Source organism: Armatimonadota bacterium, from assembly GCA_031459715.1.
Taxonomy (GTDB): Bacteria; Sysuimicrobiota; Sysuimicrobiia; order Sysuimicrobiales; family Humicultoraceae; genus Humicultor; species Humicultor tengchongensis.
Genome location: JAVKIA010000019.1, coordinates 1 through 45,499 on the forward strand (window position 1 = coordinate 1; position 45,499 = coordinate 45,499).

At 70.3% G+C, this 45,499-nt stretch carries 38 protein-coding genes and 3 pseudogenes; 11 read left to right on the forward strand and 30 right to left on the reverse strand.

Translation table 11 applies throughout. The annotated features are described in order from the left end of the window. From QN152_08380 to QN152_08470, 19 genes and pseudogenes are all read right to left on the reverse strand, one after another. The coding region (locus QN152_08380; protein MDR7539528.1) for an alcohol dehydrogenase catalytic domain-containing protein at nucleotides 1–438 on the reverse strand (438 nt) is incomplete at its 3' end. After that, nucleotides 432–1,409 (reverse strand): alcohol dehydrogenase catalytic domain-containing protein, encoded by a 978-nt coding sequence (locus tag QN152_08385; GenBank protein MDR7539529.1) that lies wholly within the window; start codon nucleotides 1,407–1,409, stop codon nucleotides 432–434. The genes QN152_08385 and QN152_08380, both read right to left, overlap by 7 nt. A gap of 60 nt (nucleotides 1,410–1,469) precedes the next feature. Next, the gene (moeB, locus tag QN152_08390) at nucleotides 1,470–2,645 is read right to left on the reverse strand and encodes a molybdopterin-synthase adenylyltransferase MoeB (GenBank protein ID MDR7539530.1); all 1,176 of its coding nucleotides are present in this window, start codon (nucleotides 2,643–2,645) and stop codon (nucleotides 1,470–1,472) included. Between the two features lie 40 nt (nucleotides 2,646–2,685). Next, nucleotides 2,686–3,540, reverse strand: coding sequence for a D-amino acid aminotransferase (locus QN152_08395; GenBank protein MDR7539531.1), 855 nt, complete (start codon nucleotides 3,538–3,540; stop codon nucleotides 2,686–2,688). A gap of 97 nt (nucleotides 3,541–3,637) precedes the next feature. After that, nucleotides 3,638–4,360 (reverse strand): ABC transporter ATP-binding protein, encoded by a 723-nt coding sequence (locus QN152_08400; GenBank protein ID MDR7539532.1) that lies wholly within the window; start codon nucleotides 4,358–4,360, stop codon nucleotides 3,638–3,640. Further along, complete coding sequence (locus QN152_08405) at nucleotides 4,360–6,228, reverse strand: branched-chain amino acid ABC transporter ATP-binding protein/permease (GenBank protein MDR7539533.1); 1,869 nt, start codon at nucleotides 6,226–6,228, stop codon at nucleotides 4,360–4,362. Before QN152_08405 ends, QN152_08400 begins: the two co-directional genes overlap by 1 nt. 6 nt (nucleotides 6,229–6,234) lie before the next feature. Beyond that, nucleotides 6,235–7,137 carry a branched-chain amino acid ABC transporter permease gene (locus QN152_08410; GenBank protein MDR7539534.1) on the reverse strand — a complete coding sequence of 301 codons (903 nt, stop codon included), beginning with the start codon at nucleotides 7,135–7,137 and terminating at the stop codon, nucleotides 6,235–6,237. An 82-nt stretch (nucleotides 7,138–7,219) separates the two neighbouring features. Further along, the gene (locus QN152_08415) at nucleotides 7,220–8,395 is read right to left on the reverse strand and encodes an ABC transporter substrate-binding protein (protein ID MDR7539535.1); all 1,176 of its coding nucleotides are present in this window, start codon (nucleotides 8,393–8,395) and stop codon (nucleotides 7,220–7,222) included. 216 nt (nucleotides 8,396–8,611) lie between these two features. Next, nucleotides 8,612–9,496: pseudogene (gene lipA, locus QN152_08420) on the reverse strand (lipoyl synthase). A gap of 80 nt (nucleotides 9,497–9,576) precedes the next feature. After that, nucleotides 9,577–10,905, reverse strand: a complete 1,329-nt coding sequence (locus tag QN152_08425; protein MDR7539536.1) for a dihydrolipoamide acetyltransferase family protein — start codon at nucleotides 10,903–10,905, stop codon at nucleotides 9,577–9,579. 52 nt (nucleotides 10,906–10,957) lie between these two features. Beyond that, on the reverse strand, nucleotides 10,958–11,941 hold the full coding sequence (locus QN152_08430) for an alpha-ketoacid dehydrogenase subunit beta (GenBank protein MDR7539537.1): 984 nt from the start codon (nucleotides 11,939–11,941) through the stop codon (nucleotides 10,958–10,960). A gap of 5 nt (nucleotides 11,942–11,946) precedes the next feature. Beyond that, nucleotides 11,947–13,050 (reverse strand): thiamine pyrophosphate-dependent dehydrogenase E1 component subunit alpha, encoded by a 1,104-nt coding sequence (locus QN152_08435; GenBank protein MDR7539538.1) that lies wholly within the window; start codon nucleotides 13,048–13,050, stop codon nucleotides 11,947–11,949. Between the two features lie 13 nt (nucleotides 13,051–13,063). Beyond that, nucleotides 13,064–14,461 (reverse strand): dihydrolipoyl dehydrogenase, encoded by a 1,398-nt coding sequence (lpdA, locus tag QN152_08440; protein ID MDR7539539.1) that lies wholly within the window; start codon nucleotides 14,459–14,461, stop codon nucleotides 13,064–13,066. A 102-nt stretch (nucleotides 14,462–14,563) separates the two neighbouring features. After that, on the reverse strand, nucleotides 14,564–16,252 hold the full coding sequence (locus QN152_08445) for a molybdopterin-dependent oxidoreductase (protein ID MDR7539540.1): 1,689 nt from the start codon (nucleotides 16,250–16,252) through the stop codon (nucleotides 14,564–14,566). Between the two features lie 10 nt (nucleotides 16,253–16,262). Beyond that, on the reverse strand, nucleotides 16,263–16,802 hold the full coding sequence (locus QN152_08450) for an NADH-quinone oxidoreductase subunit C (protein ID MDR7539541.1): 540 nt from the start codon (nucleotides 16,800–16,802) through the stop codon (nucleotides 16,263–16,265). Then, on the reverse strand, nucleotides 16,799–17,275 hold the full coding sequence (locus QN152_08455) for an NADH-quinone oxidoreductase subunit I (GenBank protein ID MDR7539542.1): 477 nt from the start codon (nucleotides 17,273–17,275) through the stop codon (nucleotides 16,799–16,801). The genes QN152_08450 and QN152_08455 overlap by 4 nt, the downstream gene beginning before the upstream one ends. A 65-nt stretch (nucleotides 17,276–17,340) precedes the next feature. Further along, the gene (locus tag QN152_08460; protein ID MDR7539543.1) at nucleotides 17,341–18,447 is read right to left on the reverse strand and encodes an NADH-quinone oxidoreductase subunit D; all 1,107 of its coding nucleotides are present in this window, start codon (nucleotides 18,445–18,447) and stop codon (nucleotides 17,341–17,343) included. A 4-nt stretch (nucleotides 18,448–18,451) separates the two neighbouring features. After that, entirely contained in the window at nucleotides 18,452–18,949 is a 498-nt protein-coding gene (locus tag QN152_08465; GenBank protein ID MDR7539544.1) for an NADH-quinone oxidoreductase subunit B family protein, read from the reverse strand. Nucleotides 18,950–19,350: 401 nt separating this feature from the next. Beyond that, nucleotides 19,351–19,815: a thioredoxin family protein gene (locus QN152_08470; protein ID MDR7539545.1), complete on the reverse strand. Its 465-nt coding sequence runs from the start codon at nucleotides 19,813–19,815 to the stop codon at nucleotides 19,351–19,353. A gap of 255 nt (nucleotides 19,816–20,070) precedes the next feature. Between QN152_08470 and QN152_08475 the strand changes: the two genes are divergently transcribed. Further along, the gene (locus QN152_08475; protein MDR7539546.1) at nucleotides 20,071–20,490 is read left to right on the forward strand and encodes a secondary thiamine-phosphate synthase enzyme YjbQ; all 420 of its coding nucleotides are present in this window, start codon (nucleotides 20,071–20,073) and stop codon (nucleotides 20,488–20,490) included. Between the two features lie 60 nt (nucleotides 20,491–20,550). Here QN152_08475 and ilvD read toward each other — a convergent pair whose 3' ends face one another. The 9 genes and pseudogenes from ilvD to gltB form a co-directional block, all read right to left on the reverse strand. Continuing rightward, nucleotides 20,551–22,227 carry a dihydroxy-acid dehydratase gene (ilvD, locus tag QN152_08480; GenBank protein MDR7539547.1) on the reverse strand — a complete coding sequence of 559 codons (1,677 nt, stop codon included), beginning with the start codon at nucleotides 22,225–22,227 and terminating at the stop codon, nucleotides 20,551–20,553. 17 nt (nucleotides 22,228–22,244) lie between these two features. Beyond that, complete coding sequence (leuB, locus tag QN152_08485) at nucleotides 22,245–23,300, reverse strand: 3-isopropylmalate dehydrogenase (GenBank protein ID MDR7539548.1); 1,056 nt, start codon at nucleotides 23,298–23,300, stop codon at nucleotides 22,245–22,247. A 167-nt stretch (nucleotides 23,301–23,467) separates the two neighbouring features. Next, nucleotides 23,468–23,959: pseudogene (locus QN152_08490) on the reverse strand (3-isopropylmalate dehydratase small subunit). A gap of 38 nt (nucleotides 23,960–23,997) precedes the next feature. Further along, nucleotides 23,998–25,278, reverse strand: a complete 1,281-nt coding sequence (locus QN152_08495) for a 3-isopropylmalate dehydratase large subunit (protein ID MDR7539549.1) — start codon at nucleotides 25,276–25,278, stop codon at nucleotides 23,998–24,000. Nucleotides 25,279–25,287: 9 nt separating this feature from the next. After that, a complete protein-coding gene (locus QN152_08500; GenBank protein ID MDR7539550.1) occupies nucleotides 25,288–26,463 on the reverse strand; it encodes a 2-isopropylmalate synthase in 1,176 nt (391 codons plus the stop codon). Nucleotides 26,464–26,468: 5 nt separating this feature from the next. Then, nucleotides 26,469–27,596, reverse strand: coding sequence for a ketol-acid reductoisomerase (ilvC, locus tag QN152_08505; protein MDR7539551.1), 1,128 nt, complete (start codon nucleotides 27,594–27,596; stop codon nucleotides 26,469–26,471). A gap of 58 nt (nucleotides 27,597–27,654) precedes the next feature. Further along, nucleotides 27,655–28,185: an acetolactate synthase small subunit gene (ilvN, locus tag QN152_08510; protein MDR7539552.1), complete on the reverse strand. Its 531-nt coding sequence runs from the start codon at nucleotides 28,183–28,185 to the stop codon at nucleotides 27,655–27,657. Beyond that, nucleotides 28,185–29,978 (reverse strand): biosynthetic-type acetolactate synthase large subunit, encoded by a 1,794-nt coding sequence (gene ilvB, locus QN152_08515; GenBank protein ID MDR7539553.1) that lies wholly within the window; start codon nucleotides 29,976–29,978, stop codon nucleotides 28,185–28,187. The genes ilvN and ilvB overlap by 1 nt, the downstream gene beginning before the upstream one ends. Nucleotides 29,979–30,524: 546 nt before the next feature. Further along, the gene (gene gltB, locus QN152_08520) at nucleotides 30,525–35,000 is read right to left on the reverse strand and encodes a glutamate synthase large subunit (GenBank protein ID MDR7539554.1); all 4,476 of its coding nucleotides are present in this window, start codon (nucleotides 34,998–35,000) and stop codon (nucleotides 30,525–30,527) included. A 564-nt stretch (nucleotides 35,001–35,564) separates the two neighbouring features. On the opposite strand from gltB, the gene QN152_08525 reads away from it, so the two are divergent. Further along, complete coding sequence (locus QN152_08525; GenBank protein ID MDR7539555.1) at nucleotides 35,565–35,867, forward strand: hypothetical protein; 303 nt, start codon at nucleotides 35,565–35,567, stop codon at nucleotides 35,865–35,867. Nucleotides 35,868–35,876: 9 nt separating this feature from the next. Here the strand turns inward: QN152_08525 and QN152_08530 are convergent, their stop codons facing one another. Continuing rightward, the gene (locus QN152_08530) at nucleotides 35,877–37,169 is read right to left on the reverse strand and encodes a homoserine dehydrogenase (GenBank protein ID MDR7539556.1); all 1,293 of its coding nucleotides are present in this window, start codon (nucleotides 37,167–37,169) and stop codon (nucleotides 35,877–35,879) included. A 281-nt stretch (nucleotides 37,170–37,450) separates the two neighbouring features. Between QN152_08530 and QN152_08535 the strand changes: the two genes are divergently transcribed. The 8 genes and pseudogenes from QN152_08535 (at nucleotide 37,451) to QN152_08570 (ending at nucleotide 44,488) form a co-directional block, all read left to right on the forward strand. After that, on the forward strand, nucleotides 37,451–38,893 hold the full coding sequence (locus tag QN152_08535; GenBank protein ID MDR7539557.1) for an ammonium transporter: 1,443 nt from the start codon (nucleotides 37,451–37,453) through the stop codon (nucleotides 38,891–38,893). Beyond that, nucleotides 38,890–40,092, forward strand: a complete 1,203-nt coding sequence (locus QN152_08540) for a hypothetical protein (protein ID MDR7539558.1) — start codon at nucleotides 38,890–38,892, stop codon at nucleotides 40,090–40,092. The genes QN152_08535 and QN152_08540 overlap by 4 nt, the downstream gene beginning before the upstream one ends. 3 nt (nucleotides 40,093–40,095) lie before the next feature. Further along, nucleotides 40,096–41,496 (forward strand): SPFH domain-containing protein, encoded by a 1,401-nt coding sequence (locus QN152_08545; protein ID MDR7539559.1) that lies wholly within the window; start codon nucleotides 40,096–40,098, stop codon nucleotides 41,494–41,496. Between the two features lie 3 nt (nucleotides 41,497–41,499). Then, entirely contained in the window at nucleotides 41,500–42,975 is a 1,476-nt protein-coding gene (glnA, locus tag QN152_08550) for a type I glutamate--ammonia ligase (GenBank protein ID MDR7539560.1), read from the forward strand. 399 nt (nucleotides 42,976–43,374) lie between these two features. Further along, nucleotides 43,375–43,527 (forward strand): hypothetical protein, encoded by a 153-nt coding sequence (locus tag QN152_08555; protein ID MDR7539561.1) that lies wholly within the window; start codon nucleotides 43,375–43,377, stop codon nucleotides 43,525–43,527. 59 nt (nucleotides 43,528–43,586) lie between these two features. After that, nucleotides 43,587–43,727, forward strand: a complete 141-nt coding sequence (locus tag QN152_08560; GenBank protein MDR7539562.1) for a hypothetical protein — start codon at nucleotides 43,587–43,589, stop codon at nucleotides 43,725–43,727. Nucleotides 43,728–43,769: 42 nt separating this feature from the next. Next, nucleotides 43,770–44,026: pseudogene (locus tag QN152_08565) on the forward strand (nucleoside hydrolase). Then, the gene (locus QN152_08570; protein ID MDR7539563.1) at nucleotides 43,961–44,488 is read left to right on the forward strand and encodes a nucleoside hydrolase; all 528 of its coding nucleotides are present in this window, start codon (nucleotides 43,961–43,963) and stop codon (nucleotides 44,486–44,488) included. The pseudogene QN152_08565 and the gene QN152_08570 overlap by 66 nt, the downstream one beginning before the upstream one ends. Nucleotides 44,489–44,587: 99 nt before the next feature. On the opposite strand, the gene QN152_08575 is transcribed toward QN152_08570, so the two are convergent. After that, entirely contained in the window at nucleotides 44,588–45,112 is a 525-nt protein-coding gene (locus QN152_08575) for a nitroreductase family protein (protein ID MDR7539564.1), read from the reverse strand. A 192-nt stretch (nucleotides 45,113–45,304) separates the two neighbouring features. Here QN152_08575 and QN152_08580 point away from each other — a divergent pair. Beyond that, on the forward strand, nucleotides 45,305–45,499 hold a 195-nt coding region (locus QN152_08580), incomplete at its 3' end, for a hypothetical protein (protein MDR7539565.1).

Genomic DNA, 45,499 nt, shown 5'->3' on the forward strand with positions numbered 1-45,499 from the left:
CCCCGCCTCGTCGCCGACCCCCGGGGGAAGGGCCAGCATGTCGGCGGCGGTGATCTCCGCAGGGACCAGCGCATACTCGCACAGGCCGCCGGGCGTAAGGCGCGTGCGCTGCCAGGCGGGACAGTGCACGTACTGGCCCCGGCGGCAGGCGCGACAGCGCAGGCAGGGCGCGTGGTGGTGAACGAAAACCCGTGCACCCGGCTCCAGGGCCACCCCCTCGCCAGCAGCCACCACCTCGCCCACCGGCTCGTGCCCCAGCACCAGCGGAGCCTTGCGCCTCATATACCAGGCCAGCGTTTCGCTGCTGCACAGCCCGCAGGCACGGATGCGCACCAGTGCCTCCCCCGGGCCTGGGGCGCGCAGGGGGACGGTCTCCAGCCGGAGGTCGTCCGGGCCGTGGAAGACGGCGGCGCGGGTCGCGGCGGGTAGCGTCAGCACCACTCCGCCGCCTCGGGCATGATGGCCACCTTCACCGGACCACCGCGGTCCAGCTCCTGGAAAACGCCGACGATCTCGTCCAGGGGGCGCACGGCGCTGATGATGGGCCGGACGTCGATGCGCCTCCCGGCGAGCCAGTGGTAGGCCTCGGTGACGTCGGCAGGCGTGTAGTGAAACGCGCTCACCAGGTCCACCTCGCCGTAGTGCAACAGCGCGGCGTCGAAGGTGACCCGGCTGCCGCCGGCCAGCCCGCCGAAGAGCAGGACCTTCCCGCCGGGGCGCACCCATTCCGGCGCCTGCTCCCAGATGTGGTCGGTCCCGGTGGACTCCACCACCACGTCAGGGCGCGCCCCCAGAGCGTCCTCCACCTGCAGGGGAATCTCCCCCTGCTCGATCTCCACCGGTGCCCCGCCAAGCTCCGCCGCCAGCCGCAGCCGCTCCGGGCGCCGTCCCACCGCGGCGATGCGGTGCCCCAGGACCCGGCCGGTCAGCACCTGCAGCAGGCCGATGGCCCCCAGGCCCACCACCGCCACGGTGGATGGGACGGACAGCCCCAGCCGCCGCCACCCGTGGAGGACGCAGGCCAGAGGCTCCAGGAAGGCCGCCTCGATGTAAGAGAGGTCCGCCGGCTTGGGCAACAGGTGGCGCGCCACCACCGCAGGGGAAATCAGCAGGTAGTCGGCGTAGGCGCCCAGGACGATGTCCCGGAACAGGCGCTCACAGTGGTTCTCCGCCCCGGCACGGCAGGCGCGGCAGGTGCCGCAGGGCGCCGTGGGCACCAGCATGACCGCATCGCCGGGGGCGACCCCATCCACACCGGAGCCCACGGCCACCACATCGCCGGCGCACTCGTGCCCGAAGGGGCCCGCCGGCAGGCGGGGATGCCCGCGACGGTACGTCTTCAGGTCGGTGCCGCAGGTGAGCGCCGCGCGCACGCGCAGCAATACCTCGCCCGGACCAGGACGCGGCACCGGCCGCTCCTCAATGGTGATCACGCGCGGGGATTTCAGGACCGCCTGGCGCAAACGGGGTTACCCGTCCCCCGTCTCCACGGGAAGCTGCTGGTTCATCCACTCAATGATACCGCCGCGGAGGTTCAACGCCTCCCTGTACCCGGCGCCGCGCAGCAGCCGGACCACCTCCGCGCTGCGCGAGCCGACGGCGCAGTGGACCAGGACCGGACGCTGCGGGTCGATCTCCGTCAGCCGCTGCGACACCTCCCCCTTGGGGATGAGCACGGCGCCGGGAATGCGGGCCAGCACCCACTCCCACGGTTCGCGCACATCGATCAACTGCGCTCCCTCCTGCAGCAGGCGGTAGGCTTCCTCGGGTTCGACCTCGGGGACCACCTCGCCGTCGCCGGCTGGGGCAGCGTGCCGCCCGGGCAGGCCGCAGAAGGCCTCGTAGTCGATCAGCGCGGTGATGGTGGGGTGGTCGCCGCAGACCGGGCAGTGGGGATTGCGGGCCCAGCGGACGACGCGAAACTCATTCTCCAGCGCGTCGAACAGGAGGAGGCGGTTGACCAGCGTCCGCCCGCAGCCCAGAAGCACCTTCACTGCCTCGGTGGCCTGCAGCGTGCCCATGAAGCCGGCCAGCGCTCCCAGGATGCCGCCCTCGGCGCAGGAGGGGACGACCCCCGGCGGCGGCGGCGTGGGGAAGAGGCACCGGTAGCACCCATACCCCGGCAGATACGTCGTGGCCTGCCCCTCCCACCTCAGGATGCTGGCATCGACCAGGGGCTTCTTGAGGAAGACGCAGGCATCGTTGACCAGGTAGCGGGTGGGGAAGTTGTCGCTGCCGTTAATGACCAGGTCGAAGTCCCGGATGATCTCCAGCGCGTTCTCCGAGCTAAGCGTGGTCTGGAACGGGACGACCCGCACATCGGGGTTGAGGGCCTGCAGCGTGCGCGCGGCCGACTGAGTCTTGGGCCGGCCCAGGTCCCCCGTAACGTGCAGGATCTGGCGGTGCAGGTTGTTGAGCTCAACGCGGTCCCCATCCACGATGCCGATGGTGCCCACGCCGGCCGCCGCCAGGTAGAGTGCGGCCGGGCTGCCCAGGCCGCCGGCGCCCACCACCAGGACGCGGCTCTCCATCAGGCGCCGCTGCCCGGCCAGGCCCACCTCCTGCAGGATGATCTGGCGAGAGTAGCGGTCCATCTGCTCTCGAGAGAGCAGTGGGGCCTGTCGATTCTGCACCTGCGTGCTCATCTTTCGCAGAGACTACAATGACAGACGCCGGAAAGCGGTGTCAAGGAACGCCGGTCTCCCGCTGCACCAGTTCGCGGTAAGCCTGTCGCAGCCTGGCGGTCACCTCTCCGGGAGCGCGGCGCCATTCCTGGTCGATCTGCCCCACCGGGAGGACCTGGATTCCGGTGCTGGTTATGAAGGCCTCCGCGGCCGCCGGGAGGTCGCTCAGGCGCAGCGCTACCTCGCGACAGGGGATCTCCAGGGCGCGGCAGAGGTCCAGCACGGCGGCGCGGGTCACCCCCTGCAGAATCCAGGTGTCTGCGGGGTGGGTCCGCACCACCCCGTCGATCACCGCAAAGAAATTGGCCGCGGTGCACTCGGTGATGGTTCCCTCCGGCCTGTACAGCAGCGCCTCCTCCGCTCCCGCCCGCGCCGCCTGCTCCCGCGCCAGCACGTTGGCCAGCAGCGCGGTGGTCTTGATGTCACAGCGCGCCCAGCGCAGGTCCGGGTGGGTGATGAGGCGTGCGCCCCGGGTGGCGAGTCCCTCATCCGGTGGCGGGGCCTCCCGCAGGGTCATGATCAGCGTGGGCCGCGCCCCCCGGGGGAAGGCGTGCTGCCTCGCAGCGGTCCCCCGGGTGACCTGGATGTAGAGGACGCCCTGGGTCAGGCCGGAGGTGGCCAGCAGCCGCTGCGCCTCTTCGGCGATCTCGGCCAGGGGCAGCGGGGGGGCCAGGTCGATGGCCTGCAGGCTGCGGGCCAGCCGCTCCAGGTGGGGTCCGAGGCGGAAGTACCTGCCGCGCTCGAAGTGGACGACCTCGTAGACGCTGTCCCCGAACTGCAGCCCGCGGTCCTCCACCGAGACGCGGGCCTCCTCGATGCTGCTGATGGCACCGTTGACGTAGGCGAGCCCTGACACGGTTCACGCTCCTTTCGCCACCAGATGCAGCCCGGTGGAGATTCCCGCGCACCGCCACGACGCCCGGACGGTGCACGCGTGCCGTCCGGGCGAACCCTCAGCCACCCAGGTAGGCCCGGCGCACCCGCTCGTCGGCCACCAGCTGCGCCGGCGGCCCCTCCAGGGCAATGGTACCGGTCTCCAGCACGTAGGCGTAGTGCGCCACCCGCAGGGCCATGTGGGCGTTCTGCTCCACCAGCAGGATGGTGGTGCCTCCGGCGCTGATCTGGGCCAGGACGTCGAAGATGTTACGCACCAGCACCGGGGCCAGCCCCATGGACGGCTCGTCCAGGAGCATGAGCCGGGCGCGGCGCATCAGCGCCCGACCCAGGGCCAGCATCTGCTGCTCCCCACCCGAGAGCGTGGCCGCCAGCTGGTGGCGCCGCTCGGCCAGCCTGGGCAGGATGGTGAAGACCCGCTCCAGGTCGGCGGCCACTCCCGCCGCATCCCGTCGCCCCCAGGTGGCCAGGCGCAGGTTCTCCAGGACGGTGAGGTTGGCGAAGATCCCCCGGCCTTCGGGGACGTGGGCGATGCCCCGCTCGACGATCTGGTGGGCCGGCACCCCCTTCAGGTCCGATCCGGCGTAAACGATGCGCCCCCGTTCCACGGGCACCAGCCCGGAGATAGCCCGCAGGGTGCTGGACTTGCCCGCACCGTTGGCGCCGATGAGGGTGACCACCTGCCCCTCCTCCACACGCAGGGAGATACCCTGGACGGCGCGGATGTTCCCGTAGGAGACCCACAGGTCCTCCACCCAAAGCAGCGGGAACGCGCCGCCCATCAGGCCACCGCCTCGCCCAGGTATGCCTCGATCACCCTGGGGTGGCGCTGGATCTCCGCCGGGGAGCCCTCGGCGATGGTGGCCCCGAAGTCCAGCACCGTTATGCGCTCGCAGATCCCCATGACCACGCGCATCTGGTGCTCGATCAGGACCACGGTCAGCCCGAACCGTTCCCGCACCCAGCGGATGTGGTGCAGCAGCGAGTCGATCTCGCTGGGGTTCATCCCTGCTGCCGGCTCGTCCAGCAGGAGCAGGACGGGCTCGCAGGCCAGGGCCCGGGCGACCTCCAGGCGCCGCTGTTCTCCATAGGGCAGGCCGCTGGCCGGGATGTCCGCGTAGCGGCCCAGGTGGAACACCTCCAGCAGTTCCAGCGCCCGGCGGCGGACCTCCTCCTCCGCACGCTGCACACCCCCGCTGCCCAGCGCGGCTGCCCACAGCGGATAGCTCACCCGGGCATAGCGGGCGATGCGTACGTTGTCCAGCACGGAGAGATCCTTGAACAGCCGGATAGTCTGGAATGTCCGGGCAATCCCTCTGCGGATGATCTCGTGAGCCGGCCGGCCCACCAGCTCGCGTCCCCGGAAGACGATACTGCCGGAGGTGGGTCGGTAGACTCCGGTGATCAGGTTGAACACCGTGGTCTTGCCAGCACCGTTGGGTCCGATGATGCCCACAATCTCTCCCGGAAAGACCTCCAGGTTGAAGTCCCAGACCGCGCGCAACCCGTCGAAGTAGTGGGTCAGTCCGCGCACGGCCAGCAGGGGCTGGCCGCCGGCGGCGGGGACCGGGACCGGAAGCCCGGCAGCCGCGGGCCGTTGCGGCTCGGCCGCTGCAGGGCTCATCCCCGCAGGGACCACCGTCGCTTCTGGAGCCCGCGCGCCTGCCCCCCGCCCCGGGTCTGCGGCTGCCTGAGCCAGCGCCGCCTGGATCCCTTCCGGACGCTCCTCGGGCGGTACGAGAACCTTCACTTCCCGCAGGCCCATCATGCCCCGCGGGCGGAAGATCATCAGCAGCACCAGCAGCAGCGGCCCGATCACCCACCGCCAGACCTGCAGCGGCCGCAGCAGCTCCAGGACCACGGTGAAGGTCGCCGCCCCCAGCACAGACCCGGTGAGGCTGCCGATGCCCCCCAGGTACACCATGACCAGCACGTCTGTGGACTTGAGGATACCGAAGGAGCGGGGGTTGATGAACTGGAGGACGTGGGCGAACAGCCCGCCGGCCACTCCGGCGAAGAACGAGGAGAGCATGAAGGTCATGACCTTGACCTGGCGGGTGTTCACGCTGACCAGCGCTGCGGCGGTCTCGTCCTCCCGGATAGCCTGCGTCCCCCGGCCGAAGTTGGAGTAGATGTAGTTGCGCAGGACGAACAGGGTGAGCACCACCCAGACGTACACCCAGGCGACGCTGGTCAGCCGGGGCATGCCCATCAGGCCCCGCGGCCCGCCCACGGCCTCGATGTTCTCCAGCACGCTCTTCACGATCATGTTGAAGGCCAGGGTGACGATGGCCAGGTAGTCGCCACGCGTCTTGAACGAGGGGACGGCCACCACCAGGCCGGCCAGGGAGGCGGCCAGGCCGCCCACCACCACGGCCAGGGGGAAGACCAGCGTCCCCCACTCCCGGGGGAAGACCCACAGGGTCATCAGGGAGGCCCCGTAGGCGCCCACGGCCATGAAGGCGGCGTGCCCCACCGAGAACTCCCCCATGTACCCGTTGACCAGGTTGAGGCTGGCGGTGAGGATGATGTTGATCCCCACGTACATCAGGACCTGTTGCTGGTAGAGGTTGAGCAGCCCCCACCGCGGCAGGAGCACCGCCAGGGGCAGAAAGGACAGGGCGATAAGGAATCCGCGCCAGCGCCGCACCGACGGTCACACCTTCATGGCCACCGGACGGCCCAGGATGCCCGTCGGCCGGAAGATCAGGAAGACCAGCAGCAGGGAGAAGGCGACGAAGTCCCGGTAGGTCGACGGCAGGAGGATGGGGGTGAAGATCTCCACAGCCCCCAGGATGTAGCCGCCGATCATCGCCCCGCGGATGTTCCCGATGCCCCCCACCACCGCGGAGATGAAGGCCCACCAGCCGATACGGATGCCCATGTAGGGATCGATGGTGTAGGCCATTCCGTAGAGGACTCCGCCCACGGCGGCAATGGACGCCCCCAGGGCGAAGGTCAGGGTGATGATCCGGTCCACCGGGACGCCCATCAGCGGTGCGGTGAACTTGTCCCAGGAGACCGCGCGCATGGCCATCCCCGTCATGGTCCGGCGCACGATGGCATCCAGCAGCAGCATCACCAGCGCCGAGAGGACGATGGTCTGGGCCTGGACGGTAGAGATGACCACGCCGCCCAGGACGATACGCCCCACCGGCACCAGAGGTGGGAGGAACCGGGGCTCGGGCCCGATGGTGGCCAGGGTGAAGTTCTCCAGGAACAGCCCCACGCCCAGAGCGGTGATCACCGCAGAGACCCGCGGCGCCTGGCGCAGCGGCTTGTAGGCCACGCGCTCGATCACCGCCGCCAGCGTGGCCGTCCCCAGCACCGCCGCCAGCAGTGTGGCCAGGAACACCGGGACCGCCCCCAGGTGCAGTGTCGAGCCCAGCAGGGCCACCCCCACGAAGAACGCGATATAGGTGCTGACCATGAAGATGTCCCCGTGGGCGAAGTTGATCATGGTGAGGATGCCGTAGACCATGGTGTAGCCCAGGGCGATGAGCGCGTAGACGCTGCCCACCTGCAGAGCGTTGAGAAGGTACTGAACGGCCAGGCCCACGGCCCCCGCCTATCTTCCCCCCCGCACGGCCGGGGGCTCCCCCGGCCGGCTGCGCCGGACGGGAGAGCCCCCGCGTCTTCCCTTAAGGCTGCGCGGTGGAGTGATAGCGGAACTTACCCTCCCTGATCTGGATGATCACTGCGCTCTTCACCGGATCCCCGGTCCCCTTGAACTGCATCACGCCGGTCACCCCCTCGTACTGGGTGATGCCGGCCAGCGCGTCCCGCACCGCCTGGCGGTCCAGCCGCCCCGCGGCCCGGATGGCCTGGAAGGCCAGGCCGAAGGAGTCGTAGGTCAGCGCCGCCACGTCGTCGGGGGTCTTGCCGTACTTGCTCTCGTAGGCCTTGATGAAGGCCTGAGCCTTGGGCGTGGCGATGTCGGTGGCGTAGTGGGTGGTGAAGTACAGGCCCTCGCAGTCCTTGCCGCACAGGGTAATCAGCTCCAGGTTGCCCCAGGAGTCGCTGCCGAAGATGACGCCGGCAAAACCCAGGCGGCGCGCCTGCTGCACCTGCAGGGGTACCTCGCTGTAGTAGTTGGGCAGGAAGAGGGAGTCAGCGCCCGCCGCGCGGATCTTGGTGAGCTGAGAGGAGAAGTCCTTGTCGCCGGTGGTGTAGGTCTCGAAGGCGACCACGGAGACGCCGGCAGCCTCGATGGTCTTCTTGTACACCTCGGCAATGCCTTTGTTGTACTCGGAGGCCACGTCGTAGAGCACCGCGGGCTTGGTGGTCTTCAGTTCCTGCAGGGCGAACTTGGCCGCCACCACTCCCTGGAAGTCGTCTATGAAGGCGGCGCGGAAGACGAACTTCTTGGGCTGGCCGGTGGCGGCGTCGATGGTGGTCTTCACCGCGGTGGACCAGGGGCTGATCATGGGCAGTTTGGCCGACTCGGCCACCTCCGCAGCCGGGATGGCGTTGCGGCTGGCGTTGGGCCCGATCATGAGCAGCACGCCGGCGGTATTCAGCTTGTGGGCTGCCGCGGCGGCGGACTCGGCCTTGTCCTCGTTGTCCTCCACCAGCAGCTCCACCCGGTACTTCCGGCCGCCCACGTCCAGTCCGCCGGCGGTGTTCACCTCCGCCACGGCCAGCTCGGCGCCGTTCTTGCAGGAGGCGCCCACCACCGGGATGCCTCCGGTGAGCTCGGCGTTCAGGCCGATGCGGATCACCGCGGGCGCCGGTGCCCGTGTGCGGGCAACCAGCACCACGACGACGGCTGCCACGACCACGATGACAGCCGCGACCAGCAGAGACCGCGTCCTCATGAAGATCACCCCCTGCTATCGTCTGCCGTGCTCGATCCACAGGTGGGAGGGAGTGCCTGGCGCTGCCGTGGGAGGGCCTGCCCCGCGCTGCGCCGGCACGGCTACTGAACTCAATGCTCGCATGGCGCCCCTCGTCCCGTCAAAGGGAAGGAAAGGGAGTCTCCGGATTCGGGGCGGCCTCCCGGTGCCGGGGCAGGGTCCGGCCTGGCGCCGCCGTCAGCCCGGGATGCCTCCCCGCGATCCGCTCCGGTAGGCCAGCACCGCCCGGGCCTGCTCGTCGGCGTGGTAACTCGAGCGCACCAGCGGGCCGGACTCGACGTACTTGAAGCCGCGGCGCAGCCCTTCGTCACGGAGGCTGCGGAACTCCTCCGGCGTGTAGTAGCGGTCGATGGGATGGTACCCGGGCCCTGGCCGCAGGTACTGCCCCAGCGTCAGGATGTCAACGTCGACGGCCCGCAGGTCTTCCATGGTCTGCAGCAGTTCCTCCCAGGTCTCCCCCATCCCCAGGATGATCCCGCTCTTGGTGAAGCAGGTGTACCCCCACTCCTTCACCCGACGCAGCAGCTCCAGGGAGCGGTCGTAGCTGCCGCCGTGGCGCACCACCTTGAACACCCGGCGGACGCTCTCGATGTTGTGGCCGAGAATCTCCGGGTCGGCCTCCAGCACGGTGCGCAGCGCGGCGGCGTCTCCCTTGAAGTCGGGGACCAGCACCTCCACGGTGCAGCCGGGGAAGATTTCCCGGATACTGCGGATGGTCCGGGCGTAGATGCCGGCGCCGCCGTCTCTCAGGTCGTCGCGGTTCACCGAGGTGATCACGGCGTGACGCAGCCCCATGGCCGCCACGGCGCGGGCGACCCGCTCCGGCTCCTGCACGTCCAGCTCGGTGGGCAGCCCGTGGGCGATGGCGCAGTAGGCGCAGTTGCGGGTGCACAGGTTGCCCAGGATGAGGAAGGTGGCGGTGCGGCGCCCCCAGCACTCGCCGATGTTGGGGCAGCGCGCCTCCTCGCAGACGGTGTGCAGGGTCTGCGTGCGCATGATGCCCACCAGGTCCTGGTAGGCGCCACCCCCAGGCAGCCGGACTTTGAGCCATGCAGGCCGGCGCGCCCCATCAAGCGGAGGGACGGAAGGCGAGACCTGGGGTGGCGGGAGGGAACGAGTTTCACCGGGAGCGAGGGCCATGGTTACAGGTCCGTGACCGCGGCCTGGCCGCCCCGGAAGCCTTCCAGCCGGGCCTTGATGTGGTTTAGGAACCGGTCGGCCACCGCGCCGTCAAAGACACGGTGGTCGAAGGAGAGCCCCAGGTGCATGATGGAGCGGATGGCGATGGCCTCACCCCAGGGTGCCGCTTCGCCCCGCCCGTCGCCGCGACCCCCGACCACCACCGGCCGCCTGACAATGGCATCGGTGGCCAGGATGGCCGCCTGGCCGGGGAGGATGATGGGCATCGACCAGATCGAGCCGAAGATGCCGGGATTGGTGATGGTGAACGTCCCGCCCTCCACGTCCTCCAGGGTCAGCTTACCCTCGCGGGCCCTGCGGCTGAGGTCCTCCAGATCCCGGGCTATGCCCAGGAGCGACTTCTGATCGGCGTCCTTGATCACCGGAACGATCAGGCCGTCCTCCAGGGCCACCCCGACGCCGATATTTACCCGGCCCCGCAGCAGGACGCCCTCCTCGGTCCAGGTGGAGTTGACCACGGGGAAGGCGCGCAGCGCCTCCGCCGCGGCCCGCACGAAGAAGGCGGTGTAGGTGAGGGCCACCCCGTGACGCTGCCGCCACTCGTCCTTGTACTTCTCCCGCCAGTCCACGACCCCGGTCATATCCACCTCGATCACGCCGTAGGCATGCGGGATCTCCCGCTTGGACTGGGCCATGCGCTGGGCAATGGTGCGTCGCAGCGGGGAGAGCTTGAGCAGCCGGTCGCCGGGAGCAGCCGCGGGGGTGGGGACGGCCGGCGCGGGGGCCACCGGCGGCCCTGCGGGTGAAGGGGCGGCAGCCGGCGGCGTGGCGGGGGAGACCACCGCCGGCGCAGTCTCCCGCTGGGCCACGTACCTGAGCAGGTCCTCCTTGGTGACCCGCCCGCCCGCCCCGCTGCCGCGGAGCTGCTCCACCTCGGCCAGGGGAATCCCGTGTTCTTCCGCCAGGCGGCGGACCAGCGGGGAGAGCCTGGCACCGGCCTGCCGCGGGGGCGGCGCACCCGCCGGGGGCGCAGAGGGGACGGGCCCCGCAGCCCCCGCCCCCACGGGTTCCCCCGCCGCCACGGGCTCGGCCGCTTCGACTTCCATCAGGGCGATGGGCGTTCCCACCTCCCTGGTCTCACCCTCAGGCACCAGGATCTCTTTCAGGATGCCGCCATAGGGCGAGGGCATCTCCACGTTGACCTTGTCCGTGATGATCTCGACCAGAGGCTCAAACCGCTCCACCCGGTCGCCGGGCTGCTTCAGCCAGCGGCCGATGGTCCCCTCGAATGTGGACTCGCCTAGCTGGGGCAGCTTTATCTCAACGGGCATGCCGGGCCCCCGGGGTCATGGTCCCATTCTACACAACTCGGTCCAGGAAGGCTCAGTAGGCCGCCAGATGGCGCATGGCTGCGGCGATGCGGGCCTGGTCGATGTAGAACCACTCCTCCAGCGGCTTGCTGTAGGGAATGCCGGGCACGTCGGGCCCGGCCAGGCGCATAACCGGAGCGTCCAGGCTGTCGAAAGCCTCCTCGGCGATCAGGGCGGCGATCTCCGCGCCGTAGCCGCAGAACCGGTTGTCCTCGTAAACGATCAGCGCGCGGCTGGTCTTGGCCACGGAGGCCAGGATGGTGTTCTTGTCCAGCGGCTTGAGCGAGCGCACGTCCACCACCTCGGCGCTGATGCCCTCTGCCGCCACCACCTCCGCCGCCCGCAGCGCCTCGTGCAGCATCCAGCCGAAGGCGAAGACGGACAGGACGCTGCCCTCACGGCGCACCGCCGCGGGGCCGAGGGGCACCGTGTAGTCCCCCTCGGGGACCTCCCCCCGGACAATCCGGTAGGCGCGCTTGTGCTCCAGGAAAAGTACGGGGTCGGGGTCACGCACCGCGCTCTTGAGCATGCCCTTGGCGTCGTAGGGGGTAGACGGCGCCACCACCTTCAGCCCCGGGACGTGGGCGTAGAAGGACTCGACGGACTGGGAGTGATAGAGGGCCGTGCCGTGGGAGCCACCGTAGGGAGCACGGAAGACCACCGGGCAGCCGTAGCTGCCGTTGGAACGGTAGCGCATCCGCGCCGCTTCGCTGACGATCTGGTTGAAGGCCGGGTGGATGAAGTCGGCAAACTGGAACTCGGCGATGGGCAGCAGGCCGTTGGCGGCCATGCCGATGGCCACCCCGGCGATGGAGGACTCGGCCAGGGGGCTGTCGATGACCCGATCTTCTCCGAACTTCTCGTACAACCCCATGGTCACACCGAAGACGCCGCCTTTACGGCCTACATCCTCCCCCAGGACAACCACGCGCTCGTCTCGAGCCATCTCCTCGTGGTGGGCCTGGTTCAGGGCATCGACGTAGCGCAGCTCAGGCATCGCCCTCACCCCCCCCACTTGCCGGCGGGAGACAGCCAGGGATGCGGCGGGTGTGGCCCGGGGATCTGGCCGTCGGGATCGTAGAACGCGGGGTCCCGCTGCGTGGCGAACAGGTGCTGCTCGGCAGTGGCGGGATCGGGGAGCGGCTCGGCCTCGGCGGCGTCGGTGGCCTCGTCGATCTCCCGCTTGATCCGGGCCATCAGAGCCTGATAGCGCTCTTCGGTGAGCAGGCCGACGCTCTCCAGATAGGCCCGGAAGGTCAACAGGGGATCGCGCTGGCGAGCAGCCTCGATCTCCTCCCTGGGGCGGTAGCGTTCCTGCTGGTCGTCGCTGGAGTGCGACCCCAGCCGCTGAACGCGGTACTCGATGAGCGTGGGGCCGTCCCCGCGCCTGGCCCGCTCGTGGGCCTCCTTGGCCACGCGGTAGCACTCCAGCACATCACTGCCGTCGGCCACCACACCCGGCATTCCGTACCCGGCAGCACGGGCGGCGATGTTCTCCCCGGCTACCTGCTTGCGTAGCGGGACGGAGATCGCATAGAAGTTGTTCTCCACCACGAAGATCACCGGCAGCCTGTAGATCCCCGCCCAGTTCAACGATTCGTGCCAGTCGCCCTGGCTGGTACCGCCGTCACCGATGGCCACCATGGTGATCTCGCCGGTCCTGCGCAGCTTCGCCGCGTAGGCGATGCCCACAGCATGAGGGTACTGGGTGCCCACGGGGCTGCTGGTGGAGAGGATCTTCAGGCGGGGGTGGCTGTAGTGGCCGGGCATCTGGCGGCCGCCGCTGCTGGGGTCGGTGGCGCGGGCAAACAGCCCCAGCAGCATCTCCCTGGGCGTCATCCCCTTGACCAGGCAGGCGGCCACCGACCGGTAGAAGGGCACGAACCAGTCACGCTGCCGGTCCATTGCCCACATGGCTCCCACCTGGCAGCCCTCGTGCCCGGGCCCGGAGATGACGAACATGGCCTTGCCTGCCCGCTGCAGGACCCACATGCGGTCGTCCAGCGCCCGGGCCAGAGCGATGTAGTAGTACATGTCCAGCACGTCCTGGTCGCTCAGACCCAGGGCTGCGTGGCGGGCTGCAGTCCTGGTCTCGTGCAACACCATACGGCTCCCCCCGTCAGATGTGAATGGCCCGGCCCAGCGCGTCCAGGGCCGCTTCCTTCAGCGCCTCGGCCAGGGTGGGGTGCGAGTGCACGGCGCGCCCCAGCTCATAGACGGTCCCCTCCAGGGATCTGACCGCGACGCCCTCCGCCAGCAGCTCCGTGACGCCGAACCCGACCATGTGTATGCCCAGAATCTCCCCCACCCGGGCGTCGGCCACCACCTTCACCAGCCCCTCGGTGGCGTCCTCGATGGTAGCCTTGGAGTTGGCCTGGAAGGGGAAGCGCCCCACCCTCACCTCGCGGCCGCTCTCCCTGGCCTGCTGCTCGCTCAGCCCCATGGTGGCCACCTGGGGGATGGAGAACGTCGGCCGGGGGATGGCCTGGTAGTCGATGGACGGAGGCGAGGCTCCGGCGATGGACTCGGCCACAAACACCGCCTCCTCGGAGGCCACGTGCGCCAGGCGGAAGGGTCGCCCCAGGACGTCCCCGATGCCGAAGATGGTCGGGGTGGCCGTGCGCAGGTTCGCGTCCACCTGCACCGCCCCCTGCTCGATCACCACCCCCGCCTCCTCCACAGCCAGCTCCCGATAGACCGGAGCCCGCCCCACCGCCACCAGCAGGTAGTCCGCGGCGATGGTGGTGGTCTGGTCGCCTTTGCGCAGGGTGATGGCCAACCCGTCGCCGCGGTACTCGACGCGCTCCGCCGTCGACTCCGTGTGCACCTGGATCCCGCGCCGCTCGAAAGACCGCTGCAGCTGCCGGCCGATCTCCTCGTCCTCCAAAGGCAGCAGCGTCGGCAGCAGCTCCACCAGCGTCACCTCGGCTCCGAAGGCGCGGAAGACGCTGGCCATCTCCACCCCTACCGGCCCGGCACCCAGGATGGCGATGGCCCGCGGCACCTCCTTCAGGTCCAGCGCCGCGGTGCTGTCGATGATGCGCCGGTTGTCAATGGCAATCCCCGGGACGCTTCGTGGCGCGGAACCGGTGGCGATCATGAAGTGCTTCCCCCGCAGCGCGGTCTCCGACCCGTCCGCCAGGGCCACCGCCACCTCGGTCCTGCTCAGGAAGCGGGCCTCCCCGTGGAAGACGTCGACCCGGTTCTTGCGCAGCAGGTACTGGGTGCCCTTGTAGAGTTTCTCCACCACGCGCCGCTTCCTGGCGTGCACCGCGGCCAGGTCCACAGCCAGGTCACCGGTGGCGATCCCCAGGTCCCGGCCCCGGCGCAGCTCGTCCAGGACCCCGGCCACGTAGAGCAGCGCCTTGGTGGGGATGCAGCCGTAGTGCAGGCAGGTGCCGCCCACCTTGTCCCGCTCCACCACCGCCGTGCGCAGTCCAAGCTGCGCGGCGCGGATGGCCCCCACGTAGCCGCCCGGTCCTGCGCCGATGACCACCAGGTCATAGGGTTCGGGCATGTGCTCTCCTCTCTATCCTCCCACTCCTGTCCGCCGTCATACCCTCAATGCACCTCTCGTCCCGGCAGTTGGGAGAGCAGCTTGAGGTAGCGCGGCACGAGGCTACTTCCCCACACGGATGCGGATGATATGGTGACCGGTCGCCCCCTCCGGCAGCGGGGGCGAGGGCTGCGCCGTCTGCAGGGCCCCGGTGCCGTCGCGCGCCCGCACCCGCACCCGGTACTCCCCCGGTGCCGCCGGCGTCCACACCACCGCCCACAGCACCCAGGTATACGGCCCCAGCGGCGCCTTGACCTGCGCTGCCAGCCAGGCCCTGCCGTCGTCCGGGGAGACCTCCACCGCCCGGATCCTCCGGGCGCCGGCGTAGGCCACCCCGCCCAGGCCCACCTCCTCCCCGGCCTTCGCCCGCAGCGGGGAAGGGATGGTGAACTTGGACATGGTCTGCACCACCGCCTGGTCGCTCCACCCCGAGCGCTCCCAGAACCCCTGGAAGTCGAAATCGGCCGCCTCGATCCGGGTGATCCACTTGGGATTCTTCATCCCAAACAACCCCGGCACCAGCAGCCGCAGCGGGAAGCCGTGCCTGGGCGGCAGGGGCTCGCCGTTCATCTCGTAGACGAGCAGGGTGTCGGGATGCAGCGCTTCGGCCACCGGCAGCGATTCCGTGTAGCCGTCGGCGCAACGGAAGACCAGCTTGATGGCAGTGGGCGGCAGGCCTCCGGCCCTGGCCACCACGTCACGCAGCCGGACTCCGCGCCAGTAGGCGTTGCCGATCAGGTCGCCGCCGACCTCGTTGCTGATGCACTCCAGGGTGTGCGGCCGGCGCACCGCAGGCATGGCCTTGAGCTCGTCCAGGCCCATCACCAGCGGGCGGTCCGGCCGCACTGCGACCTCCAGCCGCCAGCGATCGGCCCGCAGCACAGGGTCGAGTCCCGGCGGGTTCTTGCTCACCACATAGAACTGGTCGGTGGGTGTGACCTCCGGTGGCAACCCGCGCACGCGGGTAAAGGGACTCTGAGCGGTGACGGCGGGCCCTCCGGCCGCGGCGGCCCGCTCCTGCGCGGTGGGGGATATTGCGCCCAAACGTCCGGGCGCGCCGGGAGGTGCTGCGGCGGATGGTCTGAGCGCGGCCAGCCACTGCCACAGGCTCGCTCCCGTCAGCGTCCCCAGAGCCAGAGCCAGCCAGCGGCCCAGCAGCTCCCGGCGGGTACGGCTGTCCCCGCCGGCGGGGCCAAAACGGCGGGCGGGGGGCCACAGGACCGCCCCGGTCACCAACAGGGCGAACAGGCCCGCGTAAACGGCCAGCGCGCCCAGAATCCGGGCAGCAACGGAGGTGGGGTCGGGCTCGAGCACCCCCATGCCCTGCAGCCGGCCGCGCATGTACTCGGCGCCCGGGGTGAAGGTCAACCCCACGAGCGGCACAAATGCGGCGAGAAATGCGACCAGAAACCTGGTCGCAGCGACCCGGGCCGCGCTGCCGCCGCCTTCCGGTGCGCCGCCGTGGCCTGCAGACGGCTGCCCCCACGGCGCCCGTCCCAGAACGTATCCCAAAAGCGCCCAGGCGGCCACCATCCCCGCGAGCATCCCCCAGAAGGCCAGCGGCTTGGCCAGGAACTTGAGGCGGACGATGAGGAAGCCGAAGACCTCCACTGGCAGCAGGCGCAGGGTCCGCTCCCACAGGGCCAGAGCGACCACCGGGAACCCTGCAGTAAAAGTCCCCCGCAGCATCAGCGACACCGCCAGCACTCCAGCGGTGGCGCCGCCCAGCGCGCCGCGCGCGCCCCTGCTCATGTGCTGATCCCTACGCGCGTTCTCCCAGCCCGAGCCCCTCGATCTCCCGCTGCCGCTGCGCTGCCAGCGCCCGGAGCCATTCCGGGTCCTCGAAGACGTAATCCTTGCGCAGAGGGTGCCCCACCCAGTCCTCGGTCATCATGATGCGCCGGAGGTTGGGGTGCCCCTCGAAGGTGATGCCCAGGAGGTCGTAGGCTTCTCGCTCATGCCAGTCTGCGCCCTGCCAGATGCCGGTGACGCTGGGCACCCGGGGATCGTCGCGCGGCGTACGCACCTTGAGCACTAGCTCGTGCTGGTGGCGGAAGGAGAAGAGGTGGTAGACGACATCGATGCGTTGCTCTTCCGGGTAGTCCACCCCTGTGACAAACGACAGGTAGTCCATGGCGAATTCCGGATCGGCGGCCACGAAGCGGCAGATCTCCAGTAGCTGGTCCGCAGGCACCCAGGCCCCGGGGGTGAGGTAGACCGGGGCCTTCGCCTCCTCCCGCCGGGGAAACGGCTCCACCTGGGGGAACCGCCGGCGCAGGCGCTCCACCAGCTCCCAGCTCACAGCACCCTCCCCCGGATCACGCCGCGGGCGATGGGCTCCTTGGGCGCGGCCCGGTGCAGGTCCTCCAGACTGTAGAGGAGGTTGGCCCGGTTGTAGGTGCTGGCCTCGTAGTGTGGCACGAAGACGATGGCCTCCGTAGGGCAGACCTCCACGCACAGCCCGCAGTACTGGCACTTGTCCATCTCGATGTCGAAGCGGGTGAGCACTCGCTCCTTGCCCCGTCCGGTGGCCTCGATGTGGATGCAGCGGCTGGGGCAGACCCGCTCGCACTGGAAGCAGATGATGCACTGGTCGTTGCCGGTCTCCGGGTCCACCGGCAGGGCCAGCAGCCCGTGCCAGCGCGGAGAGATGTCGTTCTTCTCCAGCGGGTACTTGACGGTGTTCTTGGGGCGGACCAGGGCAATGAAGGTGAGCCGCAGCCCCTCCGCCAGCGCCTGCGCCCCCTGCCACACCCGTCCCAGGCTTACGGCCACCAGCTCACCTCCGCCCCGTGGCCCTGCCCTACCGGCCGCGCCCGCGCCATGGTCCCACCCCGGAATTACCGGTCCACATCCGAAAGCACAATGTCCACGCTGCCCAGGATGGCGATCACGTCGGCGATCTTCCAGCCGCGCATCATCTCTGACAGCGCATAGAGGTTGTTGAAGGCCGGGGCACGGATCTTCACCCGGTAGGGGTGCTCCTCCCCGTCGCTGACCAGATAGATACCCAGGTCCCCCCGCGGGGATTCCGTGCGCGTGTAGACCTCGCCCCTGGGCAGGCGCAGGGTGACGGGGATCTTCGGCGCGCGGATCTCGCCGGGTGGCAGCTTGGCCACCGCCTGCCGGATGATGCGGGTGGACTGCCGCATCTCCTCCACGCGCACCTGGTAGCGGGCGAAACAGTCCCCCTCCTGGCGCACCGGGATGTCGAAGTCCACCTCCGCGTACTTCTCGTAGGGGAAGGCTTTGCGTACGTCAAAGGCGATCCCGGAGGCCCGGGCTACCGGCCCCGACGCCCCCAGGTTGACGGCCAGCTCTCGCGGCAGTACCCCCACCCCCCTGGTGCGCACCTCAAAGATGGGATTGGCGGTGAACAGCCCCTCGTACTCTGCAATACGCCCGGGGAACTCGTCGCAGAAGGCCAGCGCCTGCTCCACCCAGCCGTCGGGAATGTCGTCGCAGACGCCGCCGGGGCGGAAGTAGACGTGGTGCAGCCGTCCGCCCGTGACCCGTTCGAAGAGGTCCAGGACCTTCTCCCGCTCCCGGAAGCACCAGAGGAACATGGTGGTGGCCCCCAGGTCAGCCCCCCAGGTGCCCAGCCAGACCAGGTGGCTGGAGATGCGCTGCAGCTCCAGGAGGATGACCCGCAGCCACTGCGCCCGCTCCGGCACGCTGATCCCACCCAGGGTCTCCACCGCCCGCAGCAGCGCTTCCTCGTTGGCCAGCGCCGCCAGGTAATCCATCCCCCGGTCGGCCAGGGAGACGGACTGCAGGTAGGTGCGGTACTCCATCATCTTCTCGACGGAGGAGTGGAGGTAGCCGATGTCCGGGGCCACCTCCACAATGTTCTCGCCTTCCAGGGTGACGATCATCCGCAGCACCCCGTGCGTGCTGGGGTGCTGGGGCCCCAGGTTGAGGATGAGCTCTTCGGTGCGCAGCGCCATGAGCTCAGGAGGCCGCCACGCCGGCGCGGCGCCGCAGGAAGGGCTCCTTCTTGATCTTCTCCTGGAGCTTCAGGATGCCCTCGTAGAGGGCCTCTGGCCGCGGCGGGCATCCCGGCACGTAGACATCCACCGGGATGATGGTGTCGATGCCCTTGAGGATGGAATAGTTGTCATAGAAGAAGGGTCCGCCGCAGGTGGCGCACGACCCCATGGAGATCACGTACTTGGGCTCAGGAATCTGCTCGTAGAGGCGGCGGACGATGGGAGCCATCTTGATGGTGCAGCGGCCGGAGACGATGATCAGGTCCGCCTGGCGCGGGGTGCCGCGGAAGAAGGTGCCGATGCGATCCATGTCGAACCGGCCGGCGGCCGCCGCCATCATCTCGATGGCGCAGCAGGCCAGGCCGAACCCCAGGGCCCAGAGGCTGCTGGCCCGCCCCCAGTTCAGGACCTGTTCCACTGAGGAGAGGATGACGCTGCCCCCGGGGAGGACGTCGATCATCTCGACCAGCCTGTCGATGGGCGTGGCGGTGCTGACGCGCAATTGACCGTTCCCCTGCCCGCCGGGCAGGGACCTCTCTGGCAGGTCGGGCATCCCTGGACCTCCCCGGCTCCCGCGGCCGGTCAAATCCTAGCATGAGCATTTCAGAGGGGTCAAACTGACCCGATGGGGACCGCCAGGAGGGCGCGTCTGCCTGCGCGCTTCACCCCGTGGCGGGTCCCACCGCGGGGCTTCTTTCGAAGGAAACGCCGATCGCCGACCTACCGCAGCATGAGAAAGGTCCGGCGCAGCCTGGCCAGCCCGTCCCGCCCCTGCGGTCGTCCCGCCGCCTCTAAAGGCGCACGCACTGCTCCAGGCCCGCCGCGATAAGCATCAGCACCCCCGGCCACGAGTATCGCCTCCTATGGGCGGACGGGCTCCTGCGTCGGATCCATCCCGGCCGCCTGCAGCACTGCGGCCAGGAACGCCGCCTCAGGCAGCGCTCCCTCAAACTGCGTGGTTTCGTTGATGACCACCTTGGGCACGCCGTAGACGCTGTACCGCTGCGCCAGGTCCGGGTACTCGGAAGCGTCGATAACATCGGCCCGCACCCGCGGCGACTCCAGCGCCATGGCGTGGGCCAGCCGCGCGGCCCGCGGGCAGTAGGGGCAGGTCGGGGTGACGAAGACCTGGATGTGCACGTCCCGGGCGAGACCGGCCAGCGCCTGCCGGGTCTGCGGGCTCAGGCCGCTATCCCTCCGGGAGACCGCCACCAGGTCTTCCAGGAAAGCCGCAAACTCGAAGCCGGCCGGGATGCCGTAGTACCGGATGCGGCCTGCGCCGTCACGGGCGTCGCTGGCATAGGAGCCACTCTCCCGGGTCCTGATGTGAGGGGCCCGACCGTCTGGTCCGCACCTGTGGAGATGATAATGGTCGGGATGCGGGCGACGGGCGGCGCGCCGGGATCCCCAAAGACCCCGTGGATGCGCAGCCGGATACGCGGGTCGAGTGCGGCGACCTCCCGCAGGAGCTGCGCCTCGCCGTCAACCCTTCCCGCCCGGGTGACCGAAGGTCCGGTGATCCCCATCGGCTCCGGGGCGGGGTGCTACGCTCTGGACGAAGACGGGCACGGGGAGGAACGGGTGAAGACCTATCGCAAGGAGCTGTGGTTCCACACCCGGGAGCGGGTGGCCTTCATCAACATCACCCCGCAGGTGGAGGCATGCCTGCGGGAGAGCGGAATCCAGGAGGGGCTGGTCCTGGTGAACGCCATGCACATCACGGCCTCGGTATTCATCAACGATGACGAGCCCGGGTTGCACGCCGACTTCGCTCGCTGGCTGGAGCGCCTGGCCCCGCACGCCCCGACGGGGCAGTACCGGCACAACGACACCGGCGAGGACAACGCCGACGCCCACCTGAAACGGCAGCTCATGGGGCGGGAAGTCGTGGTGGCGGTCAGCGGCGGCCGGCTGGACTTCGGCCCCTGGGAGCAGATCTTCTATGGAGAGTTCGACGGGCGGCGGCGCAAGCGGGTGCTGGTGAAGATCATCGGGGAGTAGCCCCGGCCGACCCGGGCGGGCGCCCCGGACTGGCGCGCAAGAACGAGATGCCCGCCCCCTTTACCTGCCCCCTGTGGTCACCGCTCCCTCAGAAGCCGAAGAGACCAGGCGGGCGTACTTCGCCAGCGCCGGGCCCGGGGCAGGGCGCACGGGCGGACGCCGCTCCCGCAGCCGCTGTGCCAGCACCTCCTCCGGGAGCTCCACCGCCAGGCGGCGGGCAGGCACGTCGATCGTGATCAGGTCGCCGTCCTGCACCGCGGCGATCGGACCGCCCACGGCGGCCTCCGGGGTGACGTGGCCCACCATCAGCCCGTGCGTGGCCCCGGAGAAGCGGCCGTCGGTCACCAGGGCCACCGCATCCCCCAGCCCCGCTCCCACCAGCGCGCCCGTCACCGCCAGCATCTCCCGCATCCCGGGGCCCCCCACCGGGCCCTCGTAGCGGATCACCACCACATCCCCGGGCCGGATGGTCCCTGCGCCCACCGCGACGAAGGCTTCCTCCTCGCTGTCGAAGACGCGCGCCGGCCCGCGGTGGCTGGTACGCTCGTGCCCCACCAGCTTGACCACGCACCCCTGGGGCGCCAGGTTTCCCCGCAGGATGGCGAACCCTCCGCTGGCCCGGAGCGGTGCCGCCAGGGGGCGCACTACCTCCTGCCCCGGCGTCTCGGGAGCGTCGGAGACCTCTTCGGCCAGGGTACGCATGGTCACGGTGAGGGTCCGGGGGTGGAGCAGGCCCCCCTCCAGCAGCCGCCGCGCCAGCAGGCGCACGCCCCCGGCCCGGTGCAGGTCCGTGGCCACGAAGCGGCCGCCGGGCTTCAGGTCCGCCAGAACCGGGGTGCGCGCGCTGATGGTGTCGAAGTCTTGTAGTTCGAGCGGCACGTCCGCTTCCCGCGCCACGGCCAGAAGGTGCAGCACCGCGTTGGTGGAGCCGCCGCTTGCGGCCACCGAGGCTATGGCGTTCTCCAGGGCCGCCCGGGTGACTATCTGCCGCGGACGGACTCCGTTACGCACCAGGGCCACGGCCAGGCGCCCCGCCGCCCGGGCCAGCTCGTCCCTGGCCGGATCCAGCGCGGGGACGGTGCAGCTTCCCATGGGAGAGATCCCCAGCACCTCGAAGGCGATGGCCATAGTGTTGGCGGTGAACTGCCCGCCGCAGGCCCCCGCCCCGGGGCAGGCCTGCGCCTCCAGCTCGGCCAGGTCGGCGGCGCCGATGGCACCCCGCTGGTAGGCGCCCACCGCCTCGAAGACGTCCTGGATGGTCACCGCCCTGCCGCGGAACTGGCCGGGGGCGATGGAGCCTCCGTAGAGCATCAACCCCGGCAGGTCGAGCCGCGCCAGGGCCATCACTGCCGCGGGGATGGTCTTGTCGCATCCCGTGATCGCCACCAGTCCGTCCAGCAGGTGGCCGCGGGCCACCAGCTCAATAGAGTCGGCGATGACCTCGCGGCTGACCAGGGAGGCGCGCATCCCTGCTGTCCCCATAGAGACCCCGTCGGAGATGGCTATGGTGTTGAACTCCACCGGAGTCCCTCCGGCCTCGCGGATGCCCGCCTTCACCTGTGCGGCCAGGTGACGGTGGTGGTAGTTGCAGGGCATGACCTCGATCCAGGAGTGGGCCACCCCGATCAGCGGACGGCGGAAGTCCTCGTCCCGGTAGCCCACCGCCCGCAGCATGGCCCGGGCCGGAGCCCGCTCCGGCCCGTCCAGCAGCGTCCGGCTGTTAGTGCGCGGATCCACTACGCTCTCGTCCCCGCTCACTGCCCTCCACCTCCTTCCCGCACCATGGCGGCGATGCGCTCGCCCACCTGCATGGTGGTCGCCTCCCCACCGAGGTCGGGGGTGCGCACCCCTGCGGCCAGTACGCGGGATGTCGCCTCCTCCACCAGAGCCGCCTCCTCCTCCAGGCCGCAGGAATAGCGCAGCAGCAGCGCCGCGCTCAGGATCGCCCCCACCGGGTTGGCCACCTGCCGTCCGGCGATGTCGGGGGCGGAGCCGTGCACCGGCTCGTAGAGCGCCGGCGGGCGCGCTCCCAGGCTGGCCGACGGCAGCAGGCCCACCGACCCCACCACTCCCGCGGCCTCGTCGCTCAGGATGTCGCCGAACATGTTCTCCGTGAGCAGCACGTCGAACTGCTGCGGGGCGCGCACCAGCTCCATGGCCGCGGTGTCTACCAGCATGTGCCGCAACGCCACGTCGGGAAAGGCGCGGGCTTCCTCCTGCACTACCGCCCGCCACAGCTGGGAGCTGGCCAGCACGTTGGCCTTGTCCACCGACGTCACCTGCCCCCGCCGCGTCCGCGCCTGCTGGAAGGCCACACGGGCCACGCGGGCAACTTCCTCGCGCCCGTAGCGCAGGGTGTCCACCGCCTGGTCCCCCGTCCGGCCGCGTGGCTCCCCAAAGTAGAGTCCCCCGGTGAGCTCGCGCACGATCACCAGGTCCATCCCGGCGGCGCGCTCGGGGCGCAGCGGCGAGACCTCCGCTGCTCCGGGAAAGACCCGCGCCGGACGGAGGTTGGCGAACACCCCCAGGGCCCGGCGCAGCGCCAGCAGGCCGCGCTCGGGACGCCGCTCGGAGGGCAGGTCGTCCCACTGCGGCCCACCCACAGCGCCCAGGAAGACGGCCTCCGCCGCCGCGCACGCCTGCAGGGTCTGCCGGGGCAGGGGCTCACCAGTGGCCTCCAGGGCGGCGCCGCCTATCAGCCCCTCGCTGAAGTGAAACCGCAGGCCGCGCCGCGCCTCCACCGCACGCAGGACGCGCACGGCCTCCGCGGTGACCTCGGGCCCGATCCCGTCCCCGGGCAGGAGCAGGATCCGGTACCAGGCATTCCGGTTGCCGGATGCAGAGGGCCGAGCGCTGCCGGGGCGGCCTAGAAGATCTCCTGGATGCACTCCGCCAGCCAGCGGACCTCCTCCCCGCCCCCCGGCCGCACCGCACCGCCCGCCCCCAGGCTCTCCACAGCGCCGCCGCCCGGGCCGCCGCGCTGCAGCACCGCCCGCACGTAGCCCACCAGGCCCCCGCTGGCCAGCAGCCGCTGCATGAATTCGGGCACGGGCGTGGCGGGGTAGGTCTCGTCTCTGGTCAGGTTGACGATGCGCCCCCGCTGCAGGTCGCAGAGCAGCTCGTCCCCGTCCCGCACCCGGTCGCGGGCCTTGGGCGACTCCAGCAGGGGCAACCCGATGTTGAAGGCGTTGCGGTAGAAGATGCGGGCAAAGGAGCGGGCCACGATTGCGCCCACCCCCAGCGCCCGGATGGCTATGGGGGCGTGCTCGCGGCTACTGCCCTGGCCGAAGTTCTCGCCGGCCACCAGGATGTCGCCGGGACGGATGCGCTCCCGTAGCGTGGGATCCAGGTCCTCGAAGACGTACCGCGCCAGCTCCCGGGGATCGCTGGTCACCAGGTAGCGGGCCGGTATGAGCACGTCGGTGTCGATGTGGTCGCCCAGGGTGTGGGCCCGTCCGCGCACCTGCAGGGAGCCGCCGGCACCGGCGTCGTCTCTCCCGGCCCCGCTCATACCGGCACCGCCTCCCGCACAACTTCGTCGGGGTGGGCCAGACAACCCCGCACCGCGGAGGCCGCGGCCACCGCCGCGTTGGCCAGGTAGACCCGGCTGCCCCGGTGCCCCATCCGCCCGATGAAGTTGCGGCTGCTGGTGGAGACGCACACCTCGCCTTCCGCCAGCACCCCCATGTGCCCGCCGATGCAGGGCCCACAGGTGGAAGTGCTGACTGCGGCGCCCGCTTCCAGGAAGACCTGGATCAGCCCTTCCTCCAGCGCCTGGCGGTAGATGCCGGGGGTGGCGGGGATGACCAGCAGCCGCGTCTGTGGGTGCACCCGCCGCCCGGCCAGGACGCGGGCGGCCAGCCGCAGGTCCTCCATCCGCCCGTTGGTGCAGGTGCCGATGAAGCACTGGTCGACGCGGATCCCGGCCGCCTCGCGCACGGGGACCACGTTGCCGGGCGAGGAGGGCGCGGCCACCAGCGGCTCCAGACGGGAGACGTCGTAGCGGCGCACCTCCGCGTAGGTGGCGGCCGGGTCCCGGTGGTGCACGGTGAAAGGACGGCGGGCGCGGGGTCGGATCCAGGCCAGCACCGTCTCGTCGGCCTCCATGATGCCGTTCTTCGCACCGGCCTCCACCGCCATGTTGGTGATGGAGAAGCGCTCGTCCATGGTCAACTGCCCCAGGGCCTCGCCGGCGAACTCCATGGCGGCGTAACGGGCGCCGTCCACCCCGATGTCGCCTATGACCCGCAGGATCAGGTCCTTGCCGGTGACCCAGGGCTGCAGCCGCCCGGCGAAGAGGTAGAGCACCGTCTCCGGGACGCGCAGCCACAGGCGGCCCAGGGCCATGGCCGCGGCCAGGTCCGAGGAGCCCACCCCGGTGGCGAAGGCACCCAGCGCCCCGTGATTGCAGGTGTGGGAGTCGGCCCCCAGAAAGACGTCGCCTGGGCCGACGAACCCCTCCTCGGCCAGAAGGACGTGGGCCACCCCGGTGCGCCCTATGTCGTAAAAGTGGGGCAAGCGGTGGCGGCGCACGAAGGCCCGCGTCACCGCGCACTGCTGGGCGGAGGCGATGTCCCTGGCCGGGACGTAGTGGTCGAAGACGAAGGCCACCCGGTCCGGGTCAAAGACCCGCTCCGCGCCCATGCGCTCGAACTCCTGGATGGCCAGCGGGGCGGTGATGTCGTTGGCGAAGACGAAGTCCACGCGCGCCTCGATCAGGTCCCCCGGGCGCACGGTGGCCGCCCCCGCATGGGCGGCCAGGATCTGCTCGGTCAGGGTCAGCCCCACCGCCGGACCTCAGGAGCGCACGCCGCCAGCGGCGCTGTGCACCTCCCTGGCCAGCGCCACCAACTCCTCCACGGTCACCCGCTTGCGCCGGTCGGCCAGTGCCTTGAAGGCGGCGAAGGCCCGCTCCAGCGCCTCCTCCGGCAGGTGCACCCCCTGCTGGGCCAGGACGTGAGCGAAGGCGTGCCGGCCGGAGTGCTTGCCCATCACCAGCCTGGTGGCCGGCACCCCCACGTCCTCGGGCCGCATGATCTCGTAGGTCAGAGGGTTGACGATCACCCCGTGCTGGTGGATGCCGGCCTCGTGGGCGAAGGCATTGGCACCCACGATGGCCTTGTTGGGCGGTACGGCGACCCCGGTGATCGCCTCCAGCGTGCGGCTGGCTCCGTAGATTCCCTGCGTCCGGACGCCGACCTCCACCCCGAAGACGTCGCGGCGCACCACCAGCGCCATGACCACCTCCTCCAGGGCGGCGTTGCCGGCGCGTTCCCCGATTCCGTTGACGGTGCACTCCACCTGCCGGGCGCCGGCCTGCACCGCCGCCAGGGAGTTGGCCACGGCCAGCCCCAGGTCGTCGTGGCAGTGGACGCTTACCGTCACCCCATCGATCCCGGGAACCTCCGCCCGCACCCGGCGCACCAGGGCGGCGAACTGGTCGGGCGTGGCATACCCCACGGTGTCGGGGATGTTGATGGTCGTGGCCCCTGCAGCCACGGCGGCGGCGAAGACCCGGATGAGGAAGTCCGGATCGGACCGGCTGGCGTCTTCCGCGGAGAACTCCACCTCGGGAGCATAGCGGCGGGCGCGGCGGACCGCCGCTGCCGCATCGGCCACCACCTCGTGGGGGGTCTTGCGCAGCTTGCTGCGCATGTGCACCTCAGAGGTGGCGATGAAGGTGTGGATGCGTGGCCGCTTAGCCCCCCGCAGCGCCTCCGCCGCGGCATCGATGTCCTCGGGGGCGGCGCGGGCCAGGGCGGCGATCACCGGGCCGCGCACCGCCCGGGCCACGGCGGCGACGGCCGCGCCGTCGCCCGGGGAGCTGGCGGGGAAGCCGGCCTCGATGACGTCCACCTGCAGCTCCGCCAGCGCCCGGGCCATGGCCACCTTCTCCTCAAGGGTCATGGAGAAGCCGGGCGACTGCTCTCCATCGCGCAGCGTGGTATCGAAGATGGCGACGCGGTCGGCCACGGTGGCTACCTCCCCGCGGGGGCGCGCGCAGATGCCGCCGCACCCGGGGAAGGGGCGGCGGCAGGCTCGCCCGATGCTGAAGCCACAGCGGCGGCGGCCCGTTCGCCGGGACCCGGAGACGGTGCAGCGCCGGGGACCTCTACCCGGCGCAGCCAGGGCATCATGGCCCGCAGGCGGCGGCCCACCTCCTCAATGGGGTGGCGTGCCTCCTCCGCCCGGCGGGCCTCCAGGACCGGGCGCCCGGCCTGGTTCTCCAGGATCCACTCCCGGGCGAAGGTGCCGTCCTGCACCTCGCGCAGCAGACGGCGCATCTCCTGCCGCGTGGCCTCCGTGATGATCCGCCGCCCGCGGGTCAGGTCCCCGTACTCGGCGGTGTTACTCACCGAGTAGCGCATCCAGGCCAGCCCCCCCTCGTAGAGCAGGTCCACGATCAGCTTCAGTTCGTTGAGGCACTCGAAGTAGGCGATCTCCGGCTGGTAGCCCGCCTCCACCAGGGTGTCGAAGCCCGCCTTGATCAGCTCGGTCACCCCGCCGCAGAGGACAGCCTGTTCGCCGAAGAGGTCGCTCTCCACCTCCTCGCGGAAGGTGGTCTCGATGACACCGGCCCTGGTGCAGCCGATGCCGCGGGCGTAGGCCAGGGCCAGCGCCTGCGCGCTCCCGGTGGCGTCCTGGTGCACGGCCAGCAGCGCGGGGACGCTTCCCCCTTCCGCAAACATCCGCCGCAGGAGGTGACCGGGTGCCTTGGGGGCCACCATGAAAACGTCCACGTCGGGCGGGGGGACTACCTGGTGAAAGTGGACGGCAAACCCGTGGGAGAACCCCAGGGCCTGACCGCCGCGCAGGCGGGGAGCAATCTCCTCGCGGAACACCTGCCCCTGGCGCTCGTCGGGGATGAGGACCTGCACCAGGTCCGCCTCCGCCACTGCCTCGGACACCGTGCGCACGCGGAACCCGTCGGCCTCCGCCCGGGCCCAGGAGCGGCTGCCGCGGAAGAGGGCCACCGTCACCTGCACGCCGTTGTCGCGCAGGTTCTGCGCCTGGGCGTGCCCCTGGCTGCCGTACCCCACCACCGCCACCCGCCGCCCCTCCAGGGGTGCCAGGCTGGCGGCGTCGTCGTAGTAGATCCTGGCCATAGGCCTCTCCTCCTTAAACCGGGTTAACGTGATCTGCGCCTCCCGGGCGGCCCGGCTCCTACGTGGTCTGCGACCCCCGGGCCAGGGCCACCCGCCCCGTGCGCACCATCTCCCGGATGCCGTGCCTGCGCAGCAGCGCCTGCAGGGCGTCGATCTTGTCCGGCTTGCCGCTGACTTCCACCACCACAGTGTGTTCGCCCACGTCCACCACCCGGGCGCGGAAGATCTGGGCCACGTGCAGTACCTCTTGGCGCGTGCCCGGGGTGACGCTGACCTTGATCAGGGCCAGCTCCCGCTCCACCGTGTCGCAGCCGGTGAGGTCGTGGACGCGGCGCACCTCCAGGATCTTGTTCAGGTTCTTCACCACCTGCTCCGCCTGCTCGTCTCCCTCCAGGACCACCAGCATGCGGGAGATCCGCCGGTCGTCGGTCACCCCTACGGAGAGGCTGTGGATGTTGTAGCCGCGGCGGCGGATCAGCCCGGCAATCTTGGCCAGCACGCCGGGGCTGTTCTCCACCAGCAGCGAAATGCTGCGGACCGTAGTCGGAGGCTGGCCGTTGGGCTGCCGCCGGATGCGGGCGCCATCCATCACTCCAGAATCATCTCCTTCACCGACTGCCCGGAGGGGATCATCGGGAAGCAGTTCTCCTGGGGGTCCACCAGGACGTCCAGCACCACAGGCACATCCGACACCTGCAGCGCCCAGGCCACCGCGTCCTCCACCTCCTCGGGGCGGCGCACGGTGCGCCCCGCGGCGCCGAAGACCTGGGCCAGCCGGGCGAAGTCGGGGTTCTGCAGCATGACGTGGGAGTAGCGCTGGCGGTAGAAGAGCTGCTGCCACTGCCGCACCATGCCCAGGGAGCCGTTGTTGATGATGACCACCTTCACCGGGAGGCGCCACTCCACCGCCGTGATCAGGTCCTGCAGCGTCATCTGGAACCCACCGTCGCCCACCAGCGCCACCACCGTGCGCTGCGGGCAGGCCAGCTGCGCCCCTATGGCTGCAGGGAAGCCGAACCCCATGGCCCCCAGGCCGCCGGAGCTGATGAAGGTGCGGGGCTCGCGGCAGCGGTAGAACTGCGCCGCCCACATCTGGTGCTGGCCCACATCCGTGACCACGATGGCCCTTTCCTGGGTGAGGCGGGCTACGGTCTCGCAGACGAACTGGGGCTTGATCACCTGGTCGCCCTGGCGGTAGCGCAGCGGGTAGCGCTCTCGCCACTCCTGGATCTGGCGCAGCCAGGGCTCGATCTGCGGCGGAGCCGTGATGCGCTCCACCAGGGCCGCCAGCACCAGCTTCGCGTCGCCCACGATGGGGATGTGCGCCGGCTTGTTCTTACCGATCTCCGCCGGGTCGATGTCGATGTGGATGAAGCGGGCGCGGGGGGCGAAGTCCGCCAGGCGCCCGGTCACGCGGTCGTCGAAGCGCACCCCCACCGCCAGGATCAGGTCGGCCTCGTTAATGGCGTAGTTGGCATACGCGGTGCCGTGCATCCCCAGCATGCCCAGACAACGGGGATGGTGCTCGTCGATGGCACCTTTGCCCATCAGGGTCACGGTGACGGGGATCCCCGTGCGCTCCACCAGGCGGGTCAGCTCCGCGGAGGCCCCCGCGGAGATCACCCCGCCGCCGGCATAGATAATGGGCCGCTCTGCTCCCTGCAGGGCCTCGGCCGCGGCGGCGATCTGGGCGGCGTTGCCCTCGCGGTGAGGGCGGTAGCGAGCGGTCACGTCTTCCACGGGGCGGGGGACGACCCGGGCCTGGGCCACATCGCGCGGCACGTCCACCAGCACCGGCCCCGGCCGGCCCGCGGCGGCCACGTAGAAGGCTTCGGCGATGGCCCGGGGCAGGTCGGCGGCATCCCAGACCTGGTAGGCGTGCTTGGTCACCGGCATGGTGATGCCGATGACGTCGGCCTCCTGGAAGGCGTCCCTCCCGATGACCGCGGTGGGCACCTGGCCGGTGATGGCCACCACCGGCACCGAATCCATGTGGGCGTCGGTCAGGCCGGTGACCAGGTTGGTGGCTCCCGGCCCGGAGGTGGCCATGCACACCCCCACCCGCCCCGAGGCCCGGGCGTAACCCACTGCTGCGTGGGCGGCCACCTGCTCATGGCGAACCAGGACGTGCCGCAGGTCGGCGGCGTCGTAGAGGGCATCATAGATGGGTAACGAGGCGCCGCCGGGTATGCCAAAGATCACCGCAGCACCGGCCTGACGCAGGGCCTCGACCAGGAGCTCGGCCCCGGACCGGGTGACCTCCCGCCCGGTTGGGGCCAGCTCGCCTCGGGAGCGGCCCAATCGCGAACGGATTGCTGCCCGCGAGCCAGCCCCGTCTCCTGAGGGTGTGCGCCTGCCTGTGCGGGATGCGGTTACCGTCATGCTCTGCCCTCCGGTGAAAACAAAATGAGCCACCCGTAAGGACGGGCAGCTCCCGTGGTACCACCTTACTTCCGGGGCCCAGAGGGGCGGGGCGGAGATCGCACCGCACATCGCGTGCGGGCCCGGCCCTGCCCGGAGACCCGGAACTCTTTGCCCGCTATCGGGGGCGAGGACGGCGGAACCTAGTCCCGGGGGACGTCGGTCCCGCGGCTCGGGGACGAGTTCGTGCGGTCACCGCGGCGGCCAGCTCCCACCTGCCCTGGCTCTCTCCACGCCGCGCGCCGCCTACTGCTTCCCCTCATCGCCGATAAAGCCATAAAGCCGGCCGGGCCGTCAAGCACGAAAGCCTGAGGCGACAGATTTCACGAGGAACCTCCCCCTCAGGCTTCTGTCCTGACGGCGTAGCGGCGACCGGTGCACCGCCTGCGCCGCTTGGTCCAGACCGGTCCCGGATGGGGACCGCGGAACCCTAGGCGCACTTCCTCGATCGACCAGCCAAACTCCTATGGACTTGCCGCAAACGCTAGCAGAGCGCGGAGCTGTTTGTCAAGCCCTGAATCCCGAAAGTTCGGAATCTGGCGAACCGGCCGCCTCCGCAGCATCCTGTCCGAGGAGGCCGCGGGGGAGGACCTTTCGGAGGCGACCGGCTGAAAAAGGCCAGGCCTGCAGCAGCTCTGCCGCCCGCCGGCTCCCGGTGTGCGCCAGATGCTCGGCGAGGAGGTCGCGCAGCTCGTGCAGATCTTTCGCTTCGACCTGCACCACCGACACCGTCTCCTGGTTGCACCGGCCGGCGAACAGGCCGTCCTCGTCCAGGACGTAGGCCCGGCCCCCGGTCATCCCCGCACCGAAGTTGTAGCCGGCGCGGCCCAGCACCACCACTACCCCTCCGGTCATGTACTCGCACCCGTGGTCGCCCACCCCTTCCACTACGGCCACCGCGCCGCTGTTGCGCACGGCGAAGCGCTCGCCGGCGCGCCCCGCGGCGAAGAACCGGCCGCCGGTGGCGCCGTAGAGGACCGTGTTGCCCGCGATCACGTTCTCGTGGGAGGCGCCGGTGAAACCACGCGGCGGGCGGATGGCGATCGTTCCCCCGCTCATCCCCTTCCCCGCATAGTCGTTGACCTCGCCCTCCAGCTCCAGGACCATCCCCGGGACGCAGAACGCGCCGAAGCTCTGACCCGCGCTCCCGGTAAACCGGAGCACGACGCGTCCCTCCCCCAGTCCTCCCTCCCCGTACCGCCTGGCGATGGCTCCGGCCAGGCGTCCGCCCACCGTCCGGTCCATGTTGCTGATGGAGTAGGTCAGGTGCACTGGGATGCCGCGCTCCAGGGCGGGCCAGGCGTCCATCCAGACGCGGTCGTCCAGGGTGGGGCCCTCGGGCCGCTTGTTGCGCGCCTGCATGCAGCGCCGCGCCGCCTCCGGCACCCCGGCGGACCCGGCCAGGAGCGCGGAAAGGCCGATACGGCGTCCCAGGACGGACTCGTCCACCGGGGATAGCAGCTCGCTGCGCCCGATGACCTCCTCCAGGGTGCGGGCGCCCAGCGCCGCCAGGTGACGCCGCACCTCCTCGGCCACCGCAAGCAGGTATGCCTCCACCCGCTCGGGCCGTCCGCTGAACCGGCCTCGCAGGTCCTCCCGCTGCGTGGCGATGCCGGTGGGGCAGGTGTTGAGGTGGCAGGCGCGGGCCATCACGCAGCCCAGGGCGACCAGCGCCGCGGTGCCGAAGCCGAACTCGTCTGCGCCCAGCAGGGCAGCCACGACCACGTCCCGCCCCGTTTTCAGCCCCCCGTCCACGCGCAGGCGGACCCGCCCGCGCAGCCCGCTGGCCACCAGCACCTGCTGGGTCTCCGCCAACCCCAGCTCCCAGGGCAGGCCCACGTGCTTGATGGACTCCAGGGGCGAGGCCCCCGTGCCGCCGTCGTGTCCGCTGATCTGGATGGTGTCGGCAAAGGCCTTGGCCACCCCCGCGGCGATGGTGCCCACACCGGCTTCCGCCACCAGCTTCACAGCCACGCGGGCCAGAGGATGGACTCGCTTGAGGTCGTAGATGAGCTGGGCCAGGTCCTCGATGCTGTAGATGTCGTGGTGGGGCGGCGGGGAGATCAGCGTGATCCCCGGCTGCGCGCGGCGGATGGCGGCGATCTCGGCGCTGACCTTGTGGCCGGGGAGCTGGCCTCCCTCGCCCGGCTTGCTCCCCTGCGCCATCTTGATCTCCAGCTCGTCGGCCGATACCAGGTAGGCCGCAGTCACCCCGAATCGTGCCGAGGCCACCTGCTTGATCCGGCTGTTGGCGTTGGTGCCGTCGGGCCGGGGGAGGTAGCGGGAGGGATCCTCGCCCCCCTCGCCGCTGTTGGAGCGGGCCCCCAGGCGGTTGGCGGCGATGGCCAGGGCCTCATGTGCCTCCCGGGAGAGCGCCCCGTGGGACATCGCTGAGAGGACGAAGCGGCGCACGATGGCGTCGGCAGGCTCCACCTCCTCCAGAGGGACGGGCTCCCGCCGGACAAAGGCCAGCAGGTCGCGCAGGGCGGTGGGGGGGCGGGAGGCGACCAGGTCGGCGAAGGCGGTGTAGGCCTGGCCGCTGCCCGACTGGGCGGCCTGGTGCAGCCGCTTCACTACATAAGGGTTGAAGGCGTGGTATTCACCGTCGCGGCGGAAGCGGACCAGCCCCGGGTCCGCCAGCTCTCCATCTCCGGCGAAGGCGCGTGCGTGGCGGGCGGCCGCCTGGGCGGCCAATTCGTCCAGGGAGACGCCGCCCAGGTGGGCGGGCGTGCCGGGGAAGTAGCGCTCCACCACCTGAGGGTCCAGCCCCACGACCTCGAAGACCTGCCCGCCCTGGTACCCGGCGAGGGTGCTGATTCCCATCTTGCTGGCCACCTTGAGCAACCCCTGCTCCAGAGCGCTGAGGTACTGCCGGACCGAGGGTCGGCGGCCGTTGGCGGAGGGCAGCGCGGCCACGGTCTCCAGGGCCAGGTAGGGGCAGACCGCCTCAACTCCGTAGCCCAGCAGGCAGGCTACCTGGTGGACGGTACGCGCTTCACCGCTCTCGACCAGCAGACCCACCCGCATGCGCAGCCCCACCCGGATGAGGTGATGGTGAACGGCGCTGGCGGCCAGGAGCATGGGGATGGGGATGCGTTTTGGGTCGGCGGCGCGGTCGCTGAGGATGAGCAGACCTGCCCCTTCTGAAACTGCGGATTCCGCCTCGCCGGCCAGACGGACAAGCGCAGCCTCCAGCGAGTCGCGGTCCGCAGGCCACGTGGCGTCCAGAACCACCGCCGGCCAGGGAGCGTGGGCGCGCACCCAGCCAAGCTGGTCGGGGGTGAGCACGGGCGAGGGGAAGGCCAGCAGCGCGGCGTGTTCGGGGCCATCCTCCAGCCAGTTGCGCCGCGGGCCCACCCGGACGGCAAGCGACATCACCAGCCGCTCCCGCAGGGGGTCGATCGGCGGATTGGTCACCTGGGCGAACCGCTGGCGGAAGTAATCGTAGAGGAGCCGGGGCCGTTGAGACAGGGCAGCGGGCGGGGTGTCGTCACCCATGGAGAAGACGACCTCCTTGCCCTCGGTGGCCATCGGCAGGAGGAGGTAGGTCACCTCTTCAGCCGTATACCCGAACACCTGCTGGCGGCGGCGCAGCCTGGCCCCGGCTGCGCTGTCTTGGGGTGGCGCTCCTGCATCAGGAGCGAGCGCCGCCTGCTCCGGCCCCTTCGCCGGCACCGGGGGTTCCCAGTTCCCGCCCGGGACGCGGATGATCCGGCGCGTCCACTCCCGGTAGGACCTGGCCGCGGCCACCTGTGCCTTTATCTCCGCGTCCGCCAGCATCTGGCCGGTGACAGTGTCCACCGCCAGGACCTGGCCCGGCCCCAACCGCCCCTTGCGCACCACCTGATCTGCGGGAAACGGTAGGACCCCAGCCTCTGACGCCAGCACTACCAGCCCCTCTGCCGTCACGGCGTAGCGGGCGGGTCGCAGGCCGTTACGGTCGAGGGCCGCGGCCACGATGCGCCCGTCGGAGCAGGCCAGCGCCGCGGGTCCGTCCCACGGCTCGGTCAGGCAGGCGTGGTACTCGTAGAAGGCGCGCACCGCATCGGGCAGGTCCGGGAGCTCCTCCCACGCCTGCGGGACCAGCATCAGGAGGGCATGGAGCAGAGAGCGGCCCGAGGCCACCAGCAGCTCCAGGACGCTGTCCAGGTGGGCGCTGTCGCTTCCGCCCTCCTGCAGCAGCGGGACCAGGTCCCTCCACCGGTCGGCCCAGAGGGACTCCCGCAGCATCGCTTCCCGCGCGCGGGTCCAGAGGAGGTTGCCCTGCAGGGTGTTGATCTCCCCGTTGTGCGCCAGGTAGCGAAAGGGCTGGGCCAGCCACCAGCTGGGGGAGGTGTTGGTGCTGTACCGCTGGTGGAAGACCGCCAGCCGGGTGACGTAGGCGGGGTCGGTCAGGTCGCCATAGAAGCGCCCGAGTTGGGGGGAGACGAAGAGGCCTTTGTAGACCACGGTCCGGTGCGAGAAAGAAGCGATGTAGGCTCCAAGACCGGATTCCCGCAGGCGTCGCTCTGCCGTCCTCCGGGCGAGGTAGAGGCTGCGGGTGAAGGCAGGGTCATCATCCCCCGCCCGCCGCACGACCACGAGCTGTCGGATCACCGGCTGCGTCACGCGGGCGAAGGCTCCAAGTGCGTCCGGGTCTACGGGAACGGGCCGCCAGCCCAGGACGCGCAACCCCTGAGAACACGCGGCCTGCTCAATCAGCGCCGCAGCCTCGTCTGCGGCAGCAGATGGCAGGAACACCATGGCCAGGGCCAGGTCCTCATCGCCCACGTCCCCCAGCGGGAGGTCGCGGCGCAGCAGGTCATAGGGAAGCTGGGTGAGCACCCCCGCTCCGTCCCCCGACTTCCCGTCGGCGGAGACGGCCCCACGGTGGCTCATCCGGGAGACGGCGGAGAGCGCCGCGGCCAGCACAGCGTGGCTGGGGAAGCGGTGGGCAACGAACCCTACGCCGCAGGCGTCGTGTTCCGCGATCGGGCTGACCACTGGACCTCCCTTAGACTTCCTCAGGGCAAGCCGTCCGTCACAGGCGACTTTCAGGACAGCGCCCGCTCCAGGATCCCCTGCTATGCACGAAGCCCGAGGGCGAGGCACCCACCGGACTGTGCACTCCGGCGAGTGCGAACCTCTCCCTCGGGCTTCTCTCCCGATGGTAGACCGGCCGACCCCACCCGATCCGCTCAGGAACCAGACCGGGGAACTGTCGGTATTTCGCTGCCGGCCTGCGCCGCTTGAACCAGGCCTTCCCCTGGTGGAGGAAGCGGAACCCTAGGCGCCTCTCGCGCCAAGCGCGAGGAACTTGGCGCCATGGTTGCAGCCGGTCGGGATCCTGTCAAGCGGTTCGTTCGCGTAACTCGAACATTCTGGCAAGAACCCGGGGAGCGCATGTGGCTCCCCTGACGGCTTCCGCTCCCTGCAGTGCCTGAGATCCGAGCCTGGGCCTGCGAGCGATCCCCGGGCCGGGCCGTGGACTCCCACGCTCGGTGAGGCCCTGAAAGCTCTCACTTCCGGCCGATCCTCATTCCTGGTAAGGTCAAAAGATGATCGCCCATGGGGACCGAGACCACCGGCGTCAGGCTTGCCCGGCTGGAAGGCGCCTACGAGCAGATTGACAGGCGCCTGGGCACCATCGAGGGGCGCCTGGCCGTGCTGGAAGGCAAGGTGGACGCCGGGTTCGCCCGACTCGACGCCAAGATCGGCGGGAAGATCGACGCGCTCGCCTCCGAGCTGCGGGAGGCGATCGTGCGTACCAACGCCCGGATGGATGCCCTGGGCGCCCGTCTGAACACCGCGATGTTTGGCATCGTGGCCGCCGTCCTGGTTCCCATCCTCCTGCGCCTTTTCTGGCCCTGACAGCCGCTGCTACTCCACAACCCGGATGACGCTGCCCACCACCTGCACCACGTCCATAGCCCGCAGCCTCACCACCACGCGGCGCATGGCCGCCTCTTCCGCCTCGTGGGTCAGCAGGACGACGTCGGCCACCTCGCCGCGGCTCTTTTGCACGATGGAGGCGATGCTCACCTGCTCCTCGCCGAAGACTGTGGCGATCCGGGCGAAGACGCCGGGGCGATCGGTCACCTGGAGGCGCAGGTAGAAGGGGATGACCAGACGCTCCATGGGGTGCACTTCGCGGCGCACCGAAGGGGCGGAGAGGGTGCGCCCGCCGGCACCGCGGAGGCGGTTGCGCGCTGCGTCGATGATATCGCCCACCACTGCCGCCGCGGTAGGCGCACCCCCGGCACCGGGCCCACTGAAGAGCACCCGACCGCAGGCTTCCCCTTCCACCAGCACGGCGTTGCGCTCTTCAGAAATCCCGGCCAGGAGGTGGCCGGCCGGGACGAGGGCGGGGTGGACGCGCAACTCCAGGGCGCCGTCCCGGTCGCGGGCCACGGCCAGGAGTTTGATGACGTAGCCCAGCTCCGCGGCGTGCCGGATGTCTGCGGGGGTGACCCCGCCGATCCCCTCGCGGTAGACCTGCTCCGCGGCCAGGGAGGTATTGAAAGCTACCGTAGCTAGGATGGCCAGCTTGGCCGCCGCATCATGTCCGTCCACGTCGTCGGCGGGATCCGCCTCCGCAAACCCACGGGCCTGCGCCTCGGCCAGCGCATCGTCGAAGGTCCGCCCCTCCCGGCTCATCAGGGTGAGGATGTAGTTGGTCGTCCCGTTGAGGATGCCCTCGATCAGGCGGATCCGGTCGGCGGCCAGGGATTCGCGCAGCGGTTTGATCAGCGGGATCCCCGCACCCACACTGGCCTCGAAACAGAGGTCGACGCCTGCCGCCGCCGCAGCAGCCAGCAGCTCCGCCCCGTGCGCGGCCAGCAGTTGCTTGTTGGCAGTGACCACGGCCTTGCCCCCAGCCAGGGCGCGCAGCAGGAGCGATCGGACCGGCTCCACCCCGCCCACCACCTCCACCACGATATCCACGGCGGGATCCTCCACCACCGTGGCCCCGTCGGTGGTCAGCAAGGATGAAGGGATGCGCACGCGCCGCGGCCGGCCGGGACGGGCCACGGCCACGCGCCGCACCACGCAGGGCCGGCCCACCAGGCCCGCGATGTGCTCCGCCCGCTCCGCCAGGAGGCGGTAGACCTCCGCCCCCACCGTCCCCAGCCCGAGCAGGCCGACGCCGATCTCCGGAAGCCGGGATGCCATCAGGACCTCCTCCACCGCTCTGTCTCCACTCTCCGTACGTTGCCCGCCCGGACGGCAGAAGTCAACCGGATCCCTCTTGACAACCGCCGCGGAGGTGCTACTTTTTTGGGATAAATAGAGTGCAGTTGGCCTGAGGCCGCGACGCCTCTCAAGCGAAGGGGTCGCGGCCTTTCGCTTTTCGGTGTACCGGCGGATCAGCCACGTCCCGGCGGGCTCGGGGCAGAGAGAGGCAGCGTCCGCGGGGGCACGGGGAGCGGAGAGAGGCACAGGAGGGACGACAGATGGCCTTGCCGGGAAAGCCAGAGCGCGCGGGACGTATGTGGCTGGCCGCAGCCCTCGGCCTGCTGGTCGCAGGCTCCGCCGCAGCACCCGCCCTGGCCGCCGATCCGTCCGGGAGCGCCACCCTGGCCCGTCAGCCCGAGGCCGCCGTCAACTTCACCTGGACGCTGGTGGCCGCCTTCCTGGTCTTCTTCATGCAGGCGGGGTTCGCCCTGCTGGGTGCAGGGCTGATCCGCTCCAAGAACACGGTCAACTACCTGACCAAGAGCTTCATGGACTTCTGCATGGCCTCGCTCTCCTTCTGGGCCTTCGGCTTCGCCCTGATGTTCGGCGGCTCCAGGCTGGCCCCAGGCCTGGAGGCCGGAGGCACCCTGGCGGGCTTCTCCGGATTCTTCCTGGCCCGCGGGAGCTACGACGTCTCCGCTGCGATGCTGTGGCTGTTCCAGATGGTCTTCGCCGCCACGGCGGCGACCATCGTCGCCGGCGCGGTGGCCGAGCGCATGAAGATCACTGCTTACCTGGCCTACAGCTTCCTCATCGGCGCGCTTATCTACCCCATCTACGGGCACTGGGTCTGGGGCGGGGGCTGGCTGGCAACCCTGCCCTGGGGCGCGGGGGCGCGGGACTTCGCTGGCTCCGGCGTCGTGCACGCCGTGGGCGGGCTGCTGGCCCTGGTCGGTGCGGCCATGACCGGTCCGCGCCTGGGGAAATTCAACCGTGACGGCACGGCCAATGCCATCCCCGGCCACAACATGGTCTACGCCGTGACCGGGACGTTTGTCCTTTTCTTCGGCTGGTTCGGCTTCAACGCCGGCAGCACCCTGGCGGCCACCGACCTGCGCACCGCGGTGATTGCCACAAACACCTTCCTCGCCGGAACCGCCGGAGCCGTAACCGCCCTCTACTACGCCCTGGTCCGCAGCGGTCGGGCGGATGTGGTCATGGCCTGCAACGGCGCGCTGGCCGGCCTGGTGGGGATCACCGCTCCCTGCGCCTACGTGGCGCCGTGGGCGGCGGTGGTGATCGGCGCCGTCGGCGCCCTGATCATGGTGGGTGTGAGCGCCTTCGTCGAGCGGGTCCTCAAGGTGGACGACCCGGTGGGTGCCATCGCCGTGCACGCGGGCGGGGGGCTGTGGGGCCTGCTCGCGGTGGGAATTTTTGCCGACGGCACCTACGGAGGCGTCCGCGGGCTGATTACCGGAGCCGGAGGTCAGATGTTGGCGCAACTGGTGAGCATCGGCGCGGTCCTGGCCTGGAGCCTGGGGACCGGGTTCCTGATGTTCTGGTTCCTCAAGGCGACCATGGGCCTTCGGGCCTCGCCGGAGGAGGAGCTGTCGGGGCTGGACGTCCCCGAGCACGGGATCGAGTGCTACCCGGAACTGCAACTGGTCCCGGTTATGGGCGCCAGTGAGCCCCCGGCGATGCGACGGGAGGTGGGAGCATGATCTCCGAGGTGACAGCCGCTGTCCTCTTCTTCCTCCTGCTGGCCGCGGCCTGGCTGGTCCTGCCCACGCTCTTCGTACACCGGGAGCGGGTGGAGGGAGCGGCACGGCGGGAGCGACAGAGGCAGGTGGCGGCCGAACGCGTGCACCTGGCCGGCCCCCTGCCGGGAGGTCCGCCCAGGATGCGCTCCCGGGGGGCGCTTGCCGGCAGGCTGGTGCGCAACTCCCAGGACGGGACCTCTCCAAACGGTACGACTCCCCGCTACTTCTTCGTCGCCGACGGGGGAGCCCACGGCCCGGGTGAACTGCGCGTCCCCATCTACCACCAGGTCAACCCCCGACCGGACCTGCTGCGCAAGGAGATCTACGTGGCAGAGGTGGCGGGGATGCGGCTGGAGGCCGGCAACCTGCCGCTTCTGGCAGAGATGCTATCGGTGGAGCTCGCCCGGCTGCGCCGCGGCGGCGCGCTGCCGCGCTACTGGTTCACGCTGCCCGACGGCGGCAGCGTGCCGGTATTCGCCCGGGGGGAGGGGTTTGAGGCCCGCATACCCGGGGGCCCGCACCTGGTGGAGCAGACGGTGGGCCGGCTGCGTCGCCGCCTGGCGGAGTACCTGGCGCCGTTCGGAGAGGCCGCCCGGGGCGGTGGGCCCGAGGTCCTGGTGCTTGGAGCCGACCTGCGCTGCGCCCGGCCGGTTGCGGCCTTCGCCGCTGGGGAACTCTGGCTGCCGGTCCTGCGTATGGACGGGGCGCTGGTGGTGGAGGAGGCGGTGTATGAGCGCCAGCCCGCGGAGGAGGACGCCGCCGCGCTGCTCCCCCTGCGCCGCCGCGTCGCCGACCGCCTGGTGGCCCGGGGTCGTGTGCGCTCCCCCGCCGAAGTTCGGATCGAAGAGGTGGAACGGCACGCAGCACAGCGGCTGCGCCTGCTCCTGGGCCCGCCGGTGGGCCACCTGCCCTGCTTCGGCGCCGAGGGCGGGACGCTGGAGCAGGTTCTGCTCCCGGTCTTCCGCTTCCAGGGCGAGGTGCTCTGCCCCGGCCGGGCGGACTTCTCCGTCCTCTACGTCGGTCGGGACGAGGAGGAGTTACGCGCTCAGGTGGACGGCTCCTCATGGCGGGACGGCCTGGGCGCGGCCGCAGACCTTCTCCCGCCCGCCGCAGCAGGGCAGGCCAGGGACAAGACCAGCGCGCTGGGGAGGGTGATCTGAGCCATGGCAGTGGGATGGATCGTGGCTGCGGGCGTGGTGCTGCTGGGCGCCGCCTTCGCCGTCTGGGCGCTGCGGTACACGAAGGTCGGCCCCAACGAGGTGCTGATCATCTCCGGCCGGCGGCGCACGGTGGCGGACCCCAGGGGAGGGAAGCGCACTGTGGGCTACCGCCTGGTGCACGGCGGGGGCACCTTCGTCTGGCCAATCAAAGAGAAGGTGCAGCGCATGTCCCTGGAGCTGATGACCCTGGAGGTGCGCACCCCCGAGGTATACACGGCCATGGCCGTCCCCGTCACCGTGGACGGGGTGGCGCAGATCAAGGTGAAGGGCGACGACGCCTCCATCGCCCTGGCCGCGGAACAGTTCCTCTCCCGGTCGCGGGAGGAGGTGATGCGCACCCTGCTGCAGACCCTGGAAGGGCACATGCGCGCCATCCTGGGGACCATGGTGGTAGAGGAGATCTACCGCGGGCGGCAGGAGCTGGCCCGCCGCGTGCGCGAGGCCGCCGCGGAAGACCTGGGGAAGATGGGGATGGAGATCATCTCCCTGACCATCCGCAACGTCACCGACAGTCAGGGCTACCTGGAGGCGCTGGCCCGCCCCCGCATCGCCCAGGTGAAGCGCGACGCGGTGAAGGGCGAGGCGGAGGCGGAGTGGGAGGCGCAGCAGGCCCGCTTTGCCGCCGACACCCGCATCGAGGCGGCGCGGCGGGACATGGAGATCAGCAAGGCAGGCTTCGAGGCGGAGGTGAAGCAGAAGCGGGCCGAGGCCGACCTGAGCTACGACCTGCAGCGGTTCAAGATGGCCCAGCGGGTGAAGGCGGAGGAAGTGCAGGTGGGCATTGTGGAGAAGCAGAAGGCCGTGGAGCTGCAGGCGCAGGAGATCCTCCGCCGGGAGAAAGAGCTGGTGGCCACCGTGCTCAAGCCCGCCGAGGTCGAGCGGCAGAAGGTGGAACTTCTGGCGGAGGCCGAGCACTACCGCCTCAAGGCGGAGGGGCAGGGGCGGGCCGAGGAGATCCGCGCCCGGGGGACGGCCGAGGCCGCGGTGATCAAGGAGAAGGGCCTGGCGGAGGCCGAGGCCATGCTGCGTAAGGCCGACTCCTGGGGGCGGTACAACGAGGCGGCCATCAGCGAGCTATTCATCAACGTCCTGCCCCAGCTGGCCCGCGCGGTGAGCGAGCCGCTGGCCAGGACCGAGAAGATCGTGGTGGTGGGCAGCGACGGGAAGGGCACCGGTGCCTCCCGGATCACCGGCGACGTGGCCCAGGTGGTGGCGCAGCTACCGGCCGTGATCGAGGCGCTGACCGGGATCAAGCTGCACAAGCTCCTGGAGCGGCTCCCCGCCCTGGCGGCGGCCGGCCGCAGCGAGCCCGGGGACCGCGAGGCGCCTGCCGGGGAGGTGTAGGGAATGGCCAAGGCCAGTTTGCGTCCTGCGACGCTCAAACCGACCACAGCCGCGGAGGTGCTGGAGCTGTGCCAGGGGACCGTGGAGGTGCGGGAGCGGCAGCGGGTGGAGGTGGTCGACCTGCGCTTCGTGGACCTGCTGGGCGCCTGGCAGCACTTCTCCATCCCGGCGGGTGAGCTGAGCGAGGAGCTGTTTGCGGAAGGCATCGGGTTCGACGGGTCCAGCATCCGCGGCTTCCAGCACATCCACGAGAGCGACATGCTCCTCCTCCCCGACCCGACCACCGCGCGCATCGACCCCCTGGGCGATCCTCCCACCCTGGCCATCATCTGCAACGTGGTCGACCCCATCACCCGAGAACCCTACACCCGGGACGCCCGGTTCGTGGCCCAGAAGGCGGAGCGCTACCTGCGGGCCTCAGGTATCGCCGAAGTCAGCTACTGGGGGCCGGAGGTGGAGTTCTTCGTCTTCGACGACGTGCGCTTCGACCAGAACCAGCACTCCGGCTACTACTACCTGGATTCCATGGAGGGCGCCTGGAACACCGGGCGGGAGGAGAAGCCCAACCTGGGCTACAAGCCGCGGTACAAGGAGGGCTACTTTCCCGTCCCGCCCACCGACTCCCTGCAGCCCCTGCGCTCGCGCATGGTCCGCCGCCTGCTGGAGGCCGGCCTGGAGGTGGAGGCGCACCACCACGAGGTGGGCAGCGGCGGGCAGTGCGAGATCGACCTGCGCTTTACCTCCCTCACCGAGATGGGCGACCGCGTCCTCTGGTACAAGTACGTCGTGCGCAACGTGGCCCGGGCCGCGGGCAAGGTCGTCACCTTCATGCCCAAGCCGCTGTTTGGAGACAACGGCTCGGGGATGCACACCCACCAGAGCCTGTGGGCGGCGGGCGCCAACCTGTTCTTCGACCCCCGCGGCTACGCCCAGCTCAGCGAGCTGGCCATGTACTACATCGGGGGGCTGATCAGGCATACCCCGGCCCTGCTGGCCTTCTGCGCCCCCACCACCAACTCGTACCGCCGCCTGGTACCCGGCTACGAGGCGCCGGTGAACCTGGCCTACGCCCAGCGCAACCGCAGCGCCTGCATCCGCATCCCCGTCTACTCCGCCAGCCCGGGGGCCAAGCGCATCGAGTACCGCTGCCCCGACCCCACCTGCAACCCCTACCTGGCCTTTGCCGCCATGCTCATGGCCGGCCTGGACGGCATCGAGCAGCGGATAGACCCCGGGGCGCCCATGGACGTGGACCTGTACGAACTGGCCAGCGGCAACGGCGGCGCGGTCCCGCAGGTGCCTGCCTCACTCCCCGAGGTGCTGGATGCCCTGGAGGCCGACCACGACTTCCTCCTGCGCGGCGAGGTCTTCACCGAAGACCTCATCCACGCCTGGATCGCCTACAAGCGCCACAAGGAGGTGGACGCGGTGCGGCTGCGGCCCCACCCGTGGGAGTTCGCCCTGTACTTTGACGCCTGACGAACCATCCGGACGGGTTCCCGGCGGACCCGCATCGACACCTTTTCTCAGCCGGAGCCTCTCCGGTACAGGCTACGGAAGGTTATACCATCAAGCCGTTACGTTCGGCGGTGAGAATGGCCGGGTTGCGCAATTTGAAGAAATTACCGGCCACCCTCTTTGGCGTGATGCTGGATGCTCCGGGCATGGATCTGGATCGCCGCATCACAGTCGTCCCGGCGGGCTGTTCTGCGCCGGCCCTAACTCCTGACGACCTCGCGGCCTACCAGCGCACAGTGGGGGAGATCCTGGACGCCCACCGCCCTGGCCTGCTGGTGGTTGAGAACGAGGAAAACTCGGCTCTGTTCTATCGGGGCACACCTCGGGAGTACGGGGCTGAGCTTCAGGCGGCCCACTCAGGTGCAGGAGCAACTGGCACGGGGAAGGGCGCTGCTGGCGCAGTACCGGGCCGCCGGTGCCGACTTTCTCAGTATCCACCGGTACATTCCCGACCCACAGGCTCTGCGCCAGGCGGTCATCCTCCTGCGGCAGCGGTTGGGGCTCCGCTGGTAACCAATGAGATCGCCCAGCACGACCACAACCCGCAGACGACCACGGCCCTGCTGACGGCGGTGGCGGACCTGCGTTTGCCTTACGCGGTGTGGTTCAGCATCGACGCTGCACGGGCCCGGGCGCTGATGAACCCAGACGGGACGCTGCGCCCAACCGGCGAGGCCTTCCGGGCATTCATGGCCGGCCGGACACACCGGTAAGCAGCCGGGTAGGCTGGGCATGGGTCGGGAGGACCAGAAGCAGTGCGCCGGTTCCTGATCGACACCGACACCGCCTCCGACGACGCCGTGGCACTACTCATGGCCCACCGCTGGCCGGACGTGCAGGTGGACGCGGTCACCATCGTCGCCGGCAACGTGCCTGTGGAGATGGGCGCGCGCAACGCCGGCTACACCATCGAGCTGTGCGGCCAGGAGACACCGGTGTATGTGGGATGCGACCGGCCGCTGCTACGCGAGCCCCGCTGGGCCTTCTTCTTCCACGGCCCCGACGGCATGGGTGGGATGAACTACCCGCCGCCGAGTTCAACATCTGGGTGGACCCCGAGGCCGCCCGCATTGTGCTTCACTCGGGGATGCCCATCCTCATGGTGGGCTGGGAGCACTGCCGGGGCCCGGCGGCGTTCGACGAAGCCGGGATGGAAGAGGTCCGCCGCATCGGCACGCCCTACGCCCGGTTCGTTCTGGACTGCAACCGCACGGCCATCCGGGTGGCTATGGAGTGGCTGGGGGAGCCGGGACTGACGCTGCCGGATCCGGTAACCATGAGCATCGCCCTGGACCCGGCGGTATGCACTTCACGCGGCCGGCACTTCGTGGAGGTGGAGACCGCCAGCGACCTCACCCGCGGCATGACCGTGGTGGATCGCCACGGGGTGCTGAACCGGGAGCCCAACGTCGAGGTGTGCTGGGCCATCGACGTACCCCGCTGGAAGGAGACGCTGCTCCGCACGCTGCGCTGAGCGGTGGCGGGACGGTCAAGTGGCGGGGGCGGTAGGGACGATCACGCGGCGCGAGCGGCGGGAGGAACGATCACCCCGCGCCCGGCGGCAAGGGGACGGTCACGCAGCCCCGTAGCGCTCCCAGGAGACGATCTGCTCCAGGGGCTTCCGCCCCCTGTGCAGCAACACCCGGTAGACGATACGTTCCACCGGGCTGCGCTTCTTCGCGGGAAGGCCGAAGGCCACCACCACGGCGAGCTTCATGGAGGGAGGTAGCCCCAGGAGTTCCTTGGCCCTGGCCTCATCGTGCATCACGGTGGGACAGGAGCCCACTCCCAGCGCCCAGGCGGCCAGCATCATGTTCTGCGCGCAGCGGCCCGCGTCGAAGCTATCCCGCTCCGCTTCTACGGCCACAGCCACCGCAAACGCCGCGTCGGCCAGGTGGGCCGCGAACCGACCGCAGCGTGCCAGTTGCTTGAGGCCCTGCCTCTCCGTGACCACCACGAAGTGCCACGGTTGCCGGTTGCGGCTGCTCCCGCTCCACCGCCCGGCCTCCAGAATCTGCACGATGGTCTCCCTGGGGACCTTCGCGGCGAGGAAGGACCGTACCTCACGCTTGCTCCGGATGCAGCGGTATGCCTCCACGGCCAGGCCTCTTGAGCCACGCTTCAGGTCCAGTGTACCGTGGTCTGCCGCACCCCGTGCACCCGGGCAACCGCCCCTGAGCGCAGCGGGAGCCCGGCCGCCCTCGGTCGAATCACAGGCGGGGGAGCGGTCCGGTGGCAGAGGCAGACCAGGAACCCGCAGGAGCACAGCGAGAAGTGGCAGAGGGTCGCTATGTCCGCCCCAACGACGTCCGCATCTGCGGCCGCACCGCCGGAGGATCCCGCCGCCTTCCGGCGCACGGGCGGAGAGATCCTGGACGCGCACCGCCCCGCGCTCCTGGTGGTCGAGAACGAGGAGAACTCCGCTATGGAGACTAAAGCTGCGGCCCTCGCATTGGTGGTAGCAGCGGTGTTCCCGGGCTTCGGC

Excerpts from the sequence above, each read along its gene's own strand:
- QN152_08465 (MDR7539544.1), bottom strand. The coding sequence starts at position 18,949 with ATGATCGACGTCCTCCCCGGGGGCAGCGTCATCCTCTCCTCAGTGGAA.
- ilvB (MDR7539553.1), bottom strand. The coding sequence starts at position 29,978 with ATGACGGTAACCGCATCCCGCACAGGCAGGCGCACACCCTCAGGAGAC.
- QN152_08530 (MDR7539556.1), bottom strand. The coding sequence starts at position 37,169 with ATGGCATCCCGGCTTCCGGAGATCGGCGTCGGCCTGCTCGGGCTGGGG.
- QN152_08430 (MDR7539537.1), bottom strand. The coding sequence starts at position 11,941 with ATGCCTGAGCTGCGCTACGTCGATGCCCTGAACCAGGCCCACCACGAG.
- QN152_08425 (MDR7539536.1), bottom strand. The coding sequence starts at position 10,905 with ATGCCCGTTGAGATAAAGCTGCCCCAGCTAGGCGAGTCCACATTCGAG.
- QN152_08535 (MDR7539557.1), top strand. The coding sequence starts at position 37,451 with ATGGCCTTGCCGGGAAAGCCAGAGCGCGCGGGACGTATGTGGCTGGCC.
- QN152_08545 (MDR7539559.1), top strand. The coding sequence starts at position 40,096 with ATGGCAGTGGGATGGATCGTGGCTGCGGGCGTGGTGCTGCTGGGCGCC.
- QN152_08445 (MDR7539540.1), bottom strand. The coding sequence starts at position 16,252 with ATGAGCAGGGGCGCGCGCGGCGCGCTGGGCGGCGCCACCGCTGGAGTG.
- moeB (MDR7539530.1), bottom strand. The coding sequence starts at position 2,645 with ATGAGCACGCAGGTGCAGAATCGACAGGCCCCACTGCTCTCTCGAGAG.
- ilvN (MDR7539552.1), bottom strand. The coding sequence starts at position 28,185 with ATGGATGGCGCCCGCATCCGGCGGCAGCCCAACGGCCAGCCTCCGACT.
- QN152_08525 (MDR7539555.1), top strand. The coding sequence starts at position 35,565 with ATGGGGACCGAGACCACCGGCGTCAGGCTTGCCCGGCTGGAAGGCGCC.
- QN152_08570 (MDR7539563.1), top strand. The coding sequence starts at position 43,961 with ATGCGACCGGCCGCTGCTACGCGAGCCCCGCTGGGCCTTCTTCTTCCA.
- QN152_08460 (MDR7539543.1), bottom strand. The coding sequence starts at position 18,447 with ATGGCGCTGCGCACCGAAGAGCTCATCCTCAACCTGGGGCCCCAGCAC.
- QN152_08415 (MDR7539535.1), bottom strand. The coding sequence starts at position 8,395 with ATGAGGACGCGGTCTCTGCTGGTCGCGGCTGTCATCGTGGTCGTGGCA.
- QN152_08400 (MDR7539532.1), bottom strand. The coding sequence starts at position 4,360 with ATGGGCGGCGCGTTCCCGCTGCTTTGGGTGGAGGACCTGTGGGTCTCC.
- QN152_08435 (MDR7539538.1), bottom strand. The coding sequence starts at position 13,050 with ATGGTGTTGCACGAGACCAGGACTGCAGCCCGCCACGCAGCCCTGGGT.
- ilvC (MDR7539551.1), bottom strand. The coding sequence starts at position 27,596 with ATGGCCAGGATCTACTACGACGACGCCGCCAGCCTGGCACCCCTGGAG.
- lpdA (MDR7539539.1), bottom strand. The coding sequence starts at position 14,461 with ATGCCCGAACCCTATGACCTGGTGGTCATCGGCGCAGGACCGGGCGGC.
- glnA (MDR7539560.1), top strand. The coding sequence starts at position 41,500 with ATGGCCAAGGCCAGTTTGCGTCCTGCGACGCTCAAACCGACCACAGCC.
- QN152_08540 (MDR7539558.1), top strand. The coding sequence starts at position 38,890 with ATGATCTCCGAGGTGACAGCCGCTGTCCTCTTCTTCCTCCTGCTGGCC.